Raw genomic sequence first — 42,910 nt, forward strand, 5'->3', positions numbered from 1 at the left:
CCCCGATTCACAGGAGCCCCCATGCCCGCCCGCCCCCCGAGGCCCCCCAGACCCCGGCACCGCAGACCCGCCGGACCCGCTGCCGCCCTCGCCGCCCTGGCCCTGGCCGTACCGCTCGCCGCGGTCGGCGCCGCCGCACCCGCCCCGGCCCTCGCACAGGCCGCCTACACCTGGGACAACGTCCGGATCGCCGGAGGCGGGTTCGTCCCCGGCATCGTCTTCAACGAGTCCGAGCCCGACCTCGTCTACGCCCGCACCGACATCGGCGGCGCCTACCGCCTGGACCCCGCCACCGAACGCTGGATCCCCCTCCTCGACTGGGTCGACTGGGACCGGTGGGGCTGGACCGGCGTCGTGTCCCTGGCCACCGACCCCGTCGACCCGGACCGCGTCTACGCGGCCGTGGGCACCTACACCAACGACTGGGACCCGAACAACGGCGCCATCCTGCGCTCCGACGACCGGGGCGAGACCTGGGACGCCACCGAGCTGCCCTTCAAGCTCGGCGGCAACATGCCCGGCCGCGGCCTGGGCGAGCGCCTGGCCGTGGACCCCAACGACAACTCCGTCGTCTACTTCGGCGCCCGCGGCGGCCACGGCCTGTGGCGCAGCACCGATTTCGGCGCGACCTGGTCCGAGGTCACCGCGTTCCCCAACCCCGGCGACTACGTGCAGGACCCCGACGACCCGTACGGCCTGCTGAACGACGTCATCGGCGTCACCTGGGTGGCCTTCGACCCCGACACCGGCTCCCCGGGCTCGCCCACCCGGGAGATCTACGCGGGCGTCGCCGACCTCGACGACCCCCTCTACCGCAGCACCGACGGCGGCGACACCTGGGAGCCCGTCCCCGGCGCGCCCACCGGCCACCTGCCCGCGCACGGCGTCCTGGACCACGAGAACGACCGCCTCTACCTGGCCACCACCAGCACCCCCGGCCCCTACGACGGCGACGCCGGCCAGGTGTGGCGGCTGGACACCGGCACCGGGACCTGGACCGATATCAGCCCGGTCCCGGTCGACAGCGAGGACTCCTACTTCGGCTACGGCGGGCTGACCGTCGACCGCCAGGACCCGGACACCCTCATGGTCGCCACCCAGATCTCCTGGTGGCCCGACATCCAGATCTTCCGCAGCACCGACGCCGGGCGGACCTGGACGCGCGCCTGGGACTGGGCCTCCTACCCCGAGCGCACCACCCGCTACGAGATGGACATCTCCACCGCGCCCTGGCTGGACTGGGGGAGCGCGGGCACCCCGCCCGAGACCCAGCCCAAGCTGGGCTGGATGACCCAGGCGATGGCCATCGACCCCTTCGACTCCGACCGGTTCCTGTACGGCACCGGCGCCACCGTGTACGGCTCCGACGAGCTGACCAGCTGGGACGCCGACACCTCCTTCACCATCGAGGTCAGGGCGCACGGCATCGAGGAGACGGCGGTCAACGACCTCACCAGCCCGGCCGGGAACGGGGCGCCGCTGCACTCGGCCCTGCTCGACCTGGGCGGGTTCACCCACGAGGACCTGGACACCGTCCCGGACCGGGTGTTCCAGCAGCCCTCCTGGGGGCACGGCACCTCCATCGACCACGCCGAGCTGGCGCCCGACACCCTCGTGCGGGTCGGCGGCGACGGGGAGGAGGCCGCCATCGGGATCACCACCAGCGGCGGCGGCTCCTGGTGGGCCGGGCAGGAACCCGGCGGGGTGACCGGCGGCGGTACCGTCGCCGTCAACGCCGACGGCTCCCGGATCGTCTGGAGCCCCGACGGCACCGGCGTCCACGTGTCCACCACCCTGGGGTCGTCCTGGAGCCCGTCCTCGGGCGTCCCGGCGGGCGCGCGGGTGGAGGCCGACCGGGTGGACCCGGACGTGTTCTACGCGGTCTCCGGAGGCGCGTTCTACACGAGCACCGACGGCGGCGCCACGTTCCGGCAACGCCACACCGGCCTGCCCGCCGAGGGGAACATCCGGTTCGGCGCGGTGCCCGGGCACTCCGGCGACGTGTGGGTCGCGGGCGGCACCGGCGACCACTACGGGATGTGGCGCACCACCGACGCCGGGACGACCTTCACGGCGGTCGCGGCGGTCGACGAGGGCGACGCGGTGGGCTTCGGCGCACCGGCCCCCGGCGCCGACTACCCGGCGGTCTACACCAGCTCGAAGATCGACGGCGTGCGCGGGATCTTCCGCTCCGACGACGCTGGGGCCACCTGGGTGCGCATCAACGACGACCGCCACCAGTGGGCCTGGACCGGCGCCGTCGTCACCGGCGACCCGGACGTCTACGGCCGCGTCTACATCGGCACCAACGGCCGCGGGATCGTCTACGGCGACCCCGCCTGACCGGCCCGGTCCCGGTCGGTCGGTGGGGGCCGACCGGGACCGAGCCTCGGAACCCCTCAGCCCTTGACGGCGCCGATGATGACGCCCTTGGTGAAGTGCTTCTGCACCAGCGGGTAGATCAGCGTCACCGGCACCAGCGCCACCACCACGATCGCCATCTGCACCGCCAGGTTGGGCGCCGAGGCGGTGCCCTGGACGGCGTCGCCGATCAGCGAGTTCGAGTTGAGCTGCTGGCCCCGCTGCACGTACTGGCGCAGGATCAGCTGCAACGGCCACTTGGCGTTGTCGTTGAGGTACAGGATCGCGTTGAAGAACGCGTTCCAGTACCCCACCGCGTAGAACAGCCCCACCACCGCCGTGACCCCCTTGGACATCGGCAGCACCAGGCGCAGCAGGATCGTCCACTCCCCGGCCCCGTCCATCCGGGCGCTGTCGGCGATCTCCCCGGGCAGGTTCATGAAGAACGCCCGCATCACCACCAGGTTGAACGCGTTCACCGCCGTCGGCAGGATCAGCGCCGCGTAGGAGTCGATCATCCCCAGGTCGCTGACCAGCAGGTACAGCGGGATCATCCCGGGGGCGAACAGGAACGTCAGCAGCACCGCGAACAGCAGCGGCCGGTGCAGCAGCGACCCCGGCCGGGACAGCCCGTAGGCCGCCAGCACCGTCGCGGCCAGGCTCACCAGGGTGCCGACGGCGGTCACCCCCAGGCTCACCAGCACGGCCCGGGTGACCACGCCCCCCGAGAACAGGTCGGCGTACGCCTGGAACGAGATCCCGCCGGGCACCACCACCAGCCCGCCCGCGGCGGTCACCGCGGAGGCGGGCGACAGGCTGGTGAGGACCACGACGTAGATCGGCAGCAGGATGACGACCGCCACGACCGCCAGGACGGTGTTCTTGGCGGCGCGGGCCGGCAGCGACGGCCGTTCCGCCCAGACCGGGCGGCTCTGGAACAGTGTGCTCATGACCGTCGGTACACCCCGTGTTCGCCCATCAGGTGGGCCAGCTTGTTGGCGGCCAGGATCAGTACCAGGCCGACGACGCCCTTGAGCAGGCCCGCCGCCGCGCCGGCGCTGAAGTTCCCGGTGACCAGGGTCTGGTGGTAGACGTACGTGTCCAGGACCTCCGAGACGCCCGAACCGAACGCGTCCCGTTGCAGGTAGAACTGCTCGAAGCCGACGCTGAGGATGTCGCCGAGCTTGAGGATGAGCAGCAGCACGATGACCGGCCGCAGCCCGGGCAGCGTGATGTGCCACATCCGCCGCCACCGGTTCGCCCCGTCCACGGCCGCCGACTCGTAGAGGTTCTGGTCGATGGCGGCCAGCGCCGCCAGGAAGATGATCGTGCCCCACCCGGCGTCCTTCCAGACCATCTGGGAGGTCACGACCAGCAGGAACGCGTCGGGGTTGGTCATCAGGTCCAGCGGCGCGTACCCGGCGCCGCGCAGGGACTGCGAGATGAGCCCGGCCCCGCCCAGGATCTGCTGGAACAGGGTCACCACCAGCACCCACGAGAAGAAGTGCGGCATGTACACGATGCTCTGGAGCACCAGCCGCACCCGGCGGGTGAGCACGCTGTCCAGCAGGATCGCCAGCGCGATCGGCACGGGGAAGAAGAACACCAGCTGGACGGCGGCGATGACCAGGGTGTTGCCCACCGCGTTCCAGAACCGCGGGTCGGTGAACAGCCGCTCGAACTGGTACAGGCCCACCCACGGGCTGCCGATGACCCCGTCCCACGGGTTGTACTGCTGGAACGCGATGATGTTCCCGAACGTGGGCACGTAGTGGAACACCGCGAGCAGCCCGATCGCGGGCAGCGTCATCAGCAGCAGTGACCGGTCGCGCAGCCACCGCGCCCGCAACGACGGCCCCCGCCCGGGCCGGGCCGCCCGCCGCCCCCGCCGCGGCGGTGCGGGCGGCTCGGGCCCCCGGTCCGGGGCGGGGGCGACCGCGGTGGACCGCTCAGTCACGGCCGTGCTCCTGGAGGACGCCGAGGTAGAACTCGCGCCCCTCGTCGCCGCCGTCGCGCCGCCAGTCCGCGACCACCTGGTCCAGCGCGCCCAGGTCCTCCCGGCCGCGGATGATGTCCTCGACCCTGTCGGTGAGCGGCGTCTCGGCCCCGGCGAAGCGTTCGGGCCGCTGGATGCGGATGCCCGCGAACGGGTCCTCCTCGGCGAACCGCGCCGCGTGGTTGTACCAGTCGGTCTTCCACCGCACGAAGTCCGGGTACTGGCTCTCGGTGATGGCGGGCGGGCGGCCGCTGATGAAGTAGTAGCCGTCGTTGACCTCGCCCGCGCCCAGGTCGGTGAGCGCCGGGGCGCCGTTGTCGTCGAGTTCGTGGTGGACGCCCTCGGCGCCGTACCGGTAGTCCATGTACTCGCGGGTGCCGAAGGGCGCGGCGCAGAAGTTCAGGATGCCCAGGACCTCCTCGATCCGCTCGGGCTCCAGGCCCCTGCGGACGAAGACCGACTGCGCGGAGGGGTCGCCGCGGTGCATGACGGGGTCGTTCCCGTCGGCGCCGAACACCGGCATCAGGTCCACGCGGAAGTCGGGGTCGTCCCCGAGCATCTGCCCGTACGACTCGTGCCAGGCGCCCAGGCCGTCCTGGTTGAAGAGGATACGGCCGGAGTTGAAGAGCTCCTTGGCGTTGTCGCCCTTGGCCACGATGTCGGGGTGGACGAGCCCGGCGTCGAAGATCCTGCGCATGAACTCGACGCTCGCCCGCCACTCGTCGGTCTCGAACATGTGGGTGAGCTCGCCGTTCGCGTACCGCCACTGCCGGGGCGCCCCGAAGATCTGCCGCATGCTGAGGTTGAAGTCCCCGAACGCCCACCGGTTGGCGTCGGGGTCGTTGACCTCCTCCCCGAGCGCGAACAGCTCGTCCGGGCCGGTGGGCGCCTCCAGCCCGTACTCCTCCAGCAGGTCGCGCCGGTACAGCACCCAGTTGCCGAACGGCTCGGAGGGCCAGGGGACGCCCTGGAGCCGCTCGTTGAAGACGTTCCAGCGCCAGGCGTCGCTGTCGAGGTTGGCGAGCAGCGGGTAGGCGGCCGCGGCGTCCCCGGCCAGGTGCGGGGTCAGGTCCTCGAACAGCTCGCCGACGGCCCGGTTGAACTGGGGGAGGAGGTTGATGACCCAGTCGGGGAACATCGTGATGTCGGCGACGTCGCGTCCGGCGATGATCGCGTTCATCTTGTCGATGACCGTGTTGCCGTCCTGGAAGTTGAACTCGACGGTGGCGCCCAGGCGCCCGTTGACGTGGTCGAAGAACGAGTTGTTCCCCAGCCCCGGCGGGAGCGGGCCCCACAGCGGGGTCATCGCCGTGTAGCTGCCGCCCCGGCCGGGCGGTTCGGCGACGGCCCGGATGAACTCGGTGGGGTAGGAGGTGAACCCGTGGGGGGCGCCGTGCAGCCCCTCGATGTCGGGGACCACGCCCTCGAAGGGGATGTGGGTGGGGATGAGCGCGTCGAGGGATCCGGCCTCGGCGGCGGACCCGCCGCCGGTCGGGGCGCCGGGGGAACACGAGGTCAGGGCGGCGGGGGCGAGGGCCGCCAGGGTTCCGGCGCCGGCGAGCCCGAGGAAACGGCGCCGACTGGTGAACGGGGGGTGGAGGGTCATAGCGGTCGTTCCTTCGTGCGGTCGGCCCCTCAGGGCCCGGGGGGTAGGAAACGAGCGGCCATTTTGCTATGAATTGTTCGGCCGTTGGAAAAAGCAAGTTAGTCCACTGTGATCTGCTGCACAAGGGCTCGGCGGCGAACGAAGTCGAAGCGTTTCGATTTCGATGGACATTGGCACCCATGAGAGACGGACGCCCCATGAGCAACCCGGTCCCCGACCCCGCGCACACCGACCCGTCCCGGTCGGACGCGGAACGCCTGACGGCCCTGGTCGCCGCGCTCACCACCGAGGAGCGGATCGGGCTGCTGCACCAGTACCAGGCGGCCGTCCCCCGGCTGGGCCTGGCCGCGTTCCGCACCGGCACCGAGGCCCTGCACGGCCTGGCCTGGCTGGGCACCGCCACCGTCTTCCCCCAGGCCCTGGGCCTGGCCGCCACCTGGGACCCGGAACTGGTGCGCCGGGTCGGGGAGGCGGTCGCCGACGAGGTCCTGGCCGCCCGCGACCGCGGCGCCGGGCGCAACGTGTGGGCGCCCGTGGTCAACCCGCTGCGGGACCCCCGCTGGGGCCGCAATGAAGAGGGCTGGTCGGAGGACCCCTGGCTCACCGGGCTGCTGGCCACCGCCTACGCCCGCGGACTGGCCGGGGACGGGCCGCGGCTGCGCACCGCGCCCACCCTCAAGCACTTCCTCGGCTACAACAACGAGACCGACCGGTGCACCACCTCCAGCGGGCTGCCGCCGCGGGTGCTGCACGAATACGAACTGCCCGCCCACCTGCCCGCCCTGCGCTCGGGCGCCGCCGTCGCGGTGATGCCCTCCTACAACCTGGTCAACGGCAGGCCCGCCCACCTGAGCCCGCTCATCGGGGAGGAGCTGCGCGCGGCCGCCCCCGACGAGCTGCTCGTGGTCAGCGACGCCATGGCCCCGGGCAACCTCTTCGACCTCCAGGGCTTCCACCCCGACGGCCCCACGGCCTACGCTCACGCGGTGCGGGCCGGGCTGGACTCCTTCACCCAGGACGACGACCGGCCCGAGGCCACCCTGGAGCACCTGCGGGAGGGGCTGCGGCGCGGGCTGCTCACCGACGCGGACCTGGAGCGGGCGGTCCGCCACGTGCTCTCGGTGCGGCTGCGGCTGGGCGAGTTCGACCCCGGGCCGCCGCCCGAGGGCTCCCTGGACACCCCCGCCCACCGGGCCCTGGCCCGGGAGGCGGCGACCCGCTCCCTGGTCCTGCTCCGCAACGAGGACGGGGTGCTGCCGCTGCGGGACGTGCGCCGGGTCGCGGTCCTGGGGCCGCTCGCCGACACCGTCCTGACGGACTGGTACAGCGGGACCCCGCCCTACACCGTCACCGCGCGGGAGGGCGTCGCCGAACGCGTCGAGGTCGTCCACCACGACGGCGCCGACCGGATCCGGCTCACCTCACTGGTGACGGCGGTCGTCGAACCCGAGGCAGAGAAGCCGCTGCGCCTGGGCTCGGGCGAGGGCGACACCTTCGCCCTGCTGGACTGGGGCGGCGGGGCGTTCACCCTGCGCTCGGAGCGCACCGGCCTGCACCTGGACGAGGCCCCCGACGGCGCCCTGGCCTGCACCGCGCCCGGGCCGGGCGGCTGGGAGGTGCGCCAGACCCTGCGCCTGGAGGAGATCACCGCCGCGGGCGGCCCCGAGGGGCCCTACCACCTGGTCCAGGTCCACACCGGGCGGCGGGTCGGCGTCCGCGCCGACGGGGTGCTGGCCCTGGTGGAGGAACCCGACGGCGGCTGCCCGTTCTGGATCGACCGGGTGTCCTCCGGGGCCCTGGAGGCCGCCCGCGCCGCGGCCACCGCCGACGTCGCCGTGGTGGTCGTCGGCGACCACCCCATGGTCAACGGGCGCGAGACCGAGGACCGCGCCGACCTGGAGCTGCCCGCCGCCCAGCGGCACCTGGTCCGCATGGTGCGCTCGGCCAACCCGGCCTCGGTGCTGGTGGTGAGCAGCGGCTGCCCCTTCGCGGTCACCTGGGCCGCCGAGAACGTCCCGGCCGTCCTGTGGTCGGCGCACGGCGGGCAGGAGTACGGGCGCGCCCTGGCCGACGTCCTGTTCGGCGACGCCGAACCGGCCGGGCGGCTCACCCAGACCTGGTACCGGTCCGGCGACGACCTGCCCGACCTCCTCGACTACGACGTCATCGGGTCGGGGGCCACCTACCTGTACTTCGAGGGCGAGCCGCTGTACCCGTTCGGCCACGGGCTGGGGTACGCCGAACCCGTCTACGGGGAGCCCGAGGCGGCCGTCGACGGCGGGCGGGTGACCGTGCGCGTGCCGGTGGCCAACCCGGGGGAGCGGCCGCTGGAGGAGGTGGTGCAGGTGTACACCCGCCAGCTCGCCTCCCGGGTGCGGGTCCCGGCGCGGGCGCTGCGCGGCTTCGCCCGGCTGCGGCTGGAACCGGGGGAGGAGGCGGTCGCCGAGGTCGTTTTCGACGTCGCCGACCTGGCCCGCTGGGACACCGTGCGCGAACGCCTCACCGTGGAGGAGGCCCCGCGCGAGGTCCTGGTGGGGCGCTCGGCCGCCGACATCCGGGGGACCGCGCCGCTGGACGTCCCGGGCGAGCCGCCCGCGGTCCGCCGCGGTACCTGGTCGGCCGCCGGTTACGAGGAGGCGGGCGGCACCGCCCTGTGCCCGCTCACCCCCGGACGCGGCGACGCGGTCCGCTCCGCGCGGCCGGGCGCCCGCCTGCTGTTCCGCGACGTGGACCTCACCGGCGCGACCGGCGTCCGGGTGCTCGCCAACGCCGACCGCGCCACCGCGCTCCGGGTGCACCTGGACGACCCGGACACCGATCCCGTGGCCGTGCTGCACGTCCCCGAGGGCGAGGGCCCCTACGACTTCACCGAGGCCGGGGCCGCCCTCGTGCCGGGCGCCTTCGGCGTCCACGACGTCCACCTGGTCTTCGAGGACCCCGGCCTCGCCGTCGCCACCTTGAGCATCGCAACGTAACAATGCGCATTGGTCGGCATGCCGCCGGTGCCCTCGGCCGCCACCCTCACCCGGGCGGGCCGACCGGGGGCACCGCCGTGACGCTCACGAGGTGACGTGGACGGACTCGATCCACGGGGGCGGCTCCGGCGGGGCGTCGCCGATGAGCGCCGCGACCACCCGGGCCGACGAGGGCTCCGACGGCCACGGCGTGTACCCGTCGGTGAGCACGATGACGACCTGCGGGCGCTGCGGGGCGCGCAGCGCCGCCTCGATGCCCACCCGCATGTCGGTGCCCCCGCCGCCCAGCAGTTCCACCTGGTCGGCGGAGGTCACCCGGCGGACCACGTGCACGTCGGCGTCGCAGGACAGCACCGCCACCCGCTCCTTGCCCACGCCCACCTCCTTGAGCACGCCGGAGATCTCGGCCACCGCCGCCGCCAGGTCGTCCGGGCCCATGGACCCGGAGGTGTCCACCACCACCGCCACCCGCGGCATCGGGCGGCGCAGGCTCGGCATGATCACCCCGCGCAGCGCCCCGCTGCGCCGGGACGGCCGCGAGTACGTGTAGTCCACCGCGCCCCCGGCCCAGGCCAGGGCCTCGCGCACCGCGCCCGCCAGCACCCGGCGCCAGTCCACGGTGGGCTGGAGGATCTCCTCCGCCCACCGCTTCCAGCCCGCCGGCAGGCTGCCCCGGCTGCGCTGGTGGGAGCGCATCGCCTCGGCGGTGGACCGGCGCAGCGCGCCCGCCTCCACATCGCCGACCCCGCCGGCGCCCCCGGGCTCCTCCCAGGGGCGTTCCGCGCCGTGCGCCCCCGACCCGCAGTCGTGGCCGCGGACCTCCTCGGGCAGCAGCCGCAGGTACGCCTCGAACAGCAGCCCGTCCGGCATCCCGAACCGCTCGGGGTTCATCGTCCCCTCGGGCAGCGCCAGCCCGTCGGCGAGGATGTCGTCGTTGATCTCGCAGTCCTGGGCGATGTTGACCCGCATGTGGTCGCGCTGCTCGGCGGCGGGCAGCCGGTCGCTGCGCCCGTGGTGGTCGCGCAGCAGGTGCGACACCTCGTGGACCCACACGCCCGCCAGCTCCGGGACGGGTGTGCGCTCCACGAACTCCGGCGACACGTAGCACCGCCACCGCCGGTCCACCCCCATCGTGGGCACCTGCCGGGTCTCCACGATGGTCAGCGAGTACAGCGCCGACGCCAGGTAGGGCCGGTCCTGGGCGGCCCGGTAGCGGGCCGCCAGCAGCTTGGTCCGGTCCAGCCGGACCGCTTCCTCCTCCGCGGTGTCCACCGGGTCAGTTCCCCGGCAGCGCGCCGGACAGCCGCAGCAGGTCCACGAACGCGTCGATGTCCTCGGGCACCGGCCACGCCGGGTCGCGCATCATCGCCAGGTCGGTGGCGGCGCGGGCGGCCACGTCGGGCACCCCCGCCTCCACGGCCTTGGCCAGCACCTGCCAGCCCGCCTCCCAGCGGCGCCGGGTCGGCTCGCTGCGCACCGCCGACACCACCGCGGTCAGGAACGCCAGCTGGCGGTCGCCCCGCTCCGGGAGCGCGAACGCGTCGGGGTCGGCGAGCACCCGGTTCGGGTCGGGCAGGTCCAGCTGCTCCATGTAGGAGAGCAGTTCCAGCCCCGCCCCGTCGCCGATGGCGCCGACCACCGCCTCCGAGGTCGCCTCCGGGGACGCGCCGGCGGCGCTCCCGGTGGCCAGCAGCCGCAGCACCATCTCCCAGGTGCGCGGCGAGGGCCAGGCTCCGCCCCGCCCCTCCGCGTCCTCGGGCAGGCTGTGCGCCAGCCCGGGCCGGGCGGTGAGGAAACCGGACACCACACCGCGCGCCTTGGCGATCGCCGTGGACACCCGGTCCGCGGCGACCAGCGGCATCGACGCCGCGGGCCACACCCCGGTCATGCCGCGGGCGACGGTGCGCGGGTCGTGGGTCCAGCGCAGGTGCACGAACCGGTTGGCCAGCGGCGGGGCCAGGTGCCAGCCGTCGGCGGCGCTGGAGGGCGGGTTGGCCGCGGCCACGATCCGCACCGCCGGGGGCAGCTCCAGGCTGCCGACCCGGCGTTCGAGGACCACCCGCAGCAGGGCGGCCTGCACGGCGGGCGGGGCTGAGGACAGCTCGTCGAAGAACAGCAGTCCGGTGCCCCGCGCGGCCAGCCGCACCGCCCACGCCGGGGGAGCCATGGGCACCCCGTCGCGGGCCGGGTCGTCGCCGACCACGGGCAGGCCGGAGAAGTCGGAGGGCTCGTGGACGCTGGCGATCACGGTCTCCAGCGGCAGCCCCAGCTCCAGGGCGAGGCGCTCCAGCCCGGCGGATTTGCCGATGCCGGGCTCGCCCCACAGCAGGACGGGCAGGTTGGCGGTGACCGCCAGGGCCAGTGCCTCCAGCTGCGGGTTCTCGGCGGGCTCGCTGCGCCGGTCGAGGAGCTGCCGGGTGAGGTCGTCGGCGGCCGCCAGCGGCGCCGGTGTGTCGGTGATGGTCACGTTCTCTTCCGATGGTCGTCGGGGGCTCGGAGTTCGCACCGCGGTTCCTCCCGCGCTCGTGCGTGAATCCTCCCAAAGGGGGGTGACGTAACGCGTCCCCGTTCCCGGGTGCCCTCGGTCACGGCCGGTCCGGTTCCTCCAGCTCCGCCAACAGCGCCTCCCGTTCGGCGGTGTCGTTCCCGGGCCGCAGGGACCGTTTCCCGTGGTGGCGCAGGACCCGGGCGAGGGTGTGCGGTCCGCCGGAGATGCCCCGCAGCCCGTCGGTGCGGGCCCCGGCGGAGATCAGCGCCCGCAGCAGCGGGACCGTGCCGTCGAACCTGGCCAGGTGGCACAGCGGGGCCTGGCGGTTGAGGTCCTCACCGTCGGGGTCGAGTCCGGCGGCGAGCAGCCGGGGGAGCAGGGCCTCGTGGTCCAGGTGGGCGAGGTGGTGCAGCAGGGTGCGGCCGTCGCCGTCGCGGACGTGCGGGTCGCCGCCCGCGTCCAGGTAGGCCAGGACGGCGCCGGTGTCGCCGTGCAGGATCCGCTCGAACAGCTCGACCCGGCGGGCGCGCAGCGCCCGGGGGAGCCACCCGTGCCCCGCGGTCCAGGTCTCGCGGGCGGCGAAGCAGCCGGTGGAGCGCCCGCCGAAGGCGCGCAGGGACCGTTCCCGGTCGTGCTCCTCCTCGGTGTGCGGGCCGGTCAGCCGACCGCCCCGGAAGGCGAGGGTGTGCCACTCGCCGCCGCAGCGCACGCGGACCGGTTCGACGGGTTCCCACGGGGGCGGGCCGACGGGGCCGTCGGCGGGCGGCCGCGCGGGGGCCAGGGCGTCCCGGACGGCCGGGTGCAGGTGGTCGGGGGACATGCCGAGGCGGAGCACGTCGACGTCCAACGGCCGCTCACCGGTCACCCCGGGCGGCTGGGGGCCGTTCCTGTCGTGCGCGACGAGACGGAGCCGCCCCCCTTCCGTCACGAGGTCCCCGAGATGGCGCAGCGAGAGCGCCCGGCGCGCGGCGGGCTCCACGGCCGCGAGGTGTCCGGCCTCCCGGGCCAGGAGCGCGACGGACAGTGGCGGCCAGGGCTGCCGGTGGCGGTTCTCCGCCGCGAAGAGGAGGTAGGGGGAGGGGTCGATGCCCGCCGCGGTGAACGCCTCCTCCACCCGCCCGGCCCCGTAGAGCGCGTCGATCCATTCGGTGCGGGCGGCGGGGTCGTCGTGCCCGGGGTCCTCGGCGGGGATCTCGTCCGCGGAGCGCGGGGTGCCGTCCGGGTTCAGGAAGGGTGCGCGTTCGGCGCCGCCGCCCCACCGCTCCCGGGTCTCGTGGACGTGCCGGGAGTCCCACAGGTACCGCGAGGCCGTCCACAACCGGCTGCTCTTCCAGAAGGTGGTGCGCTCGCCCACCTCCGTTCCCGGTTCGGGGACCCGGGACAGCCGCAGCAGGAGACGCTGGGGGTCCCGCCCCAGTGAACCCCGGAAGTGGACGGTGAGCCAGGGCCCCTCGGCCCCGCCCGGACGGGACAGGACCGGGAAGACCGTGTGGTGCAGATCGGTGTGCTCGAACACCTCCCGGCGCGGGTAGTGCCAGCGGACCAGGTCGGGGACCAGGTGGCGCAGGTCGTCCAGGAGCGCCCGGGCGAACTCCGCCCCGTACTCGCCGCGCACCCGGTCGGGGTCGAAGGCGAGGTCCATCCCGGCGGCGGCGCAGGCGCCGCGCCAGTCCCCGGCCAGGCGCCGCTCGGTGGCGCGCTCGATCATCGACCGCGGCACCGCGTAGCGGCGGATCCGCAGCAGCGCACCCCGGCGGTCCGGCGGGCACGCGGGCGTGTACGGCATCGGAGTGGTTCCCATGGTCCTTCCCCGGTGGTCTCTCACAGGTCGCGCAGCAGGGCCTCCCACGGCCCGGCGTCGGGGTACAGGCCCCACCCCGCGTGCCGGCGGACGATGGACGCCAGCGACTCGGGGGCGAACCTCCCCGTGCCGATGCCGTCGGTGCGCGCCCCGGCGGCGAGCAGGGCCCTGACCAGCACGAGGTCGCCGCTGAACCTGGCCGCCGAGTACAGCGGGGTGACCCCCGGCCCGGCCTCGGCGTCCACGTCGAGCCCGGCGGCCAGCAGCCGGGGGAGCAGGACCTCGTGGTCCAGGTGGGCGAGGTGGTGCAGCAGGGTCAGCCCCGCCCCGTCGCGGACGTGCGGGTCCCCGCCCGCCGCCAGGTAGCGCAGGACGGTGCCGGTGTCGCCGTTCCGGACGCGGGTGAAGAACTCCGTCCGGTGGTCGCGCAGCCGCCAGGGCAGCCCTTTCCCGCCGGTGCGCCAGACCTCGGCCGCCCGGAAGCACCCGCGGCCCGGCCCGCCGAGCGCGCGCAGGGTCGACTCCAGGGAGTACTCCCTGTCCGTGTGCGGCCCGGCCAGCCGCCCGTCGCGCAGGGCGACGAGGTGCCACTCGCCGCCGCAGCGCACCCGGACCGGGGCCGGGGGCTCCCAGGGCGGCGGCCCCACCGGTCCGTCGGCGGGCGGCGCGGCGGGGGCCAGCGCCTCCCTGACCAGGGGGTGCAGGTGGTCCAGGGGCAGGCCCGTCCGGACCGCGAAAAGATCGTCCGGCATCCGCCAGGGCTCTCGGCCCGTGTGCGGGTCGGGCTCCCCCCGGCGGAGCCGGAGGGAGTGCACCCACTCGATGCGGATGACGGGGTCACCGTCGGGGCCGGGGTCCTCGACGGGCTGCCGGTAGGAGTAGCGCTCGGAGCCGTCGGGGTTCAGGAGGGGGGCGCGCTCGGCGTTCCCGCCCCACCGCTCCCGGGTCTCGTGGACGTGCCGGGAGTCCCACAGGTGCCGCTTCTCCTCCCACCGCTCCACGTTCCGGGAGCGGTCGTGGCCGTAGGGGCCCGGGTACCCGGGGAGGGGGCCGTCGACGAGCTCCAGCACGAGGCGCGGCCCGGACGTGCCCATGGGCGCGGGGGAGTGGACCACCAGCCGGGAGCCGCGGCCGGGCCTGGACAGCACCACGGCGTCGGGGGTCAGCAGTTCCGGCCGGTCCCGGACCCGGGTCCGGGGGAAGTGCCAGTGGACCAGGTCGGGGACCAGGTGGCGCAGGTCGTCCAGGAGGGCGTCGGCGAACGCGGCGCCGTGCTCCCGGCGTGCCCGTTCCGGGTCGAGGCGGACGTCGATGTTCGCGGCGGCGCAGGCGCCGCGCCAGTCCCCGGCCAGGCGGCGCTCGGTGGCGCGTTCGATCATCTCCCGCGTCAGCGAGAAGCGGCGGTGCCACATCAGGCGCCCGGGGCGGTCGGTCCGGCTCATTCGACCAGCGCCGCCCACTCCGCCTGCTCCTCGGGGTCCTCCCCGGAGGCCTCGGACATCGGGGTGCGGTACTCGACGGCCTCCGCGAAGCTCTCCCCGTGCCGGCTCTCCCCGCCGATGTCCTCCGTCCGCGCACCCGCGGCCAGCAGTGCCCGGGCCAGGCCGGGCGGACCGCCCAGCCGGGTGGTCCGGAACAGCGGCGTCTGCTCCTCGGCGTCCCGCGCCTCCAGGTCCGCCCCGCCCGCCAGCAGCCGCGGCAGCAGCACCTCGTGGTCCAGCAGGTGCAGGTAGTGGAGCAGGTTCCGCCCGCCCCGGTCGCGGACGCGCGGGTCGCCGCCCGCGTCGAGGTAGGCCAGCAGCGCCTCCCCGTCGCCGTGCCTCACCCGCTCGAACAGGTCGTCGCGCAACCGCCGCAGTGCCCGCGGCAGCCGACCCTCGCCCGTGGCCCAGGCCTCGCGGACCCCGTAACAGCCGGTGCTCGTACCGCCCAGGGCGCGCAGCGCGGCCTCGCGGCTCTGCTCCTCCCCGGTGTGCTCGATGGCCAGCCGGCCGTCGACGTGGGAAACGGTGTGCCACTCACCCCGGCACCGCACCCGCACCGGTTCTGGCGCCAGGGGCGGCGGCGGGCCGACGGGCCCCGCGGCGGGACCGCGCCCGGGGGCCAGCGCGGCGCGCACCAGCGGGTGGAGCTCGTCGGGGGACAGGCCGTCGCGGACCACGTCCACGTCGATCGAGGGCAGGCGGCACACCTCGGGGAGCACCGGCAGACCGTCCTCCGGTTCCCAGTGGCTCCACGCCTCAAGCCGCAGCGACAAGGATCCTCCGGGGTCGCGCTCGACCACGAAGCGGCCGTCCGCGTCGTAGGGGAACCAGTACGCGTCCCCGAGCCCGGCCGCCGCCAGCCGCGCCACCTCGCCCGCCAGCCGCGACACGGCCAGGGGCGTGTAGGAGAGCGCCTCCACGGGGTCGACGGGCTCGCCCCACTCCCGTTCGACGGGGGCGGGGTCGAAGCCGATCCCGGCGGCCGCGAGGGCCTCGACCACCCGCCCGGCCCGGTGCAGGCCGTCGATCCACTCGGTGCGCGCGGCGGGATCGCCGGGGCCGGGGTCCTCGGCGGGGGACACGGCCCCGGGGCGCGGGGTGCCGTCCGGGTCCAGGAACGGGGCGCGCTCGGCGCTCCCGCCCCACCGCTCCCGTGCCTCACCCGTGCACCGGGAGTCCCACAGGTACCGGGAGGTCTCCCACACGTGCGGGACGTTCTCCCAGTGGTTCACCCGCATGGCGGACTCGCTGCGCTCCAGCACCAGCCCCGCCCAGGCGTGCTCGGCCACCGTCAGGACCAGCCGCCGGTGGCCGTAGGTGTGCCGGTCGGCCCGGTGCACCGTCAGCCACGGCCCCTCCTCCCCGCCGGGCCGGGACAGCAGCAGCCGCTGCCCGGGCAGCAGGCGGCCCTCGCCGTGCCAGAACCGGGGGAAGTGCCAGCGCACCAGGTCCGGGACCAGGTGCCGGAGGTCGTCCAGCAGCCGGTCGGTGAACTCCGCGCCGTACGCGCGCCGCAGCGCCCGCAGGTCCAGGTCGACCGCCGTGTCGGCGGCCGCGCAGGCGCCCAGCCAGTCGCCCACCGCCCGCCGCTCCGCGGCGCGTTCGATCATGCGGAGCGGGACGCCGTGGCGGCGGCCCTTGCGCAGCCCGGCGGCGCGCATCGGCCGATGCGCCTTCGAGGGGTTCACGCGGGGTTCTCCTTCGGACTGCGACCTTTTCCGGCACAGCCTTCCAGAACCCGCCGTACCGCCGCACACCGGACGGCCGGATCCGCGGAATCCCCGCACCCCGACCCCTCCGCCTCGGTAATCTCCCCAGGACGGTGACACCCCGACCGGAGAGGCCCGTGATGGCGCGGGAGATCGAGACGAAGTACCGGGTGCGCGACCTCGGGGCCCTGCTCGCTGCGCTCACGGCGGCAGGCGTCGCGCTCGGCGCCCCGGCCCGCCAGGACGACCAGGCCTACGCCCCGCGGGGCTGGGACCCCTCCCGGGGCAAGGCCGGGTTCACCTTCGCGCGCCTGCGCACCCAGGGCCGGACGCACACCGTCACGACCAAGACCCCGCTGGCGAACGCGATGGAGTGCGTCGAGCACGAGACGGCCGTCGCCGACCGGGAGGCCATGCACGGCGTGCTGACCGCGCTCGGCTACGTCCCGAGCGTGCGCATCGTCAAGACCCGCCGCACCGGGACCGCGGGGCCGGTCGGGGTGTGCGTCGACGAGATGGAGGGCGTCGGGGTGTTCCTGGAATTGGAGCTGGTGGTCGACGACGACCGCGACGGGCGGGCCGCCCAGGCCGGGCTCGACGCCTGGGCCCGCGGCCTGGGCGTGGACCTGGAGCGCACGACCGACACCTACGACACCCTGGCCCGCACGGCCTCCACCTGAGCCCGCCCGGCGTCCGTCAGCCGATCGCGGCGGCCACCGGGAGGTGGTCGCTGCCGGTGGCCGGCAGCACCCACGAACGCTCCACCTCCACGCCCCTGACCAGGACGTGGTCGATCCGCGCCACCGGGAACCCGGCCGGCCAGCTGAACCCGAAGCCCTCCCCGGCCGCCTCGTGGGCCGGGCTCAGGTGCGCGGTGAGACCGCCGAGGGCGCGGTCGTCCACGGTGCCGTTCAGGTCGCCGAGCAGCACCACCCGCTCGCCGGGCTCGGCGGCGACGGCCTCGGCGAGCGCCTGCGCGTTGCGGTCCCGGCCGCCCGTCCAGAAGCCGCTCGAAGGAAGCACCCGCACCGAACCCAGGTGGGCCACGTACACCGCCAGCGGCCCCTGGTCCGTGGCCACCGTGGTGCGCAGCGCCCGGTTGTAGTCAAGTTTGACTTCGTCGGGCTTGGCGTCCCCCAGCGGCCCGGCGTCCATCGCGATGTCGACCGGCCGGGTGTCGGACAGCGGCAGCCTGCTCCACACCCCGACCGTGCCCAGCACCGCGTGGTGGGGGTAGTCCCGCGCCAGCTCCCCCTCGTACACACCCCTGGCCTGCGCGGTCACCTCCTCCAGGGCCAGCACGTCCGCGCCGGAGGCGACCAGGGCGCGGGCGGTGCCGACCGGGTCGGGGTTGTCGGCGCCGACGTTGTGGCTCACCACGACGAGGTCGCCGCCCGCCCCGCCCCTGTCGCCCAGCAGCCCGCCGAAGAGGTTCAGCCACACCACGGCCGGCAGCAGCAGCGCCACCACCGCGGAGGCGGAACGGCGCCACAGCGCCCCGGCCAGCAGGAGCGGGACGCCCAGGCCGAGCCACGGCAGGAGGTTCTCCACCAGGCTGCCCAGGCCGCCGATCCGGTTGGGGATCCACGGGTGCAGCAACAGCACCAGGCCCAGCACACAGGCCGACACCGCCGGCACCGGGCCGCGCCTCCACGCGGCCGCCGTCCGTGCGGGTGCCGGGGTCCGTTCGGGTAACGGGGTTCGAGTCATACCGCCAGTGAAGACGGGGCGGTGTCGCCGGCGCGTATGGCGTTTTCGATACGCCGACGATACGCACCGGCTCCTAGCCTGGAGGGCATGCGTGTCTTGGTCGTCGAGGACGAGCCCTACATGGCGCAGGCCGTGGCGGACGGTCTGCGCCTGGCGGCGATCGCCGCCGACGTCGCGGGCGACGGCGACACCGCTCTGGAGCTGCTGGCCGTCAACACCTACGACATCGCCGTCCTGGACCGGGACGTCCCCGGGCCCTCCGGCGACGAGATCGCCCGGCACATCGTGGCCTCCGGCAGCGGGACGCCGATCCTGATGCTCACCGCCGCCGACCGCCTCGACGACAAGGCCTCGGGGTTCGGGCTCGGCGCCGACGACTACCTCACCAAGCCCTTCGACATGCGGGAACTCGTGCTCCGGCTCAGGGCGCTCGACCGCAGGCGCGCCCACAGCAGGCCGCCGGTGCGCGAGATCGCGGGGGTGCGCCTGGACCCGTTCCGCCGCGAGGTCCACCGCGACGGCCGCTACGTGGCGCTCACCCGCAAGCAGTTCGCGGTCCTGGAGGTCCTCGTCGCCGCCGACGGAGGCGTGGTCAGCGCCGAGGAACTCCTGGAGCGCGCGTGGGACGAGAACGCCGACCCGTTCACCAACGCGGTGCGCATCACCGTCTCGGCGCTGCGCAGACGCCTGGGCGAACCCTGGGTCATCGCCACCGTGCCCGGTGTCGGGTACCGCATCGACACCGGACCCGGGAAGTGAACAGGGAGGGGGCCGTGGACAGAGCGCCGGGGCCGAGCGTTCGCCTCAAGCTCACCCTCAGCTACGCCGGATTCCTCATGGTCGCGGGCGTCCTGCTGATCGCGGGCGTGTGGGTGTTCCTCGTCGACGACCTGCCGGACGTGACCAGCAGCCCCGACGGGATCCTGGTCTTCCGGTCCATCTTCCTGCGCACGTACCTCCCCGCGGCGGTCGGGACGCTGCTGTTCCTTCTGGTGTTCGGGCTGGTGGGGGGATGGTTCCTCGCCGGCCGGATGCTCGTGCCGCTGACCCGGATCACCGATGCCACGCGCCTGGCCTCGACCGGATCGCTCTCCCACCGGATCCGGCTCCCGGGGCGCCGGGACGAGTTCCGCGAACTCGCCGACGCCTTCGACGCCATGCTCGCGCGGATCGAGGCGCACGTCGACGAACAACGGAGGTTCGCGGCCAACGCCTCGCACGAGCTGCGCACCCCGCTGGCGATCTCCAAGGCGCTGCTCGACGTGGCGCGCACCGACCCGGACCACGACCCGGCCGAACTCGTCGACCGCCTCCACACCGTGAACACCCGGGCGATCGACCTCACCGAGGCGCTGCTCGTGCTGGGCCGCGCCGACCGGCGGGCCTTCACCCGCGAACCGGTCGACCTGTCCCTGGTGGCGGAGGAGACGGCCGAAACGCTCCTGCCCCTCGCGGAGGAACGCGGCGTCACCCTGGAGACCGAAGGCGACATCGCCACCGCCACCGGGTCCCCGGCGCTCCTGCAACTGCTGGCCGCGAACCTCGTCCAGAACGCGATCGTCCACAACCTGCCGCGGGACGGCACCGTCCGGGTCCACACCGGGGTTCGCCCCGGGACCGTGACGCTCACCGTCGAGAACAGCGGTGAGCGGCTCGCCCCGGAGCTGGTCGCGACCCTCACCGAGCCCTTCCAGCGGGGTACCGGGCGCGTCCACACCGACCACGCCGGGGTCGGCCTGGGCCTGGCCATCGTCGCGAGCATCACCCGGGCCCACGACGGGACCCTCACCCTCACCCCGCTCCCCGCCGGCGGTCTCCGCGCGGTCGTGGAACTCCCCGCCGCGCCCGGCCGCTAGGCGCACACCGTGCCCCACCGCCGCCACCCGGCCGGTGGTGCGGGAGGTGAGGAAGGGAGTGTCCGAGAGCGGATGGGGAGGAAGTGCCGACCGGGCGAAACCCGGCCCCCGCAGACCCCCTGACCACCCCGGCTCAGGCCCAGGGGTCGTCGTCCCAATCCGGCCAGGACACCGCACCATCCGTCGCTTCGGCTCCTGTGCCCAGGAGCGCCTCCCTCAGCGCGGGGGAGGCACTCCTCCTGCCGATGTGGTCCAGCACGTTCCGCCCCTGGAGGTCCTCCGCGTTCAGGTCGGCCCCGGCGGCGAGCAGGCGCGGCAGCAGAATCTCCTGGTCCAGTAGGGCGAGGAAGTGCACCAGGGTCTGGCCGCCCGCGTTCCGGACACGGGGGTCGCCGCCCCCGTCCAGGTAGCGCAGGACCGCGTCGGTGTCGCCGTGTTTGACGTGCTCGAACAGGTCGTCCCGGCGCCGCCGCAGTTCCCGCGGCAGCCGGTCGCCGCCGGTGGTCCAGGCCTCCCGGACCGCGAAGCAACCGCTGCTGCTCCCGCCGAGCGCCCGCAGCGATTCCTCGCGGGTCTGCTCCGCCTCCCCGTGCGGGATCCCCAGCCCGCCGGAGGTGGGCGCGACCTCGTGCCATTCCCCCTGGCAGCGCACCCGCACCGGGCTCCGGTCCAGGAACGCTGGCTCCGGCGGCGCACCGGGCACATGCTCCGGGGCGATCGCCTCCCGGACCAGCGGGTGGAGCTCGTCGGGGGACATGCCGTCGCGCAGCACGTCGATGTCCGGCGGCCGCGCAGGCCCCGCGCCAGTCCCCGGCGAGCCGCCGCGCCGTGGCGCGTTCGATCGCGGCGTGCGAGACCCCGTACCGGCGCCCCTTGCGCAGCCCCGCCGCCCGCCACGGCCCGTGCGACGCCGACGGGTGCCGGTGTGCGGAAGCGGTCTTCACGGCCACCTCCTAGAAGGGCGGATCATCACTGAATCCCGAGGAACCGAGCAGCCATGCCCGAACCCTCTCCGCCCCAGCTGTGAACGTTCCGATGTCAGGCCGCGCTGTGCTCTCCCTTGTCCGGGGAGGAACCACTCGGAAGATCGAGGGTGACGGTCATCGGCCCCTGGACGACCTGCAACCGTAGAGCACCACCGATCGCACTGATGTAGGAACGCAGGAGTTCCAGACTGTCGATCTGCCCGTGTTCGATCTGGGAGATACGTGCCTGGCTGACCCCCATGGTCCCGGCGACCTGTGTCTGGGTCAGGCCACTCTCCTTGCGCAGGGCCGCCAGGGCATATCCCTGCCGTTCCGCCTCGATGCGTGCGGTATCGGCGGCAGCGACCGCGTCGGCCTCGGGGGAGAGGAGCCAGGGGTTGAGCTGTTCGGCCTCCGCCTGGATCTCAAGCCAGTTGCGAGCCTTCATGCTTGGCCGTCCTTCCCGTGCTGAAGGTAATCCAGGTAACGCTCTTCCGCGATGGGGATGTTCTTGCGGTACCAGTCGTTCCACTGGCCGGATTTGTCACCCGCGACCAGAATCACGGCGCGCCGCCTCGGGTCGAACACGAAGAGCATGCGGATCTCCGTCCGTCCAGAGGATCCTGGGCGTAGTTCTTTGAGGTTGTGTATTCGACTGCCCTTGATCTTGTCGACCAAGGGGCGTCCTTCCAGCGGTCCGGTTCTGCTCAGGTGGTGCAGGGCGTTCGACACGAGTCTTGCTGTGACCGGATCCTCCACCGCGAGTTCGAGGTACCACTCCTCGACGGGTTCCAGCATCAGGATGTCCCACATACAGGACAACATAAGAGTGTCCTTATGTCCAGCGCAGGTGAACGTGGCAACCGGTCCGGTCGAACAGGGCGGTGCCCGACCCGTCCAGGGTGATCAACCGTGGCTCCCGGGGCATCCGACGCCGACGGGTGCCGGTGTGCGGAAGCGGTCTTCACGGCCACCTCCTAGAAGGGCGGATCATCACTGAATCCCGAGGAACCGAGCAGCCATGCCCGAACCCTCTCCGGGCCTTTCTCCACCGCGCCGGCGGCCACGAGTGTTCTCCGCACAACGGTGTCCTCTCGGAGACCGCCGAGGACATCGAGAGGTGTACGGCCGTCGCGGTCCTCGGCGTTCACATCCGCCCCCGCCTCCAGCAGGCGCGGCAGCAGTACCTCATGGTCCAGCAAGGCGAGGTGGTGCAGCAGCGCCCGGCCCTTCCCGTCACGGATGTCGGGGTCGCCTCCCCCGTCGAGGTAGCGGAGCACCGCTTGAGTGTTCTTGTGATGCACCCACCTGAACAGGTCGTCGCGCCGCCGTCGCAGTTCCCGGGGCAGCCGCCCACCGCCGGTCCTCCAGGCCTCCAGGACGGCGAAACAGCCGGTGCTGCTCCCACCGAGCACCCGCAGGGACGCCTCGCGGGCCGTCTCCTCGTCGTCGTGGGGGATCTCCGGTCCGCCGGACCCGGGGGTGACCTTGTGCCATTCCCCCTGACAGCGCACCCGTACCGGGGCCCGGTCCAGGAACGCGGGCTCCGGCGGCGCACCGGGCACATGCTCCGGGGCGATCGCCTCCCGGACCAGCGGGTGGAGCTCGTCGGGGGACATCCCGTCGCGCAGCACGTCGATGTCCGGCGGCCGTACCCAGCACACCTCGGGCAACGCCGGTATCCCCGACGCCGTGTCGAGGTCGAACCCGGCGAACTCCACCCGCACGGTGCCCGCGTCCAGGGTGAGGAGGATCGTGGTGTGTTCGTTGTAGGGGATCTGGAAGCGGTCGCCGAACCCGGCCTCCGCCAACCGCCGGAGTTCACCGGGGATGCGCCCGGGGGAGAAGGGCAGCCGCGCTGCGGCCTCCACCGACACCGGTCCGGGGTCGAACTCGATCCCGGCGGCGGCGAACGCATCGGTCACCCGCCCGGTCTGGTGCAGGCCGTCGATCCATTCGGCTTGGGCGACCGGGTCACCCGGCCCGGGGTCCTCGACGGGCAGTTCGTCCAGGGTGCGCGGGGTACCGTCCGGGTTCAGGAACGGAACGCGGCGGGCGTCGCCGCCCCAACGTTCCCGCGTCCCGCTCACGTACCGGGAGTCCCACAGGTGCCGGGAGGTCTCCCAGACATGGGGGAGCCCCACCCAGTGCGCGGTGAACGATGAGATGTTCCAGCGGCCCAGGGCCGGCTGGCCCCGCTCCGGGAGACCAGGCTCGTACTCGGGTGCGGGATCCACCCGCCCCACCGTGAGGACGGGTCCGCGGATCCAGGGGTGGTAGCGGGGTTCCACCCGCAGGGTCAGCCACGGTCCGTCGGGTCCGCCGGGCCGGGACAGCAGGGCCCCTTGCCCGGGCAGGATGAGCCCCAGTCCCTTCCAGGACCGGGGCATGTGCAGCCGGGCCAGGTCGGGGACCAGGTGGTGCAGGTCGTCCAGCAACCCCGCCACGAACTCGGCGCCGTGCTCGCCGCGCAGCGCCTCCGGGTCGAGGTCGACGTCCACCCCGGCGGCCGCGCAGGCCCCGCGCCAGTCCCCGGCGAGCCGCCGCGCCGTGGCGCGTTCGATCGCGGCGTGCGAGACCCCGTACCTGCGCCCCTTGCGCAGCCCCGCCGCCCGCCACGGCCCGTGCGACGCCGACGGGTGGCGGCGTGCGCCGCCGGCGTCGTTCACACGTCCTCCAGCAGGCTCTCCCAGGCCTGTTCGGGAAGGCTCGCCTCGGAGTCCTCGTACGTGCGCCGCCCGATGGTCTCGTCCAGGTCCGGGTACTCCTCGGTCCCGATCCGCTCGGCCCGTGCCCCCGCCCGCAGCAGGGCGCGCGCGAGCTCGATCGTCCCGCTGCCCGCGACCGCCCGGAACAGCGGCGTGCACCCCTGGAGGTCCTCGGCGTCCACGTTCGCGCCCGCCTTGAGCAGCAGCGGCAGCACCACCGTGTGGTCGATCCGGGCGAGGTGGTGCAGCAGCGTCCGCCCGTGGCGGTCGCGCAGGTCCGGGTCGCCGCCCGCCTCCAGATACCGCAGGGCCGCGTCGGTGTCGCCGTGCCGCACCCGCTCGAACAGGTCGTCGCGGCGCATCCGCAGCGCCCGGGGCAGGCGGCCCCGCCCGGTGTTCCACGCGTCGAGGGCGGCGAAGCAGCCGCTGCTCTCCCCGCCCAGCGCCCGCATGGCGCTTTCGCGCTCCCGCTCCTCGGCGGTGTGCGCGATGTCCAGGCCGGTCGGGGTGGGGGTCACCGTGTGCCAGGCGCCGTCGCGGCAGCGCACCCGGGCCGGGCCCGGGACCGCGGGAGCGGCGGCCGGGGCCGCCGCGTCCACCGCCGCCCGCGCCGGGGCGATCGCCTCCCGCACCAGCGGGTGCAGCTCGTCCGGGGACACCCCGTACCGCACCAGGTCGATGTCGGGCGGCCGCACCCAGCACACTTCGGGCAGCACCGGCCGGTCGGTCATGTCCCAGGGCTGGTACTCCTCGAACCGCAGCCCCACCGCACCCTCCGCCTCGGCGGTGACCAGCACCGACTCGTGGATGCTGTACGGAATGCGGTACTCCTCGCCGAACCCGGCCGCGACCAGCCGCCGCACCTCCCCGGCGAGCCGCGACAGCGCCAGGGGGAGCGTTTCGACGGCGTCGACCGGGTCGGTCGGGTGCGCCCATTCGATCTCGGCCTCGTCGGGGTTCAGCGCCACCCCGGCGGCGGCGCAGGCCTCGACGGTCCGCCCCTCCCGGAGCATCGCCTCCAGCCATTCGGTGCGCAGCGCGGGGTCGCCGCCGGGGCCCGGGTCGGTGACCGGGGTTGCGGACAGGGTGCCGTCGGGGTTCAGGAACGCGGCGCGCTCGGCGCTCCCGCCCCACCGTTCCCGCGCCTCATCTGTGCGCCGGGCGTCCCACAGGTGCCGGGAGGTCTCCCAGATGTGGGCGACCCCGTTCCAGTGCGTGTGGTGGGGCACCCGGTTGGACAGCGGCGTGTGGTCGGCCAGGGGGACCCGGTCCACCTTCAGCACCAGCCGCTGGTCGCCGTGCACCTTCCAGCTCCGCGGCCGCAGCGTCAGCCACGGCCCCTCCGGCCCGCCGGGCCGGGACAGCAGGGCGGTCTGCCCGGGGACGAGGGCGCCGGACCCGTTCCAGAACCGGGGCAGGTGCAGCCGCGCCAGGTCGGGGACCAGGTGGTGCAGGTCGTCCAGCAACGCCACCGCGAACTCGGCGCCGTGCTCGCCGCGCAGCGCCTCCGGGTCGAGGTCGACGTCCACCCCGGCGGCCGCGCACGCGCCGCGCCAGTCCCCGGCGAGCCGCCGCTCCGCGGCGCGTTCGACCATGGCGCGCGGCACACCGTACCGGCGGCCCTTGCGCAGCCCGGCCTCCCGCCGCCGCGAATGCGAAGCCGAGACGGGCCGCCCCGGACCGCCGACCGCCGCAGAACCACCGGTTACCCCGGGACCACCGACCGCCGCGAGCCCTCCGCTCACCGGTACAGGCTCGCGATCGCGCGCATGTCCTCGTGCACCCGGCGGGCCGGGCGCAGGTGCCCGGCGATCGTCCGCTTGGTGCGGCGCGGCAGGCCCGGGCCCAGCCCCGCGTACTCCATGCGGCCGCTCCGGGCCACCGCCTCCGACAGCGCACGCGCCGCCGGGTGGCCGAACCCGGTGTGGCGCACCTCCAGGCGGCGCAGCGGGCTGGCCGGGATCGCCTGTGCCAGCGCCGTCACACCCGCGTCGCCGAGCTCGTTGGACGGCGCGCCCAGCGCCCGCTGCGAGGGCGGGCGGCCCAGGTCGAGCGCCTCGATGCCGCCCAGCGCCTCGGCCAGGGCGACCGCCCCGTCCGCGCCGATGCCGTTGCCGCCCAGGCCCAGGGTCACCGGCCGGTCCAGCCTGGCGACGGCGGCGGCGATGGTCCGCGCGCCCGCGTCGCCCAGGTGGTTGGCGGGCGCGTACAGCTCGCGCACCCCGGCCTCGCTCAGGAACGCGGCCAGCAGGTCGGCGGTGTCCGGGCCCAGCCCGTTGCCGCCCAGGAACAGCCGCTCCAGCGGGGCCTCCCGCCCGGTCAGCGCGTCCAGCAGGGCGCGCAGGCCGTCGGCGGTGACCCCGGTGTTCACCAGGTCCAGCGAACGCAGCCGGCCGTTGCCGGCCAGCGCACCGGCGACCGCCCGCGCGCCCTCGTCGCCCACGGGGTTGCGCTTGAGCCACAGGGCCCGCACGGTGTCGTCCCCGGCGATCCGGTCGGCCAGGGCGACCGCCCCGTCCGCGCCGATCCGGTTGCAGCCCAGGTAGAGGGTCTGGAGCCCGTGCCCGTCGGTGAGGGTGTCGGCCAGCAGGCGGGCGCCCTCGGAACCGATGGCGTTGGTGCCCAGCAGCAGGTGGGCGGCGTGCGGGGAGGCCGCGGCCGCGGGGATCACCCGCCGCGCACCGGCCGGGCCCAGGCCCTGCTTGCACAGGTCCACCCGGCCGTCGGGGCGCAGGGTGCCCAGCGGGAAGGCCGCGTCGGCCGTCACCGGGGCCGGGTCGGCAAGCCGGGCCAACAGAGGCTCCAGGTCGGCGGGGTCCGCCAGGGGCAGGTCGGGGTGCTCGATGGCGGGGCAGCGTACGGGCGTCTTGTCGGTCATCACCATTCCACCGCTCGATCGTGATCGGGCCGGTGGACGGAGCCGACCGGGGCCCCTGCGTGCAAAAGAGTAAGAGGCAGGACCGGTCGGATTCGAACCGACGTCCTCCAACTCGCTGTCCGGCGCGACGACCTCTGCGCTACGGCCCTGCCGAGCACGGAGTCTAGCCACATCCGCCGACGATTCGGGGGGCTTGCCCCCGGTTCGCCACGTTTTCGCACGTGGGGCGGCCGAAAAAGCAGGCGGGTGGAATCGGAGGTGGCGGGGGCGGCCGGATTCGAACCGGCGTCCTCCTCCATGACGTGTAGGCGCGACGACCTCTGCGCTACACCCCCGCCACGCCAGGAGCGTAGCGGCTCGCGCCCGCGGACGTGCGGCGAGGGGCGAAGAGGGGCGGCGGGACCGGCCGGATTCGAACCGACGTCCTCCCGAAGAGCAGTCGGGCGCGACGACCTCTGCGCTACGGTCCCGCCGCCGCGGCACACGCTAACGCACCGGGGCGGGACCCACACGGGGGAGGCCCGGCGATGGGACCGACCGGAATCGAACCGGCGTCCTCCCGAGATGTAGTAGGGCGCGACTTCCTCTGCGCTACGGCCCCGCCACCGCGGCACACGCTAACGCACCGTCCCCGGTCCGGGAAGGCGCCGATCCCCCCTGGCCGCCTCCCCGCCGGGACCGGTCAGCCGGCGTCCACCGCCTCGGGCAGCGGCAGCGCGCCCGAGTCGAGGGCGTGGATGATGCCCGCGGCGCCGCCCCGGGCCGCGGCGCTCAGCCCCAGCGCCGACGGCTCCACCCGGCAGCCGCCCGCGTCCGGGGCGAACACCCCGGCCGCCAGGGCGGTCCGGCAGGGCGGCAGCAGCCAGGGACCCATCGGCACGAAGTACCCGCCCAGCAGCACCAGCCCCGGGTCCACCAGGTTGACCAGCGCCGCCAGCCCTCGGCCCAGCCGGTTCCCGGCCCGCCCCAGCGCCGCCACCGCCACCGCGTCGCCCGCCGCGGCCCGGCCCACCGCCGTGTCCACCAGCACCGCCACGTCCGCCCCGGACAGCGGCCGCCCCGGCGCCAGGTCGGGGAGCGCGTCGCGCAGGATCGCGCCGATGCCCGCCACCGCCTCCAGGCAGCCGCGCCGCCCGCACGAGCACTCCGGCCCGTCCGGGTCCAGCGCCAGGTGCCCCAGCTCCCCGGCGAACCCGCCCGCGCCGCGCAGCAGGGCGCCGTCGGTGAGCACCCCCGCGCCGATCCCGACCTCGCCGGTGACGTAGACCAGGTCGGGGGTCCCGGCGAAGGAGCCCACCCGGTACTCGGCCACCGCCCCCAGGTTGGCGTCGTTGTCCACGCGCACCGGGAAGCCCAGCGCCTTCGCCCGCCCGCCCAGCGGGAAGTCCGACCAGCCCAGGTTGGGAGCCCGGCGCACCGTCCCGGTCGGGGCGTCCACCAGGCCCGGCACCGCGATCCCGGCGCCCACCACGGTCCGCCCGCGCACCGCGGGGTCGTCGGCGGCCTCGCGCAGCGCCGCCACGATCCGCCGGGCGCTCTCCTCCGGCCCCGCCTCCCGCGCGTCGAACGGCGTGTGCCGGGCGGTCAGCTCCCGTTGCACCAGGTCGACGGCCACCACCGACAGGTAGTCAACATTGACTTCCAGGCCCAGCGCCGCGACCGACGTGTCGTCCAGGTCCAGCAGCACCCCGGGCCGGCCCACCCCGTTCTGCGCGGTCCGGCCGGTCTCCCGGACCAGGCCGCGCGCCATCAGGTCGGCGACCAGGCTGGACACCGTCGTCTTGTTCAGACCGGTGGCCGCCGCCACCGCCGCCCGCGAACACGGCGCGGACTCGCGGATGGTGCGCAGCACCACCCCCAGATTGGCCTCGCGGACCGTGCGCAGGCCCACCGTTCCCGAACCCACCGCCACGGGGACCTCCCTCGTCAACGCTCCGCCGTGTCCGGATCGTATCGGTCGGATCGAAAACGGGTTGCCGGGTGACCGCGACCGGTGATGGGATGCGGCCCATGGTTCCCGCAGACGTCTTCCGCGACCAGCCGGTACTCACCGGCGACCTGGTCGAGCTCCGCCCGCTGAACGCCGAGACCGGCGCTCCGCTCGTCGACGCCCTCGTCGACATGGACCCGGAGGTGCGCCGCCTCACCGGCACCCACCGGCGGTTCACGCGGGAGGTCGCCGAGGAGTGGAACCGGACCCGCCCCGACCACCACGACCGCGCCGACTGGGTGATCGTCGAACGCGCCGGGGGCACCGCCGTCGGCGACTGCGCGCTCATCGACCTGGACCCCGACAACGCGTCCATCGGCTACCGGATCGCGCTCACCGGCACCGGCGTCACCGGGAAGGGGTACGGCACCGCCGCCACGGACCTGGTGCTGGAGTACGCGTTCACGGTCGCGGGCCTGCACCGGGTCGCCCTGGAGGTGTTCGACTTCAACGGCCGGGCGCAGCGCTCCTACGAGAAGTCGGGGTTCGTCCGCGAGGGCGTCTGGCGCCAGGCCCTGCACTGGGACGGCGAGTGGCACGACGCGGTCCTCATGTCGCTGCTCTCCCACGAGTACGCGGCCCTGCGCGCCGAAAAGGACACCGGGGACGCCGAGGGCCGTTAGCCTCGGGTCATGCCCGTTCCCGAGTTCCTGCGCGAGCTGCGCGATCAGATCGGCCCGGCCCTGGTCCCCCTGGTGGGGGTCACCGCCGTGGTGCTGGACGAGGACGACAACGTCCTGCTGCACCGGCGCGCCGACGACGGCCGCTGGGCCACCCCCGGCGGCATCCTCGAACCGGGGGAGCAGCCCGCCGTCGCCGTGGTCCGCGAGACGCGGGAGGAGACCGGCCTGGTCGTGGAGGTCGAGCGGCTGGTCAGCGTGCTCGGCCAGGACCCCTACGTCTACCCCAACGGCGACCGGGTCCAGTTCCTGGACCTGGCGTTCCGCTGCCGCCCGGTGGGCGGCGCACCCGACGCGAGCGGCGACGAGACCCTGGAGGTGGCCTGGTTCGCCCCCGGCGAGCTGCCCGCCATGTCGCCGCGCATCCTCGCCCGCATCGCCTACGCCCGCGAGTCCCGCACCGAACCCTTCTACGTCCGCTGACCCGGTCCCGGCCCCGGCCGGGGCTCCCGGTGCCTGGGCCCGAGGCCGCCGGAGAACGGCACCCGCCGCAGACCGGCCCCGGCCGGGGCTCCCCGCCCCGTCGCCCACCGGTCTCGGACGGCCTTGCCCCGGCCGCCCTCACGCCCGGGCCTCCGGCGTCGGCCGAGCCCAGCGCCGGTCCGTGCCCGTCCGCTCGGGGTCAGAGGAAGATGCGGCCGCGGCGGCCCCGGTCGCGCAGGGCCGCCATCCGGCGGACGTTGCCCGGCCGGCGCGACAGCAGGTGGTAGAGCAGCAGCGTGCAGCCGCGGTCGGTGCGCGCCCGGTCGGCCATCTCGCCCATGTTCACCCGCGGGTACAGCCGCACCCCGCCCGCGTGCACCCGCACGGTGTGGGCGCCCTCGGGGAAGTGGGCGTAGGCGTGGTTGTCCGCCGTGTACTCCGAGCAGCGCGCCAGCGCCGCCCCCAGCAGCGGCACCGGGTCCGCGCCCAGTACCGCGAGCCGCCGCCAGAACCCGGTGTGCCCGGCCACCACGTGCCCGAGCTGGTGGGCCACCGTGAACGCCAGCGCGTCCGGGTCGCCGACCCGCCCGTCGTCGTCGAACAGCTCGCCCGACAGCACCAGGTAGCGGCGCAGCCCGTGCGCGCCCGCGTCGGCCGGGCCGCCGTCCACCCGCACGTACGCCTCCGGGGTACGCACCCCCATCGCCGCCGACAGCATCGCGATCACCCGGTACGCCTCGGGGAACTGGGTGGGGGAGATCTTCACCGACTCCGCCCGGTGCCGCGCGTACCGCAGCCCCCGAGCCAGCCAGCAGACGGCCGGGAGCAGGGCCAGCGCCACCAGGGGGGCCTGCCAGGTGCCGGTGAGCACGCCCAGCAGGTGCGCGCCCAGGCCCAGGATCAGCACGTTCGCGATCGCGCAGACGACGAACAGCGGGGTCTCCCACGGGTGGGCGGGCGCCGGAACGATCTCCTCGCCGTCGCCCAGCTCATAGGATCCGCGGCCGTTCGGCCGCACGGAACGGCAGTAGGGCGCGGCCGGGTACCGGGTCTGCGGGACGTATCCGCAACCGCCCGCCCCGTGCACCGAACATCCCTGGACGCGGCCCTGCGCGGGCACGGCGTGGAACATGGAGGCCTCCCCCCGGGCGCGGGAACGGTGGACCAGGGCCGATCACTCCCTGTGTCCAAATATTACTTTCCGCTTCCTCGGAGATGGGCTTAGTGCACAACGGCGTGTCAACGACCGTTCACGGACACCTTTTCCCGGCCCGACCCGCTGTCCGGAACCCTTTTTCGCCTCGCCTCGCCTCTGCTACCTCTGCTCGTACCGGCGCAGTTCCTCGGCCAGCAGGTCCAGGAACCGGTCCACCTGCGCCGGGTCGTACCCCGGCCGGGCCCGCGTGGTCGAGAACTGCACCCGCTCCACGTCCTTGGCCGACAGCGTCGCCCGGTCCGGCCGCCCCTGCTGGAGCACCTCCAGGGTGAACTCGGCCCGGTCCAGGAAGTCGTCGACCTCCTGCTCGTTGTAGCCGGTGGTCAGCCTCGTCGTCGCGAACTGCTGGTCGCGCACGTGCTGGGGTGTCAACCGGGGCGGCGGCCCCGGCCGTCCCCGGCCGCCCGCGGGCCCCTGTCCAGGCGCAGGACCGGGCCCCGGTCCAGGCGCAGGACCAGGCCCCTGCCCGGGTCCCGGCCCGGGCCCGGCGGCACGTCCCGCCCGCGGACCCGCACCGGGGTGCGGCGGCAGCGGCGGGGCGGTCGGACCCGACCGGCCCAGGCCGCGCCCGGCCAGGTCGGCGACCACGACGTCGAGGAAGTCGTCCACCTCGTCCTCCCGGTACCCGGGGCTCAGCCGGGTGGTCCGGAAGCGCGAGCTGCGCACCTCTTCGGCCGTGATGAGCGGGCCCGTGCGCGGGCCGCCCTCCAGTGCGACGAGCGTGCTCTCGATGCGGTCGAGCAGCGCGTCGACGTCCTCCTCGTTGTATCCCGGGCGCAGACGCACCGTGTGGAACTTCTTCTTGCGGATGTCCGCCGGTGTCAGAGGCATGGTCCCTATTGTGCAGTTCAGGAGGTTCTCAGGGTGGTCATTCCCGCCCGCTGCGCGCCTCCGACCGCGCTATGCGCTGCGCGAGGTCGTTCAGCACGGAGGCGACCTGGGTGCGGTGGAACCCGCGCAGGACCACGTCGAATCGCGCGGAGGCGAGCTCGGCCGAGGTGATGGGCGGGGTGCCGGCCGGGACCCCGGCGGGGGAGGGGGCCCCGGTGCGGGCGGTCAGGGTGGCGAACGCCCGGTCCAGGAGATCCGAGACCTGGGCACGGTCGTACCCGCGCAGCACGACGTCGAACGCCGGGAACGTCAGGGGCGGTTCCGCGGCCGCGGGGGCCTCGGCAGCCTCGGCGCCGCCTCCGGCCGACGCCTCCAGGCGGGCGAGCTCCCGGGCGAGGCCGTCGATCCAGTCGGCGACCTGGGTGCGGTGGAACCCGCGCAGGACCACGTCGAACTCCGCCGAGGCGAGCTCGGCCGCGGTGATCGGGAGTGTTCCCTCGGGGATCTCCACGGGCGACGGCACCCCGGTACCGGCGGACAGGGTGGCCATCGCGCGGTACAGCAGGTCGGCGACCTGCACACGGTCGTAGCCGCGCAGGATCACGTCGAATTCGGGGATGGTCGGGGGCGAGTGCATGCCCGCATTATGCCGAGGGGCCGTGGCCCGCGCCATAGCGGGCCGCTCCCGTGGCCGACAGCGGACGTACGCACCCCGCTCATTCCCGCATGAGGTAGAAGGCGAGGGCGCGCGCGATCGCGTTCGCGGCCTGCTCCCGCCACCGCGGGTCCTCCAGCAGGGCGGCGTCCTCGGCGTTGCGCATGTTCCCGGCCTCCAGGAACACCTTGGGCACGGTGGACATGTTGAGCCCGCCCAGGTCGGTGCGCTCGTCCAGGCCGTCCTGGGCCAGGTAGTCGGCGTAGGGGATGTCGGTGCCCTCGCGGTATTCGCGGCGCAGGTCCTCGGCCAGTTCCCGGGAGGGCTCCACGATGTCCTCGGTGAAGCCCTCGACCTCGCCGGGCACGATCACGTGGAAGCCGCGCCCGGACTCGGGGCCGCCGTCGGCGTGGATGGACAGGGCGGCGTCGGCGCCGGCCTCGTTGCCGATCTCGGCGCGTTCGTTGATGCAGGGGCCCACGCTCTCGTTGTCCTCGCGGGTGAGGATCACGGTGGCGCCGTCTGCCTCCAGGCGTTCTTTGACCAGGAGGGAGAGCTCCCAGTTGAAGAGGTGCTCGGGGTAGCCGGTGCCGGTCTCGGCGCCGACGGTGTCGCAGGCCTTCTGCTGGGGGCCGGCGGGGACCAGGCGGTTGATCTGGGAGGCGGCCTCGGCGTTGCCGCCGTTGTGCCCGGGGTCGATGACCACGATCTTGTCGTGCAGGGGGCCGTCGCCGACGAGTTCTCCGCCGCCCTCCTGGCCCGGGGTCTCCTGCGAACCCCCGCCGGTGGAGCCGTCGTCGGGACCCGGCAGCGGGATGGCCGCGGTGGGGTCGGTGTCGGGTGCGGCTCCGGACGCCGGCGAGCAGCCGACGGCGAGGAGTGCGAGGAGCGGGATGAGGTACAGGGCGCGGGTGGCGCGGCTCCGGGGCCCTGGCGCTGCGGAGACGGGCATGCCCACAACCTACCGGGCGAACCGGGCGGAACTCCCCCTCCGCGCAGGGTACTTCTTTATAAGACGCTTCACCCATTGATCGGTTTACACGATACGAGAAAAATCTTGAAACCGAATCCGGGCCCGTTCACAGCGTAGCGCGACTTTCTCTCGTAATCTTCTTGTTATCCATTTTCGGATGTTTTCGGGCATTCGGTCGTTGTAAGGTTCTCGTGAGGAAACGGGAAGTCTCCCGCATCGGCTCCGCAGGCCCCTCCGTCCGAGGCCGCGGTCGATCTCCCTGGTGAAAGCAGTTTTTCCGGGCTTTCCCCATCCCATCCGAACCCTGGTCCCAGTCCCCCGCGCAGCGTGGCCGTACCCCGCCCGTGAGCGTTGCTCTGAACCAGGCCGACCCGATGAGCACGGGTCGGGGTCCCCTAGAGGATTGATTTGAAGACCACTTCCACCATTACCGCTCGCCGTATCATCCAGGGCGGTGCTGCTTTCGCGGCCCTCGGTGCGCTGAGCATCGCCACGGCCCTTCCGGCCGCCGCGGACGTCGAGCAGTACGGTTGGGCCTACGCCGCCTCCGAGGGCGGCGCCGGGTTCGTCGAGACCCAGGACGGCACCGCCAGCGACTCCTTCTCCGTCAACTACGGCTGGGCCTCCTGGTCGGGCACCACCACCGCCACGGTCGGCGCCGACGGCATCCGCTCCACGGTCGAGGTCCCCTCGGTCAACATCCAGATCACCGTCACCGACGTCGAGGACGACGAGCTGGAGAAGGAGGAGCCGGAAGAGGAGGAGACCGAGGACGAGGCCGACCCGTCCGAAGAGCCCACCGACGGCGGCTCCGAGGGTGACGACTCCGAGGGCGAGGGCTCCGAGGGCGGCGACGACACCTCCGGCGAGGAGGGCGGGGAGACCGGCGAGACCGGCGAGACCGACCCCACCACCCCCCCGGTCGACGAGAACACCGAGGCGCCGGTCGAGGAGGCCCCGAGCAGCTCCCCCGAGGCCGAGGTCCTCCAGCTCGACGAGACCAACAGCGACACGGTCGCCAACTCCGACGAGATCCTCGTCTCGGCCACCATCACCGGCATCTCCGTCAGCACCTTCAAGAGCTGGGACGGCTCGGTCTCCTACAGCATCAACGAGGGCACCGTCAGCAACGTCACCGCTCCCGAGGGCGTGAACCTCACCGTCACCCCGGACTCCTACACCTGGGAGGAGACCACCGACTTCGAGGGCTACCTCTGGGACGACGCCTACGCCGTCCTCGACTACGACCTCAAGGTCGACGGCGAGCTGATCGACTACATCACCGTCGCCGAGACCGGTGTCGGCACCCTGACCCTCGACGACGGTGAGAACCCCGGCGAGGAGAAGCCGCGCCCGGTGAAGCCGATCGAGAAGCCGGTCGAGGAGCAGAAGAAGCCCGCCGCCAAGCCCTCCGAGGCCCTGGCCGCGACCGGTAGCCCGATCGGCGGCCTGATCGCCGCCGGTGCCGCGATCGCCGCCGGTGGTGGCGCCGCCGCCTACCTGGCCCGCCGCAAGAAGACCGCCGTCGAGGCTCCCGCCGAGGAGAACGACAACTAGGCACCGGACACCGCGCCACCGGCCCCGCCGGTGACACGGTGACCAGGACGGCCCCGGGGATCACTCCCCGGGGCCGTTCGCGTTTTCGGACACCGGAACTCTCCCACCCCGCTGACCGTTAACCGGTCATCCGATCGGGCAGCAGACGAGCATCCGACCCCTCACGGTGAGCGATCACGCGCCGGAGAACGGTTTCCCATTCGTGATCGAGCGGTTAGGCTCGCCCGTGTGGGCGCCCCGCGCGCCCCGCCCCGCACGGCCCCTTCCCCCGGGGCGGGAAGGCCGTCGTCCCCGCCGCCCCGCGTGCCGCGACCACGTTCGCGGCGCCCCCGTGAAGCCCGCCCCCGCCCGGGCCACGGGACCGGCCGCAAGGCCGGACATCCCCCAGTAGCTACAGGAGTGCCGTGGTGACCCCCGCCAGAACGACAGCACACCGCCTCCTCGGCGGCACCGCCGTGGCCGTGCTCGCGGCCGTGCTCGGCCTGACCGTGTCCCTGCCCCCGGCCGCCACGGCGGCCACCGCCGTGGACCCGCTCGTATGGGGGAACGCACAGGCCTGGGCCGCCAACGGCGACGCCGTCTCCGGCTACTCCACCGCCGTCAGCTTCGGCGGGGACAACGAGGAACGCGGCGACACCGCCGACGTGTACGGCCCGCTCGCCCCCTACATCGACATCGAGGGCTCCAGCCACACCGTCATCGGGGCCAAGGGCGCGACCTCCACCGCCGTCGTGGACTCGGCGGTCCTGCGCCTCACCGTCGCGGACCTGATCGGCCTCGGCATGATCGACGTGCCCGCCGACCTCGACATCGCCCCGTCCGCCCCGGACGACGCCCCCTCGGCCGGGGACGGCGAGGAACCGCTCTCCCCGTACTGGGACGCGCCCACCCCGGAGGGCGAGGAGGAGCCCCGGCCCCAGCAGCCGCCCGCCGACGGCGACCACCCGGGCTTCACGGGCGAGTCGCAGAGCCCGGACCCGGCCAGCCCCTCCCCGGGCGAGAGCGAGAGCCCGGCGGACGACGTGATCGTCCTGGACGACGCCTCCACCCGCCGGGTCGCCGCCGACAACACCCTGGAGATCTCCGTCGCCGACGTCACCACCACGGCCTCGGCCGGGTTCGACGGGCACACCGGCACCGGTTTCGACCACGGGGCCCTCAGCGCCTTCGGGGTGCCCGTGGACCAGGTGCGGCCCGGCCGCGCCCAGGTCGTGGAGGACGTCCTGGAGGTCATGGACGAGGACGGGGAGACGGTCCTGGAGGTCCCGGTGGCCGTCCACTTCGCCCGCGTCCAGGAGACCTTCGACGACGAGGACCCGGACTGGCGGGGCCAGGGCGCCCGCTCCCGGCTCAGCGTGACCGTGAGCGTCGGGGACACCGCCGACCACAACGGGTTCTCCGTCGACTTCGCCGACTCCTGGGCGCTGGGCTCCACCTACGCGGCCGGCTCGGGGACCTCCCCGTCCCCGGGCGACCGGGCGAGCAGCGCCCCGCAGGCGCAGCCGCGCTCCAACAACAACCTGGCGATGACGGGCAGCTCCCTGGCCGCCCTGGTCACCGCGGCCCTGGTGGCCATCGGCGGCGGGTCCACCGCCACCTTCCTGGCCCGCAAGCGCACCTCCGCCATGGACGACCGCATCGGCGACTGACCCCCGGGCCGGGCGTCAGAGCCAGCCCTTCTCGTAGGCCACCCGCGCCGCCTCCGTGCGGTTGCGGGTGCCGGTCTTGCCGATGGCCGACGACAGGTAGTTGCGGACGGTGCTCTCCGACAGGTGCAGCCGGGCCGAGATGTCGGCGACCGTGGAGCCGTCCATGGCGGCCGCCAGCAGCTGGCGCTCCCTGGCCGTCAGCGGGTCGGGCTCCGAGCCCAGCGCCGCCGCGGCCAGTACCGGGTCGATCACCGTCCCGCCCGCGGCCACCCGCCGGATCGCCGCGGCCAGCTCCTCCACGGGGCCGTCCTTGCTCAGGAACCCGGCCGCGCCCGCCTCCACCGCCCGGCGCAGGTACCCGGGGCGGCCGAACGTGGTGACGATGAGGACCCGGCAGGACGGCAGCCGCTCGCGCAGCTCCGCGGCGGCCTCCAGGCCGCTGCCCCCGGGCAGCTCGATGTCCAGGACGGCGACGTCCACCCGGTGCTCCACCGCGGCGGGCACGATCGCCGGGCCCTCGCCCACCAGGGCGACGACCTCCAGGTCCGCCTCCAGGCCCAGCAGCAGCGCCATCGCGTCGCGCATCATCCCCTGGTCCTCGGCCAGCAGCACCCGGACGGGCGAGGGGGCATCGGCAGCACTCATGCGCCGAACTCTAGGGCACCGTTCCCCGGCCGCGCCGCCCCGGGAGCCCCGCCGCTCAGTCGGCCTCTGCGGCCCCGGTGGTCCCGGCGGCCTCACTAGTCACAGGAGTCCTGACGGCCCCGCGGTCTCAACTGCCTCTGCCGCCCCACCGACCCCGGCGGTCCTGGCAGTCTCGGGAGCCCCGCCGTTCGCGCCCCTGCCGCCTCACCTGCCCCGGTGGGCTCCCGCCGCCTCGACAGCCCCCGTGGTCACGGGAAGCTCGGCGGTGACGCGGAAGCCGCCGTCGGGGGCGGGGCCGCTCTCCAGGCGGCCGCCCGCCAGGGCGAGCCGCTCGCCGAGCCCGGCCAGGCCGTGCCCGCCGATCCGCGGCCCGTCGTGCGGCCCGTCCGGCGGGGCCTCCCCGGGAACGGGCGCGGGGCCGCCGCGGCCGTCGTCGGTGACCGTCACCCGGACGGCGTCGTCCCCGTGCTCCACGGCGAGCTCCACCGACGTGGCGCCGCTGTGCCGCAGCACGTTCGTCACGGCCTCGCGCACCACCCAGCCCAGCACCGTCTCGGCCTCCGGCGGGGGCGGCGGACCCGACCGCCGCACCGCCACCGCGATACCCGCCCCCGCCAGCGCCGACCCCGCCCGTTCCAGCTCCCGGGTCAGCCCGCCCTCCCGGTACCCCGACACCGCCTCCCGGATCTCGGTCAGGGACCGCCGCCCCACCTCCTCGATGTCGGCGGCCTGCGCGGCGGCCGCCGCAGCGTCGCGCGCGGCCAGCCGGCGCACCGCCTCGGCCTTGACCACGATCACCGACATGCTGTGCCCGAGCAGGTCGTGCAGGTCGCGGGCGAACCGCAGCCGCTCCCGGTCCACCGCGGCCAGGGCCAGCTCCTCCCGGGTCCGGCTCAGCTCCCGCACGGTCTCGCCCAGCCCGATCAGCGCGGACACCGCGACCCCGGAGATGAACGTCCCGTACCCCGAGAACATCGGCAGCCACACGGCGTCGCCCCGGTGCCCGGCGATCACCCCCGCCGCCCCGCCCAGCACGATCAGCGCGCCCACCAGCGGCACCGTCGGCAGGGCGGTGCCGCAGGCCAGCGCCGCCATCATGAACAGGAACACCCACGTGTCGCCGTACACCAGCGCCAGCACGGTGGTCAGCGCCGCCTGGGCGACCAGCAGGGCGATGATCCCCCGCCCCGCGTACCGGGGCGGGGTGAGGTCCCGGGTGACCACGGCGGTGTACAGGGCCGAGACCACCAGCAGCCCGGCCCATCCGAACCAGGGCCAGGGCGCGCCGTCGAACAGGTCGGTGACGGCGCCCGCGGTCAGCAGCAGCCCGGGCAGGTACGCGGCGCGCCCGTTGCCACCCCGGCCGTGCGCGGAGCCCATGCCGCAGCCCTCGTCGCCCGTGGTGTCCCTCGGCCCGTCCATGAGGTCCCTAGCCCTTCGTCACCGGTCGCAGGAAGGAGCTCACCGCGTAGGCCCCGAACACCAGGGTCCACCCGAGCAGCCCCGCCACGCTACCGGCGGCGGGCGCGCCCCCGGCCACGGTGGCCCACCCCAGCGACCCGAACAGGTGCCCCGGCGACCAGGCCGCGAGGGCCGCCAGCGCCCCGGGGAACTCCGAGAGCGGGAACCACAGGCCGCCCAGCAGCGCCACCACCAGGTTGATCACGATGTTCGTGGTCCCGGCCGCGGACGGCGACAGCCGGTACCCGTTGGCGAGGCCCAGCAGCACGAACGGCAGCGATCCGACCCACAGCAGCAGCGGCAGCACGACCCACTGCCAGGCCTCCAGCCGGATCCCGTTGAGCAGCGCACCGGTGGCCAGGACCAGCAGCACGGCGGGCAGCACCATCAGCGAACCGGTGACCGCGCGTCCGGCCACCACCGTCCACGGCCGCATCGGCAGCAGCCGCAGCAGGCGCAGCCAGCCGGTGCCCTTGTCCTCGGCGACGGAGGTCCCGGCCGACAGCCCGGCGCCGAGCGCGCCGTAGGCGGCCAGGCCCACCATGGACGCCACCGCCCACCCGGGGTCGACCGGGCCGTCGCCCCGGCCGATGCTCGTGAACAGCACGTACATGAACACGGGGGTGCCCAGCCCGAAGACCATGAACCCGGGGTCGCGGGAGGTGCGGCGCAGCTCCAGCCCCACGTAGGCGGTCAGTACGGCGGTGCGGGTCGCGGTGCGGGTCATCGGGCGGCCTTCCGGGTTCGATGGGGGGCAGGGGGGTTCTCGGAGGTGATGCCGAGGAAGGCGTCCTCCAGGTTCGCGGTGGCGACCTCCAGGCCGCGCACCCGGACCAGGGCGCCCAGGGCGTGCACGGTCTCGTCGGAGTCGGTGGTGCGCAGCCGGATCCGGCCGCCCAGGTCCTCCACGGACACCACCCCGGGCAGGCCGGCCAGCCCGGCGGGGCGCTCCGCCCCGTCGGGCAGGGCGAAGGACACGACCCCGGTCCCGAACGAGCGCCGGATGCGGTCGGGGGAGTCGTCGGTGATGACCCGCCCCCGGTCGATGACGACGACCCGGTCGGCGTTGAGGTCGGCCTCCTCCAGGTGGTGGGTGGAGAAGAGCACGGTGGTGCCGCGTTCGGTGAGGGCGCGCATGGACTCCCAGAACGCGCGCCGGGCGGCCACGTCCAGGGCGGCGGTGGGCTCGTCCAGGATCAGCAGGTCGGGGCCGCCGACCAGGGCGAGCGCGAAGCACACCCGCTGGGTCTGGCCGCCGGAGAGGCGGTCGGCGCGGTGGCGGGCGACCTCGGTCAGCCCGGCCAGCTCCAGGGCCTCGGCGACCGGCAGCGGGTCGCGGTGGGTGCGGGCGACGAACCCGACCAGCTCCCGCACGGTGACCCGGGGGATGGGCCGGACGTCCTGGAGCATCGCCCCGACCCGGCCCGCGTCGACGGCCGCCCGCGGGGTGGTCCCGAACAGCCGGGCGGTCCCGGAGGTGGGGGTGTTCAGCCCCAGCAGGATGTCCACGGCGGTGGACTTGCCGGCCCCGTTGCGGCCCAGCAGAGCCACCCGCTCACCGGCGCCGACGGCGAGGTCGACACCGTCCACGGCGCGCACCGCGCCGAACTCCTTGACGACCCCGTTGAGTTCCACGGCCGGGGGTGCCGTCTGCGTCCTGTCCATGCCCGAACGCTACGGAGCGGCGGGGGTCCGGCTGTAGAAGGAAATGTACGGACCCCGCCGGTACGAATGTCCCATCCGCAGGTGGGAGTGGGTGCGCGCGTTCAACCAGACCCGCTGCCGCCCCTGAGAACACAAGGGGCGGGCCTTCTCGGTGAAGGCCCGCCCTCGGGTCTTGTCAGCCTGTCTGCACGGCCGGAGCGCGTCCGGCCGGTTCCCCCCGGAAATCAGCGGCTCAGACCGGGGAGATCACTCCGTACGCTGGCTGGGGATGCCGGCCAGCAGGGCACGGACCTCCGTCTCACGGTAGCGACGGTGTCCGCCCAAGGTGCGGATCGAGGTCAGCTTGCCCGCCTTGGCCCAGCGCGTCACGGTCTTGGGGTCCACGCGGAACATGGTGGCAACCTCGGCGGGGGTCAACAGGGGCTCCGCCTCGGGCGTGCGAGTTGACATGTGTACGGCCTCTCCTCCTGGATCTGTGTGCCGATCCTTGAGCCTGTGATCCTGGCGCTTCGCCCGGATGTCCAATATGAGTCCATATTGGCATCACCCGAGGTGATGGCGCAGCCACTTTCAGCAACTTTGCTCAGGGGAGGCCCCGGAAAGCCGCTCGTAGCTGCGTCACGCTAAGTGATTCTAGCGACACGTTTAGTGGCATGTGGCGTATTCGGTCAAAACTTCGTTCTCGGGCCTTGTTTTTCTCGATCCGGAGGTCACGAAGTGCTACGGAGGTCTGACCGAAACCCCGGCACTGGGTCTCTCGCTTGTCGGGTCGCGCCTCCGGCCGGCCCGCCGGGGGAGGGCGGGGCCGTCGAGGGCGGTGTCCCCCTCCGCGAGCCGCCCCGGGGCGGTCGGGTTGCGCGGGATCGCCCGCGCTGTAGGGGTTCTCCGGTGGACGACGGTGCTTTCAGTGATCGGGCGGCTACAGTCTACGTCGATCCCTAACGGGCGTTATGCCCAGTTTCACCGGGCTTGATGTCGTGCGCGGACGACGTCCGGGCTCGCACCGTTGTCACGTGCGCAAACGGGCCCGCCGGGCGGAAAGAAACCTGGTGTACCAGGTTCGCGGGCGGCGCGTCGCGGGTGCCTCGACGTCGAGATTTCACGACACCCAATGTGCCGGTGTCCATGAAAATCTGGGCATCTCATCACTCTCAGTTGGCGTGCTCCAGGGCGCGTATCGACCTCCACCGGCGCAGCAGCCGGTCCCGCAGTTCCACCACCCGCTCCGCGTCCCCGGCCGCCAGCGCCTTCACCGCCCCGGACACCTCCGCCACCGACCTCTCCTGCGCCAGCTGCTCGTCGTCCAGCAGGTGCACCAGGCCGCCGTAGTCCAGCTCCAGCAGCGAACCCGGGTGGGCCACCGCCCGCAGCCAGTCCACCAGCCCCTCCGTGGCCGCCGACACGGCGTGCCGCCCGATGTACTCGGTCAGCACCGCCGCCGTGCGCTCCAGCCGCTCCAGGCCCGTCGAGGTCCGCGTCAGGTACAGCAGGGCCCGGGTCGGCCCCTTGGACGGCACCAGCCGCCGGTCCCCGTCGGAGAAGGGCACGAACCATGCCACCGGGACCACCCAGTTGCTGGACAGGATCCCCGGCCGGATGTGCGCGCCCGACGCCCGCCACTCCCGGTAGCGCTCCTCCACCCGCTCGGCCTCCCGCTCCGGCACGAACGCCTCGCTCAGCGCCGGCGGGGTCTGCTCCGCGAACTCGGTGAACGCCCGCCACGACCGCAGCCGGGTCTCCCACGGGCACACGTACAGCCGCCCCTCCACCCGGCGCAGGTACGCGTTCCGGCTCTCCTCCCGCGGGGCCACCACCGGCGGGGTCACCACCAGGCGGCCCAGCACCTCGGCCTGCTCGGCGGCCAGCGCCTGCGCACGTCGCGGCCGGTCGGGGGAGCGCGCGTACTCCTCCCAGCGTCTCCGCACGTCCGGCGCGAACGACTCGATCGGCTGATAGACGCGGAGATAGGCGGTGTAGGGCAGCACGGAACGCATCGTGGCACACATCCCGCCGTGTGGCACTCACCACGCCCGAACCCCGAATCCCCCGGTCGGAGAGGGTTTGCCGGGGGCCGACCGGCGGTGTCCTGGGCCGTCCCGCGTCCCCGCACCACATCCGTCACACCCGGGTGGCGTAGGCACGGCGGGGCCCGACCAGGTACGGTTGTACGTGTACGTAAGCTGGCGCCTGTCGTCAGTCGCGTTTGACGGCGGTCAGCCCGTTTAGTTGCGGGTTAGATAAGTGATCCGGGGTTCCGTCGGAACCCCATCGTTGAGGGGGTCGAGCCAATGGGGCGCGGCCGAGCCAAGGCCAAGCAGCAGAAGGTCGCCCGGAAGCTCAAGTACAGCACCGGTGGGAACGACCTTGATCGGCTGCGGTCGGAGCTGGGTGTCGCTGAGGATGAAGGACCGACCGGACCTGCTCCGGACGATTCCTACGCGGATTCTCACGATGACCTGATCGACCGCTACGCGGATCTCGCCGAGAAGTACTCGGAGTCCGACAAGTAGCAGTACGTCGGGCGGGGGCTTCCAGGTCGCTCGGAACACAGCCGACCTGCGGACACCACCGGTCCCCAGCGGGGGCCGGGCCGTACAGGTGGATATAGCCGGTGCGAACCACTGCGGT

Annotated in this window: 36 protein-coding genes, 3 tRNA genes and 1 pseudogene; 10 read left to right on the forward strand and 30 right to left on the reverse strand. The window is 74.1% G+C overall.

Annotated elements, in window-relative coordinates; all coding sequences use genetic code 11:
* Nucleotides 1–21: 21 nt before the first annotated feature.
* Nucleotides 22–2,343 (forward strand): beta propeller repeat protein, encoded by a 2,322-nt coding sequence (locus tag ACJOT3_RS05925; RefSeq protein WP_406969623.1) that lies wholly within the window; start codon nucleotides 22–24, stop codon nucleotides 2,341–2,343.
* 56 nt (nucleotides 2,344–2,399) lie between these two features.
* Here the strand turns inward: ACJOT3_RS05925 and ACJOT3_RS05930 are convergent, their stop codons facing one another.
* Genes ACJOT3_RS05930 through ACJOT3_RS05940 form a run of 3 tightly spaced genes read right to left on the reverse strand, consistent with a single transcriptional unit; the run spans nucleotide 2,400 to nucleotide 5,963 of the window.
* On the reverse strand, nucleotides 2,400–3,311 hold the full coding sequence (locus ACJOT3_RS05930) for a carbohydrate ABC transporter permease (protein ID WP_406969625.1): 912 nt from the start codon (nucleotides 3,309–3,311) through the stop codon (nucleotides 2,400–2,402).
* Nucleotides 3,308–4,318, reverse strand: coding sequence for an ABC transporter permease (locus ACJOT3_RS05935; RefSeq protein ID WP_406969627.1), 1,011 nt, complete (start codon nucleotides 4,316–4,318; stop codon nucleotides 3,308–3,310). The genes ACJOT3_RS05930 and ACJOT3_RS05935 overlap by 4 nt, the downstream gene beginning before the upstream one ends.
* Entirely contained in the window at nucleotides 4,311–5,963 is a 1,653-nt protein-coding gene (locus ACJOT3_RS05940; RefSeq protein ID WP_406969629.1) for an extracellular solute-binding protein, read from the reverse strand. Before ACJOT3_RS05940 ends, ACJOT3_RS05935 begins: the two co-directional genes overlap by 8 nt.
* A gap of 179 nt (nucleotides 5,964–6,142) precedes the next feature.
* Between ACJOT3_RS05940 and ACJOT3_RS05945 the strand changes: the two genes are divergently transcribed.
* Complete coding sequence (locus ACJOT3_RS05945) at nucleotides 6,143–8,938, forward strand: glycoside hydrolase family 3 C-terminal domain-containing protein (protein WP_406969631.1); 2,796 nt, start codon at nucleotides 6,143–6,145, stop codon at nucleotides 8,936–8,938.
* Nucleotides 8,939–9,022: 84 nt separating this feature from the next.
* Here ACJOT3_RS05945 and ACJOT3_RS05950 read toward each other — a convergent pair whose 3' ends face one another.
* The 5 genes from ACJOT3_RS05950 to ACJOT3_RS05970 form a co-directional block, all read right to left on the reverse strand.
* A complete protein-coding gene (locus ACJOT3_RS05950; RefSeq protein ID WP_406969633.1) occupies nucleotides 9,023–10,210 on the reverse strand; it encodes a vWA domain-containing protein in 1,188 nt (395 codons plus the stop codon).
* A gap of 4 nt (nucleotides 10,211–10,214) precedes the next feature.
* Nucleotides 10,215–11,405 carry an AAA family ATPase gene (locus tag ACJOT3_RS05955; RefSeq protein ID WP_406969635.1) on the reverse strand — a complete coding sequence of 397 codons (1,191 nt, stop codon included), beginning with the start codon at nucleotides 11,403–11,405 and terminating at the stop codon, nucleotides 10,215–10,217.
* 118 nt (nucleotides 11,406–11,523) lie between these two features.
* Nucleotides 11,524–13,227 (reverse strand): hypothetical protein, encoded by a 1,704-nt coding sequence (locus ACJOT3_RS05960; RefSeq protein WP_406969637.1) that lies wholly within the window; start codon nucleotides 13,225–13,227, stop codon nucleotides 11,524–11,526.
* 20 nt (nucleotides 13,228–13,247) lie between these two features.
* Complete coding sequence (locus tag ACJOT3_RS05965; protein ID WP_406969639.1) at nucleotides 13,248–14,669, reverse strand: ankyrin repeat domain-containing protein; 1,422 nt, start codon at nucleotides 14,667–14,669, stop codon at nucleotides 13,248–13,250.
* On the reverse strand, nucleotides 14,666–16,399 hold the full coding sequence (locus tag ACJOT3_RS05970) for a hypothetical protein (RefSeq protein WP_406969641.1): 1,734 nt from the start codon (nucleotides 16,397–16,399) through the stop codon (nucleotides 14,666–14,668). The genes ACJOT3_RS05965 and ACJOT3_RS05970 overlap by 4 nt, the downstream gene beginning before the upstream one ends.
* 161 nt (nucleotides 16,400–16,560) lie before the next feature.
* Between ACJOT3_RS05970 and ACJOT3_RS05975 the strand changes: the two genes are divergently transcribed.
* Nucleotides 16,561–17,100: a class IV adenylate cyclase gene (locus tag ACJOT3_RS05975; protein ID WP_406969643.1), complete on the forward strand. Its 540-nt coding sequence runs from the start codon at nucleotides 16,561–16,563 to the stop codon at nucleotides 17,098–17,100.
* Between the two features lie 16 nt (nucleotides 17,101–17,116).
* On the opposite strand, the gene ACJOT3_RS05980 is transcribed toward ACJOT3_RS05975, so the two are convergent.
* On the reverse strand, nucleotides 17,117–18,130 hold the full coding sequence (locus ACJOT3_RS05980) for an endonuclease/exonuclease/phosphatase family protein (RefSeq protein WP_406969645.1): 1,014 nt from the start codon (nucleotides 18,128–18,130) through the stop codon (nucleotides 17,117–17,119).
* A gap of 87 nt (nucleotides 18,131–18,217) precedes the next feature.
* On the opposite strand from ACJOT3_RS05980, the gene ACJOT3_RS05985 reads away from it, so the two are divergent.
* Complete coding sequence (locus ACJOT3_RS05985; protein WP_406969647.1) at nucleotides 18,218–18,889, forward strand: response regulator transcription factor; 672 nt, start codon at nucleotides 18,218–18,220, stop codon at nucleotides 18,887–18,889.
* 14 nt (nucleotides 18,890–18,903) lie between these two features.
* Entirely contained in the window at nucleotides 18,904–19,986 is a 1,083-nt protein-coding gene (locus ACJOT3_RS05990) for a sensor histidine kinase (RefSeq protein ID WP_406969649.1), read from the forward strand.
* A 133-nt stretch (nucleotides 19,987–20,119) separates the two neighbouring features.
* Here the strand turns inward: ACJOT3_RS05990 and ACJOT3_RS05995 are convergent, their stop codons facing one another.
* The 11 genes and pseudogenes from ACJOT3_RS05995 to ACJOT3_RS06045 form a co-directional block, all read right to left on the reverse strand.
* Nucleotides 20,120–20,758, reverse strand: coding sequence for an ankyrin repeat domain-containing protein (locus ACJOT3_RS05995; protein ID WP_406969651.1), 639 nt, complete (start codon nucleotides 20,756–20,758; stop codon nucleotides 20,120–20,122).
* A gap of 266 nt (nucleotides 20,759–21,024) precedes the next feature.
* Nucleotides 21,025–21,399, reverse strand: a complete 375-nt coding sequence (locus ACJOT3_RS06000; protein WP_406969653.1) for a helix-turn-helix domain-containing protein — start codon at nucleotides 21,397–21,399, stop codon at nucleotides 21,025–21,027.
* Entirely contained in the window at nucleotides 21,396–21,764 is a 369-nt protein-coding gene (locus ACJOT3_RS06005) for a type II toxin-antitoxin system RelE/ParE family toxin (RefSeq protein ID WP_406969655.1), read from the reverse strand. Before ACJOT3_RS06005 ends, ACJOT3_RS06000 begins: the two co-directional genes overlap by 4 nt.
* 164 nt (nucleotides 21,765–21,928) lie before the next feature.
* The gene (locus ACJOT3_RS06010) at nucleotides 21,929–23,620 is read right to left on the reverse strand and encodes an ankyrin repeat domain-containing protein (protein ID WP_406969657.1); all 1,692 of its coding nucleotides are present in this window, start codon (nucleotides 23,618–23,620) and stop codon (nucleotides 21,929–21,931) included.
* Nucleotides 23,617–25,254, reverse strand: coding sequence for an ankyrin repeat domain-containing protein (locus ACJOT3_RS06015; RefSeq protein WP_406969659.1), 1,638 nt, complete (start codon nucleotides 25,252–25,254; stop codon nucleotides 23,617–23,619). The genes ACJOT3_RS06010 and ACJOT3_RS06015 overlap by 4 nt, the downstream gene beginning before the upstream one ends.
* A 146-nt stretch (nucleotides 25,255–25,400) precedes the next feature.
* A complete protein-coding gene (locus ACJOT3_RS06020; protein WP_406969661.1) occupies nucleotides 25,401–26,537 on the reverse strand; it encodes a leucine-rich repeat domain-containing protein in 1,137 nt (378 codons plus the stop codon).
* A 77-nt stretch (nucleotides 26,538–26,614) separates the two neighbouring features.
* Nucleotides 26,615–26,686 (reverse strand): annotated as a pseudogene (locus ACJOT3_RS06025).
* Between the two features lie 110 nt (nucleotides 26,687–26,796).
* Nucleotides 26,797–26,872, reverse strand: a tRNA-Asp gene (locus ACJOT3_RS06030).
* Nucleotides 26,873–26,934: 62 nt separating this feature from the next.
* Nucleotides 26,935–27,007 (reverse strand) — tRNA-Ser (locus ACJOT3_RS06035).
* 58 nt (nucleotides 27,008–27,065) lie between these two features.
* Nucleotides 27,066–27,138, reverse strand: a tRNA-Cys gene (locus ACJOT3_RS06040).
* A gap of 81 nt (nucleotides 27,139–27,219) precedes the next feature.
* A complete protein-coding gene (locus tag ACJOT3_RS06045; RefSeq protein WP_406969663.1) occupies nucleotides 27,220–28,449 on the reverse strand; it encodes an ROK family protein in 1,230 nt (409 codons plus the stop codon).
* 98 nt (nucleotides 28,450–28,547) lie between these two features.
* Here ACJOT3_RS06045 and ACJOT3_RS06050 point away from each other — a divergent pair, with 98 nt between their 5' ends.
* Both ACJOT3_RS06050 and ACJOT3_RS06055 read left to right on the forward strand, forming a co-directional pair.
* On the forward strand, nucleotides 28,548–29,150 hold the full coding sequence (locus ACJOT3_RS06050; protein ID WP_406969665.1) for a GNAT family N-acetyltransferase: 603 nt from the start codon (nucleotides 28,548–28,550) through the stop codon (nucleotides 29,148–29,150).
* A 9-nt stretch (nucleotides 29,151–29,159) separates the two neighbouring features.
* Complete coding sequence (locus tag ACJOT3_RS06055; RefSeq protein WP_406969667.1) at nucleotides 29,160–29,630, forward strand: NUDIX hydrolase; 471 nt, start codon at nucleotides 29,160–29,162, stop codon at nucleotides 29,628–29,630.
* Nucleotides 29,631–29,829: 199 nt separating this feature from the next.
* Here the strand turns inward: ACJOT3_RS06055 and ACJOT3_RS06060 are convergent, their stop codons facing one another.
* The 4 genes from ACJOT3_RS06060 to ACJOT3_RS06075 form a co-directional block, all read right to left on the reverse strand.
* Nucleotides 29,830–30,762 carry a M48 family metallopeptidase gene (locus ACJOT3_RS06060; RefSeq protein ID WP_406969669.1) on the reverse strand — a complete coding sequence of 311 codons (933 nt, stop codon included), beginning with the start codon at nucleotides 30,760–30,762 and terminating at the stop codon, nucleotides 29,830–29,832.
* A 183-nt stretch (nucleotides 30,763–30,945) separates the two neighbouring features.
* Complete coding sequence (locus ACJOT3_RS06065) at nucleotides 30,946–31,686, reverse strand: DivIVA domain-containing protein (protein WP_406969690.1); 741 nt, start codon at nucleotides 31,684–31,686, stop codon at nucleotides 30,946–30,948.
* Nucleotides 31,687–31,714: 28 nt separating this feature from the next.
* Entirely contained in the window at nucleotides 31,715–32,314 is a 600-nt protein-coding gene (locus tag ACJOT3_RS06070) for a hypothetical protein (protein WP_406969671.1), read from the reverse strand.
* Nucleotides 32,315–32,393: 79 nt separating this feature from the next.
* Nucleotides 32,394–33,284, reverse strand: coding sequence for an N-acetylmuramoyl-L-alanine amidase (locus ACJOT3_RS06075; protein WP_406969673.1), 891 nt, complete (start codon nucleotides 33,282–33,284; stop codon nucleotides 32,394–32,396).
* A gap of 429 nt (nucleotides 33,285–33,713) precedes the next feature.
* On the opposite strand from ACJOT3_RS06075, the gene ACJOT3_RS06080 reads away from it, so the two are divergent.
* Both ACJOT3_RS06080 and ACJOT3_RS06085 read left to right on the forward strand, forming a co-directional pair.
* Nucleotides 33,714–34,862, forward strand: a complete 1,149-nt coding sequence (locus ACJOT3_RS06080) for a cell wall protein (protein ID WP_406969675.1) — start codon at nucleotides 33,714–33,716, stop codon at nucleotides 34,860–34,862.
* Nucleotides 34,863–35,269: 407 nt separating this feature from the next.
* Nucleotides 35,270–36,511, forward strand: a complete 1,242-nt coding sequence (locus tag ACJOT3_RS06085; protein ID WP_406969677.1) for a hypothetical protein — start codon at nucleotides 35,270–35,272, stop codon at nucleotides 36,509–36,511.
* A gap of 15 nt (nucleotides 36,512–36,526) precedes the next feature.
* On the opposite strand, the gene ACJOT3_RS06090 is transcribed toward ACJOT3_RS06085, so the two are convergent.
* The 6 genes from ACJOT3_RS06090 to ACJOT3_RS06115 form a co-directional block, all read right to left on the reverse strand.
* Nucleotides 36,527–37,156, reverse strand: a complete 630-nt coding sequence (locus tag ACJOT3_RS06090; RefSeq protein WP_406969679.1) for a response regulator transcription factor — start codon at nucleotides 37,154–37,156, stop codon at nucleotides 36,527–36,529.
* Nucleotides 37,157–37,360: 204 nt separating this feature from the next.
* Nucleotides 37,361–38,578, reverse strand: coding sequence for a sensor histidine kinase (locus tag ACJOT3_RS06095; RefSeq protein ID WP_406969681.1), 1,218 nt, complete (start codon nucleotides 38,576–38,578; stop codon nucleotides 37,361–37,363).
* A 7-nt stretch (nucleotides 38,579–38,585) separates the two neighbouring features.
* A complete protein-coding gene (locus ACJOT3_RS06100) occupies nucleotides 38,586–39,344 on the reverse strand; it encodes an ABC transporter permease (protein WP_406969683.1) in 759 nt (252 codons plus the stop codon).
* Nucleotides 39,341–40,282, reverse strand: coding sequence for an ABC transporter ATP-binding protein (locus ACJOT3_RS06105; RefSeq protein WP_406969685.1), 942 nt, complete (start codon nucleotides 40,280–40,282; stop codon nucleotides 39,341–39,343). The genes ACJOT3_RS06100 and ACJOT3_RS06105 overlap by 4 nt, the downstream gene beginning before the upstream one ends.
* A 246-nt stretch (nucleotides 40,283–40,528) precedes the next feature.
* Complete coding sequence (gene bldC / locus ACJOT3_RS06110) at nucleotides 40,529–40,732, reverse strand: developmental transcriptional regulator BldC (protein WP_013155387.1); 204 nt, start codon at nucleotides 40,730–40,732, stop codon at nucleotides 40,529–40,531.
* A gap of 701 nt (nucleotides 40,733–41,433) precedes the next feature.
* The gene (locus ACJOT3_RS06115; RefSeq protein WP_406969692.1) at nucleotides 41,434–42,267 is read right to left on the reverse strand and encodes a DUF8083 family protein; all 834 of its coding nucleotides are present in this window, start codon (nucleotides 42,265–42,267) and stop codon (nucleotides 41,434–41,436) included.
* A gap of 303 nt (nucleotides 42,268–42,570) precedes the next feature.
* Here ACJOT3_RS06115 and ACJOT3_RS06120 point away from each other — a divergent pair, with 303 nt between their 5' ends.
* Nucleotides 42,571–42,792, forward strand: a complete 222-nt coding sequence (locus ACJOT3_RS06120; RefSeq protein ID WP_406969688.1) for a DUF3073 domain-containing protein — start codon at nucleotides 42,571–42,573, stop codon at nucleotides 42,790–42,792.
* The last annotated feature ends 118 nt before the right edge of the window (nucleotides 42,793–42,910 follow it).

Origin of the sequence: Nocardiopsis protaetiae, assembly GCF_045446735.1 — a bacterium.
GTDB lineage: Bacteria > Actinomycetota > Actinomycetes > Streptosporangiales > Streptosporangiaceae > Nocardiopsis > Nocardiopsis protaetiae.

Coding starts and splice junctions, on each gene's coding strand:
- ACJOT3_RS05925 (WP_406969623.1), top strand. CDS start 22: ATGCCCGCCCGCCCCCCGAGGCCCCCCAGACCCCGGCACCGCAGACCC.
- ACJOT3_RS05930 (WP_406969625.1), bottom strand. CDS start 3,311: ATGAGCACACTGTTCCAGAGCCGCCCGGTCTGGGCGGAACGGCCGTCG.
- ACJOT3_RS05940 (WP_406969629.1), bottom strand. CDS start 5,963: ATGACCCTCCACCCCCCGTTCACCAGTCGGCGCCGTTTCCTCGGGCTC.
- ACJOT3_RS05945 (WP_406969631.1), top strand. CDS start 6,143: ATGAGAGACGGACGCCCCATGAGCAACCCGGTCCCCGACCCCGCGCAC.
- ACJOT3_RS05960 (WP_406969637.1), bottom strand. CDS start 13,227: ATGGGAACCACTCCGATGCCGTACACGCCCGCGTGCCCGCCGGACCGC.
- ACJOT3_RS05965 (WP_406969639.1), bottom strand. CDS start 14,669: ATGAGCCGGACCGACCGCCCCGGGCGCCTGATGTGGCACCGCCGCTTC.
- ACJOT3_RS05975 (WP_406969643.1), top strand. CDS start 16,561: ATGGCGCGGGAGATCGAGACGAAGTACCGGGTGCGCGACCTCGGGGCC.
- ACJOT3_RS05980 (WP_406969645.1), bottom strand. CDS start 18,130: ATGACTCGAACCCCGTTACCCGAACGGACCCCGGCACCCGCACGGACG.
- ACJOT3_RS05985 (WP_406969647.1), top strand. CDS start 18,218: ATGCGTGTCTTGGTCGTCGAGGACGAGCCCTACATGGCGCAGGCCGTG.
- ACJOT3_RS06000 (WP_406969653.1), bottom strand. CDS start 21,399: ATGAAGGCTCGCAACTGGCTTGAGATCCAGGCGGAGGCCGAACAGCTC.
- ACJOT3_RS06005 (WP_406969655.1), bottom strand. CDS start 21,764: ATGTGGGACATCCTGATGCTGGAACCCGTCGAGGAGTGGTACCTCGAA.
- ACJOT3_RS06015 (WP_406969659.1), bottom strand. CDS start 25,254: ATGGTCGAACGCGCCGCGGAGCGGCGGCTCGCCGGGGACTGGCGCGGC.
- ACJOT3_RS06020 (WP_406969661.1), bottom strand. CDS start 26,537: ATGACCGACAAGACGCCCGTACGCTGCCCCGCCATCGAGCACCCCGAC.
- ACJOT3_RS06050 (WP_406969665.1), top strand. CDS start 28,548: ATGGTTCCCGCAGACGTCTTCCGCGACCAGCCGGTACTCACCGGCGAC.
- ACJOT3_RS06055 (WP_406969667.1), top strand. CDS start 29,160: ATGCCCGTTCCCGAGTTCCTGCGCGAGCTGCGCGATCAGATCGGCCCG.
- ACJOT3_RS06060 (WP_406969669.1), bottom strand. CDS start 30,762: ATGTTCCACGCCGTGCCCGCGCAGGGCCGCGTCCAGGGATGTTCGGTG.
- ACJOT3_RS06070 (WP_406969671.1), bottom strand. CDS start 32,314: ATGCACTCGCCCCCGACCATCCCCGAATTCGACGTGATCCTGCGCGGC.
- ACJOT3_RS06075 (WP_406969673.1), bottom strand. CDS start 33,284: ATGCCCGTCTCCGCAGCGCCAGGGCCCCGGAGCCGCGCCACCCGCGCC.
- ACJOT3_RS06090 (WP_406969679.1), bottom strand. CDS start 37,156: ATGAGTGCTGCCGATGCCCCCTCGCCCGTCCGGGTGCTGCTGGCCGAG.
- ACJOT3_RS06095 (WP_406969681.1), bottom strand. CDS start 38,578: ATGGACGGGCCGAGGGACACCACGGGCGACGAGGGCTGCGGCATGGGC.
- ACJOT3_RS06100 (WP_406969683.1), bottom strand. CDS start 39,344: ATGACCCGCACCGCGACCCGCACCGCCGTACTGACCGCCTACGTGGGG.
- ACJOT3_RS06105 (WP_406969685.1), bottom strand. CDS start 40,282: ATGGACAGGACGCAGACGGCACCCCCGGCCGTGGAACTCAACGGGGTC.
- bldC (WP_013155387.1), bottom strand. CDS start 40,732: ATGTCAACTCGCACGCCCGAGGCGGAGCCCCTGTTGACCCCCGCCGAG.
- ACJOT3_RS06120 (WP_406969688.1), top strand. CDS start 42,571: ATGGGGCGCGGCCGAGCCAAGGCCAAGCAGCAGAAGGTCGCCCGGAAG.